Origin of the sequence: [Clostridium] aerotolerans DSM 5434, assembly GCF_000687555.1 — a bacterium.
Taxonomy (GTDB): Bacteria; Bacillota; Clostridia; order Lachnospirales; family Lachnospiraceae; genus Lacrimispora; species Lacrimispora aerotolerans.
The window spans coordinates 1-57671 of sequence record NZ_JHWJ01000010.1 but is presented as its reverse complement, the minus strand read 5'-3'; the positions used below and the strand labels follow the sequence as shown (position 1 = coordinate 57671).

General features: G+C 43.2%; 45 protein-coding genes (1 of these 45 running past the window's edge). 7 read left to right on the top strand and 38 right to left on the bottom strand.

The window, feature by feature from the left end; genetic code table 11:
- Together T546_RS0114030 and T546_RS0114025 are read left to right on the top strand one after the other, a co-directional pair.
- A protein-coding gene (locus tag T546_RS0114030; RefSeq protein ID WP_026892158.1) for a response regulator transcription factor crosses the window boundary here: on the top strand, nt 1-102 show its end. Its footprint begins 1437 nt before the window's first position; only the last 102 of its 1539 coding nucleotides appear in the window; its start codon lies off the left edge, out of view; it ends in the stop codon at nt 100-102.
- A gap of 2 nt (nt 103-104) precedes the next feature.
- The gene (locus T546_RS0114025) at nt 105-1223 is read left to right on the top strand and encodes a glycoside hydrolase family 88/105 protein (protein WP_084326408.1); all 1119 of its coding nucleotides are present in this window, start codon (nt 105-107) and stop codon (nt 1221-1223) included.
- A 27-nt stretch (nt 1224-1250) separates the two neighbouring features.
- Here T546_RS0114025 and T546_RS0114020 read toward each other — a convergent pair whose 3' ends face one another.
- A complete protein-coding gene (locus T546_RS0114020) occupies nt 1251-2117 on the bottom strand; it encodes an AraC family transcriptional regulator (RefSeq protein WP_026892156.1) in 867 nt (288 codons plus the stop codon).
- A 150-nt stretch (nt 2118-2267) separates the two neighbouring features.
- Between T546_RS0114020 and T546_RS0114015 the strand changes: the two genes are divergently transcribed.
- Complete coding sequence (locus T546_RS0114015; protein ID WP_026892155.1) at nt 2268-3665, top strand: family 4 glycosyl hydrolase; 1398 nt, start codon at nt 2268-2270, stop codon at nt 3663-3665.
- A gap of 90 nt (nt 3666-3755) precedes the next feature.
- Here the strand turns inward: T546_RS0114015 and T546_RS0114010 are convergent, their stop codons facing one another.
- The 11 genes from T546_RS0114010 to T546_RS0113955 all read right to left on the bottom strand — a co-directional run bounded on the left by T546_RS0114010 (nt 3756) and on the right by T546_RS0113955 (nt 14493).
- Nucleotides 3756-4247, bottom strand: coding sequence for a metallophosphoesterase (locus T546_RS0114010; protein WP_026892154.1), 492 nt, complete (start codon nt 4245-4247; stop codon nt 3756-3758).
- A gap of 1 nt (nt 4248) precedes the next feature.
- The gene (gene rdgB, locus T546_RS0114005; RefSeq protein WP_026892153.1) at nt 4249-4857 is read right to left on the bottom strand and encodes an RdgB/HAM1 family non-canonical purine NTP pyrophosphatase; all 609 of its coding nucleotides are present in this window, start codon (nt 4855-4857) and stop codon (nt 4249-4251) included.
- A gap of 24 nt (nt 4858-4881) precedes the next feature.
- The gene (locus tag T546_RS0114000) at nt 4882-6201 is read right to left on the bottom strand and encodes a lectin like domain-containing protein (protein WP_242842239.1); all 1320 of its coding nucleotides are present in this window, start codon (nt 6199-6201) and stop codon (nt 4882-4884) included.
- Entirely contained in the window at nt 6191-7360 is a 1170-nt protein-coding gene (locus T546_RS0113995; RefSeq protein ID WP_026892151.1) for a THUMP domain-containing class I SAM-dependent RNA methyltransferase, read from the bottom strand. Before T546_RS0113995 ends, T546_RS0114000 begins: the two co-directional genes overlap by 11 nt.
- 1 nt (nt 7361) lies before the next feature.
- Nucleotides 7362-7910: a phosphodiesterase gene (gene yfcE, locus T546_RS0113990; protein ID WP_026892150.1), complete on the bottom strand. Its 549-nt coding sequence runs from the start codon at nt 7908-7910 to the stop codon at nt 7362-7364.
- Between the two features lie 69 nt (nt 7911-7979).
- The gene (locus T546_RS0113985; RefSeq protein WP_026892149.1) at nt 7980-8288 is read right to left on the bottom strand and encodes a rhodanese-like domain-containing protein; all 309 of its coding nucleotides are present in this window, start codon (nt 8286-8288) and stop codon (nt 7980-7982) included.
- Nucleotides 8289-8439: 151 nt separating this feature from the next.
- Complete coding sequence (locus tag T546_RS23630) at nt 8440-8775, bottom strand: hypothetical protein (protein WP_034599372.1); 336 nt, start codon at nt 8773-8775, stop codon at nt 8440-8442.
- 1456 nt (nt 8776-10231) lie between these two features.
- Entirely contained in the window at nt 10232-10963 is a 732-nt protein-coding gene (locus T546_RS0113970) for a C40 family peptidase (protein WP_026892148.1), read from the bottom strand.
- Between the two features lie 133 nt (nt 10964-11096).
- Nucleotides 11097-11789, bottom strand: coding sequence for a C40 family peptidase (locus tag T546_RS0113965; RefSeq protein WP_034599370.1), 693 nt, complete (start codon nt 11787-11789; stop codon nt 11097-11099).
- Between the two features lie 192 nt (nt 11790-11981).
- Nucleotides 11982-12449, bottom strand: a complete 468-nt coding sequence (locus tag T546_RS0113960) for a DUF1700 domain-containing protein (protein WP_026892146.1) — start codon at nt 12447-12449, stop codon at nt 11982-11984.
- A 106-nt stretch (nt 12450-12555) separates the two neighbouring features.
- Nucleotides 12556-14493, bottom strand: a complete 1938-nt coding sequence (locus T546_RS0113955) for a fructose-1,6-bisphosphatase (protein WP_026892145.1) — start codon at nt 14491-14493, stop codon at nt 12556-12558.
- 100 nt (nt 14494-14593) lie between these two features.
- Between T546_RS0113955 and T546_RS0113950 the strand changes: the two genes are divergently transcribed.
- Together T546_RS0113950 and T546_RS23625 are read left to right on the top strand one after the other, a co-directional pair.
- Nucleotides 14594-15403 (top strand): MBL fold metallo-hydrolase, encoded by an 810-nt coding sequence (locus T546_RS0113950; protein ID WP_026892144.1) that lies wholly within the window; start codon nt 14594-14596, stop codon nt 15401-15403.
- A gap of 76 nt (nt 15404-15479) precedes the next feature.
- Nucleotides 15480-15776: a hypothetical protein gene (locus T546_RS23625; RefSeq protein WP_051629854.1), complete on the top strand. Its 297-nt coding sequence runs from the start codon at nt 15480-15482 to the stop codon at nt 15774-15776.
- A 69-nt stretch (nt 15777-15845) separates the two neighbouring features.
- On the opposite strand, the gene T546_RS0113940 is transcribed toward T546_RS23625, so the two are convergent.
- On the bottom strand, nt 15846-17033 hold the full coding sequence (locus T546_RS0113940) for an iron-containing alcohol dehydrogenase (RefSeq protein ID WP_026892143.1): 1188 nt from the start codon (nt 17031-17033) through the stop codon (nt 15846-15848).
- Between the two features lie 211 nt (nt 17034-17244).
- Here T546_RS0113940 and T546_RS0113935 point away from each other — a divergent pair, with 211 nt between their 5' ends.
- Nucleotides 17245-18414 carry a M23 family metallopeptidase gene (locus tag T546_RS0113935; protein ID WP_026892142.1) on the top strand — a complete coding sequence of 390 codons (1170 nt, stop codon included), beginning with the start codon at nt 17245-17247 and terminating at the stop codon, nt 18412-18414.
- A gap of 128 nt (nt 18415-18542) precedes the next feature.
- Here the strand turns inward: T546_RS0113935 and T546_RS24680 are convergent, their stop codons facing one another.
- From T546_RS24680 to arcC, 6 genes are all read right to left on the bottom strand, one after another.
- Nucleotides 18543-19151 carry a TetR/AcrR family transcriptional regulator gene (locus T546_RS24680; RefSeq protein WP_026892141.1) on the bottom strand — a complete coding sequence of 203 codons (609 nt, stop codon included), beginning with the start codon at nt 19149-19151 and terminating at the stop codon, nt 18543-18545.
- Nucleotides 19148-19456, bottom strand: a complete 309-nt coding sequence (locus tag T546_RS0113925; RefSeq protein WP_026892140.1) for a DUF2834 domain-containing protein — start codon at nt 19454-19456, stop codon at nt 19148-19150. The genes T546_RS24680 and T546_RS0113925 overlap by 4 nt, the downstream gene beginning before the upstream one ends.
- Before the next feature lie 117 nt (nt 19457-19573).
- Complete coding sequence (gene aguA, locus T546_RS0113920; RefSeq protein WP_026892139.1) at nt 19574-20674, bottom strand: agmatine deiminase; 1101 nt, start codon at nt 20672-20674, stop codon at nt 19574-19576.
- Between the two features lie 17 nt (nt 20675-20691).
- Nucleotides 20692-22053 (bottom strand): APC family permease, encoded by a 1362-nt coding sequence (locus T546_RS0113915; protein WP_026892138.1) that lies wholly within the window; start codon nt 22051-22053, stop codon nt 20692-20694.
- 11 nt (nt 22054-22064) lie between these two features.
- Complete coding sequence (gene ptcA / locus T546_RS0113910; protein ID WP_026892137.1) at nt 22065-23093, bottom strand: putrescine carbamoyltransferase; 1029 nt, start codon at nt 23091-23093, stop codon at nt 22065-22067.
- 22 nt (nt 23094-23115) lie between these two features.
- Nucleotides 23116-24063, bottom strand: coding sequence for a carbamate kinase (gene arcC, locus T546_RS0113905; protein ID WP_026892136.1), 948 nt, complete (start codon nt 24061-24063; stop codon nt 23116-23118).
- Nucleotides 24064-24327: 264 nt separating this feature from the next.
- Here arcC and T546_RS26130 point away from each other — a divergent pair, with 264 nt between their 5' ends.
- Nucleotides 24328-25344, top strand: coding sequence for a helix-turn-helix domain-containing protein (locus T546_RS26130; protein WP_051629853.1), 1017 nt, complete (start codon nt 24328-24330; stop codon nt 25342-25344).
- Here the strand turns inward: T546_RS26130 and T546_RS0113895 are convergent.
- From T546_RS0113895 to T546_RS0113805, 19 genes are all read right to left on the bottom strand, one after another.
- Nucleotides 25341-28448 carry a hypothetical protein gene (locus T546_RS0113895; RefSeq protein WP_026892135.1) on the bottom strand — a complete coding sequence of 1036 codons (3108 nt, stop codon included), beginning with the start codon at nt 28446-28448 and terminating at the stop codon, nt 25341-25343. The genes T546_RS26130 and T546_RS0113895 overlap by 4 nt on opposite strands.
- Nucleotides 28449-28454: 6 nt before the next feature.
- The gene (locus tag T546_RS0113890; protein ID WP_024834965.1) at nt 28455-29276 is read right to left on the bottom strand and encodes a carbohydrate ABC transporter permease; all 822 of its coding nucleotides are present in this window, start codon (nt 29274-29276) and stop codon (nt 28455-28457) included.
- 15 nt (nt 29277-29291) lie between these two features.
- Entirely contained in the window at nt 29292-30185 is an 894-nt protein-coding gene (locus T546_RS0113885) for a carbohydrate ABC transporter permease (protein ID WP_026892134.1), read from the bottom strand.
- Nucleotides 30186-30254: 69 nt separating this feature from the next.
- Entirely contained in the window at nt 30255-31577 is a 1323-nt protein-coding gene (locus T546_RS0113880; RefSeq protein ID WP_026892133.1) for an ABC transporter substrate-binding protein, read from the bottom strand.
- Between the two features lie 108 nt (nt 31578-31685).
- Nucleotides 31686-33242: a response regulator transcription factor gene (locus T546_RS0113875; protein WP_026892132.1), complete on the bottom strand. Its 1557-nt coding sequence runs from the start codon at nt 33240-33242 to the stop codon at nt 31686-31688.
- Nucleotides 33235-34953, bottom strand: coding sequence for a cache domain-containing sensor histidine kinase (locus T546_RS0113870; RefSeq protein WP_026892131.1), 1719 nt, complete (start codon nt 34951-34953; stop codon nt 33235-33237). Before T546_RS0113870 ends, T546_RS0113875 begins: the two co-directional genes overlap by 8 nt.
- A 34-nt stretch (nt 34954-34987) precedes the next feature.
- Nucleotides 34988-35416, bottom strand: a complete 429-nt coding sequence (locus T546_RS0113865; RefSeq protein ID WP_026892130.1) for a cupin domain-containing protein — start codon at nt 35414-35416, stop codon at nt 34988-34990.
- A 4-nt stretch (nt 35417-35420) separates the two neighbouring features.
- Nucleotides 35421-38132, bottom strand: a complete 2712-nt coding sequence (locus T546_RS0113860) for a GH36-type glycosyl hydrolase domain-containing protein (RefSeq protein ID WP_026892129.1) — start codon at nt 38130-38132, stop codon at nt 35421-35423.
- 113 nt (nt 38133-38245) lie between these two features.
- Nucleotides 38246-39418, bottom strand: a complete 1173-nt coding sequence (locus T546_RS0113855; protein WP_026892128.1) for a hypothetical protein — start codon at nt 39416-39418, stop codon at nt 38246-38248.
- A complete protein-coding gene (locus T546_RS0113850; RefSeq protein WP_026892127.1) occupies nt 39402-39875 on the bottom strand; it encodes an RNA polymerase sigma factor in 474 nt (157 codons plus the stop codon). The genes T546_RS0113855 and T546_RS0113850 overlap by 17 nt, the downstream gene beginning before the upstream one ends.
- Nucleotides 39876-40127: 252 nt before the next feature.
- Nucleotides 40128-46109 carry a pectinesterase family protein gene (locus tag T546_RS24675; RefSeq protein ID WP_051629851.1) on the bottom strand — a complete coding sequence of 1994 codons (5982 nt, stop codon included), beginning with the start codon at nt 46107-46109 and terminating at the stop codon, nt 40128-40130.
- A 542-nt stretch (nt 46110-46651) separates the two neighbouring features.
- Nucleotides 46652-47896, bottom strand: a complete 1245-nt coding sequence (locus T546_RS0113840) for a DUF1015 domain-containing protein (RefSeq protein ID WP_026892126.1) — start codon at nt 47894-47896, stop codon at nt 46652-46654.
- A 9-nt stretch (nt 47897-47905) separates the two neighbouring features.
- Nucleotides 47906-49072, bottom strand: coding sequence for a phosphoglycerate dehydrogenase (locus tag T546_RS0113835; RefSeq protein ID WP_026892125.1), 1167 nt, complete (start codon nt 49070-49072; stop codon nt 47906-47908).
- 22 nt (nt 49073-49094) lie between these two features.
- Nucleotides 49095-50180, bottom strand: a complete 1086-nt coding sequence (gene serC / locus T546_RS0113830; protein ID WP_026892124.1) for a 3-phosphoserine/phosphohydroxythreonine transaminase — start codon at nt 50178-50180, stop codon at nt 49095-49097.
- Nucleotides 50181-50211: 31 nt separating this feature from the next.
- The gene (gene ilvB, locus T546_RS0113825; RefSeq protein ID WP_026892123.1) at nt 50212-51891 is read right to left on the bottom strand and encodes a biosynthetic-type acetolactate synthase large subunit; all 1680 of its coding nucleotides are present in this window, start codon (nt 51889-51891) and stop codon (nt 50212-50214) included.
- Nucleotides 51892-51907: 16 nt separating this feature from the next.
- Nucleotides 51908-53569: a dihydroxy-acid dehydratase gene (ilvD, locus tag T546_RS0113820; RefSeq protein WP_026892122.1), complete on the bottom strand. Its 1662-nt coding sequence runs from the start codon at nt 53567-53569 to the stop codon at nt 51908-51910.
- A gap of 93 nt (nt 53570-53662) precedes the next feature.
- On the bottom strand, nt 53663-54751 hold the full coding sequence (leuB, locus tag T546_RS0113815; RefSeq protein ID WP_026892121.1) for a 3-isopropylmalate dehydrogenase: 1089 nt from the start codon (nt 54749-54751) through the stop codon (nt 53663-53665).
- Nucleotides 54752-54964: 213 nt separating this feature from the next.
- The gene (locus T546_RS0113810) at nt 54965-56299 is read right to left on the bottom strand and encodes a CapA family protein (protein WP_026892120.1); all 1335 of its coding nucleotides are present in this window, start codon (nt 56297-56299) and stop codon (nt 54965-54967) included.
- A 12-nt stretch (nt 56300-56311) separates the two neighbouring features.
- Nucleotides 56312-57157 (bottom strand): transporter substrate-binding domain-containing protein, encoded by an 846-nt coding sequence (locus T546_RS0113805; RefSeq protein ID WP_026892119.1) that lies wholly within the window; start codon nt 57155-57157, stop codon nt 56312-56314.
- Nucleotides 57158-57671 lie beyond the last annotated feature (514 nt).

The following is a 57671-nucleotide window of genomic DNA, read 5'->3' as shown; positions in this document are numbered from 1 at the left end:
TACTTCAGTCAGGTATTTAAGCGGTATACCGGCCTTCCGCCGACCGAATATATTGAAACATTAAAGACAAACAGGAATCACACACAAAAAGGAGAATCATGACCATGTCAAACGAACAGTTACTAGAAAAAATCCATTTAGTGGTGGAAAAACTTATGAACCTGGGAGGCAGTGATTACGACAAGGACCAGAATGTCAGCTCTGCAGATACAAGCAAAGGAATCATACAAAGAGACTTTGGTATCGAGGAGTGGGACTGGCCTCAGGGTGTAGGACTTTATGGACTGAAAAAACTTCAGGACTTTTATGGAGATGACCGTTATCTGCCCTTTTTTGACCGCTGGTATCATGGTCATATGGAGCGGGGACTTCCTTCAAAAAATATAAATACAACAGCCCCCTTTCTTCCCCTGTCATATATCAGCGATAAACTGTCAAACTCTCAGGATTTGAAAAAGCTTCTGATGGAGCGGGCTGACTGGCTGATCAACGAGCTTCCTAAGACTCCGGACAATGGTTTCCAGCACGTAACAAGTGCCATCGGGGACCGGAATGGCGTTAACTTAAACGAAGGTCAGATCTGGGTGGATACCCTGTTTATGTCCGTCCTGTTTTTAAATCATATGGGACATCAGGAAAATAAAAAAGAATGGAAAGAGGAAGCCACCCATCAGTTCCTTGTCCATATCAAATACTTATTTGACAAAGGGACCGGCCTCTTCCATCACGGCTTCCGCTTTGATCAGATGGATAATTTCGGCGGCATCTTCTGGTGCCGGGGAAACTCCTGGTTCACTTACGGGATCATGGAATTTTTAGACGTTTGCGGCGAGGAGATGAGCCAGGGAGTCCGAGACTTTTTCATCGATACCTTTAAGGCTCAGGCAAACGCAATGCTACGTCTTCAGGCACCTTCCGGTCTCTGGTATACGGTTCTTACAGATGAGACAAGCTATGAGGAGGTTTCCGGTTCTGCTGCCATTGCGGCCGGACTGCTTCGGGGCGTAAAAGCAGGCATCCTTGATGATACCTATAAAAAAGCTGCGGACAAAGCAATTGAAGCCATTTGTAATAATATATCCGATGACGGTACCGTTCTTAATGTATCAGCCGGAACAGGAATCGGCATGGATGCAGACCATTATAAAAATATTCTTCTTATGCCAATGGCATATGGCCAGGCACTTGCCCTGACTGCATTATGTGAGGCATTGGAGAAATAAAGAAAAGCCGGAAGAAGGAAATCCTGATTAAAAGGATTCCCCTCTTCCGGCTTTTTTCCGGTATGCAGATGGAGTTTCATCCCCATGCTTTTTAAATATTCGTTCAAAGTAAGTCACGCTCTCGAATCCAAGAAGTCCTGAGATTTCCGTAATGGAATAATCACTGCTTCCAAGAAGCTCCTTTGCCTTTCTCACTCTTGCCAGATTGCGGTATTCATTGACGGAAAAACCTGTTACCTCCCGAAATATCCGGCTCAAATAAGATTTACTGATGAAAAACCGCATGGCAAGCTCCTCTAAGCTCTCCCCAGTCTCACAATGGGTGGTCAGATACTCCGCCACCTCATGAACCTTTCCATGCTTGGCGGTCTGAACGGGAGCCGGCATCTCCTTTAACACATTTTTCTTTCCAATCCGGTAAATCTGCAAAAGGATCTGAGACAGCTTTAAGCGGACCATGGTCTCATACCGCTCCCCACGCTGCTTAAGTTCATCCCTGATTCCAAGTAAAAGAGCGTTCATCTCCTGCCATTCAAACTCCGATACCTTTAAAACTCCATAATAATCTCCAAAGAGACGACCCAGGGTATAGACGCCAGCACTTTTTAACCATGGATCCAGAACCTTTTCGTTCAGCTGCAACAGGATTCTATCATGCTTTCCACTTCCTGCCTGGCTTGTTTTATGAACCTGCTCCCGGTTAATTAAGACCACATCTCCTGCCTTCACAAAATAAGTTTCTTTTTCAATAAAATAATACCGCTCTCCCTCCAGGAGAAAATAAAGCTCATAGGTATCATGAAAATGCTTCATAGTCATGGAAAATTCCTGGTCCCGCACCACCTGGTCAATGGCGACCCCTTCCATGCTTTCCGAAAAAATAATTTTATCCATTCTCTCCTCCAAGTTAGTAGCCAAAAGTACTATTTCATTAAAAAAAGCACCAATTATATAAGATTTATAATACTATAATGCATTATAATATGCAATATAGAGACCAAGAAAATACCTAAACATACAGCCAATCCACAGGAGGAACTTTTTATGAATTACTCTGATAACAAGATCACGGATTTAAAGATCGCCTACATCGGCGGAGGCTCCAGAGGCTGGGCCTGGACCTTTATGACGGACTTATCCATGGATGATTCTCTAAGCGGTACCATCCGGTTATACGATATTGATGAGTCTGCCTCTAAAAATAACGAAATCATCGGCAATCAGCTTTCAGCCAGAGAGGACACCATTGGGAAATGGAAGTATGAGACCTCCTCTTCTTTAAAGGATGCCTTGACCGGCTGCGATTTTGCAGTGATCTCCATTCTCCCAGGTACCTTTGATGAAATGGCTTCTGACGTTCATCTTCCGGAAAGACTTGGCATCTATCAGTCCGTAGGCGACACTGCCGGCCCTGGTGGAATGATCCGTGCTCTCCGCACCATTCCCATGTTTGTTACCATCGCCGAAGCCATAAAAGAATATGCACCTAAGGCATGGGTCATCAACTACACAAACCCAATGTCCTTATGCGTAAAAACTCTGTATCATGTATTTCCGGAGATCAAGGCCTTTGGCTGCTGCCACGAGGTGTTCGGCACTCAGAAGGTATTAAAGGGAATTTGTGAAGAATTTCTCGGTCTTAAGGATGTGGAACGAAAGGATATCCATGTAAATGTTCTTGGTATCAACCATTTTACTTGGTTTGACCAGGCTTCCTATAAAGGGATTGATTTATTCCCGGTTTACCGTGATTACATTGATTCTCATTACGAAGAAGGCTATAACGAGCCGGATAAGAACTGGGCAAACAGTACCTTTGAATGTGCTCATCGTCTGAAATTTGACTTATTCCGCCGCTATGGCCTGATTGCAGCAGCCGGTGACCGACACCTGGCTGAATTCATGCCGGGAGATGAATATTTAAAAAATCCGGAAACAACAAAGAGCTGGAAGTTCAACCTAACAACCGTTGCATGGAGAAAAGAAGATTTAAAGACACGACTGGAGAAGAGCCACCGTCTGGTCACTGGAGAAGAAAAAATAGAGTTAAAGCCATCGGGAGAGGAAGGAATTCTTTTAATCAAGTCTCTCTGCGGTCTGGAGCGTACCATCAGCAATGTAAATATTCCAAATACGTATTTACAGATTCCAAATCTCCCTGCTGATGCCATCGTTGAGACCAACGCTGCCTTTGACCGTGACAGCATTAAGCCTATTGTGGCCGGAGCTATCCCAGAGAATGTTCTGGAGCTCATTAAGCCTCACGTAGACAATCATGAGCGCATCTTAAACGCTGCCCTTACCTGTGACCGTTCTCTGGTCTACGATGCCTTTTTAGCAGATCCTCTGGTAAAGGGAAGGGCCACAGAGGAAGAAATCAAGACTCTAGTCGACGATATGATCGCAAATACCATGACTTATCTGCCAGATGGCTGGAAATAATCCTTAATTTCTGCCGATAAATAAGAGACCACTGGAAACACTCAGCTGCCGGAATCGACACAGCAGTGTTTCCAGTGGTCTCTTTCTTCTTTAAGCTCCCAGGAAATTAAGGGTAAAATGGGCCTCTCCCATCTCATCCACTTCCATGATCATATAAGATGGCTTACGCCCCTCCTGCCTTGGATAAGACAGGCTGCCTGGATTTAAAACGATAACTCCGTTATGTACCTCGTAAAATGGCCTGTGGGTGTGGCCATACATAACGATATCAAGATTCCTCTCCCTGGCCTCCAGCTCCAGACGCTCCACGCCAAGAGAAACATTGTAATAATGACCGTGAGTTAATAAAATCCTGTATTTGCCGATGGTAATTTCTTTTTCCCGGTCAAGATCGGAAAAAAAGTCATTGTTCCCAAGAACCATATGGACCTGACAGTTTTCCCCTGCCCAGCCGGTAATCTTCTCCTCGCTTCCTTCTGAGTCACCAAGATGGATGAGCATATCAAAAGGGCCGGATTCAGAAATAATCTTATAAAGGCTGTCATCCTTTCTGTGGGTGTCACTGACGATCAGTACTTTCATCTTATTTCCTCCCGTAATATTCCATGAGCTTACATTTCATCTCTTCCAGTGCCTTACCCCGGTGGCTGATCTTATTTTTTAGTTCCATGGGTAGCTCTGCCGCTGTTTTTTGAAACTCAGGAAGATAAAAAATAGGATCGTATCCAAAGCCTTCCTCTCCTGCAGGCTTGTCCGCCAAAATTCCTTCCATGGTTTCCTCTGTATGAAGCACGTTTCCATCCGGCAGAACTGCCGCTATGCTGCAGACAAACCGGGCGCTTCGTTCGTCTCCTCTGGCTTTTGCCGCACGGTTTAAGAGATTTTGATTCTTGATCTCATAGGAGGTATCCTCTCCCATGTACCTGGCAGAATAAATTCCCGGCTCTCCGTTTAAACAGTCGATGACCAGACCGGAATCATCAGCAAGGACGATGCCTCCTGTCTTTTCCCATACAGCTTTGGCCTTAATCTCTGCATTTTCCAAAAAGGTGGAACCATCTTCTACTATGTTAAGATCCGCTCCTGCCTCTTTCATGGAAAGGATTTTCATACCCAGGTCCTTTAAGATCTCCCGGATTTCTCTCATCTTTCCTTCGTTGCCAGTTGCAAAAATTATCTTATCCTCGTTCATTGATACTCTCCTTTATCACCAGCCCTATCGGTCTGTCGTATACGCTTTTAAGCAAAGATTGCAGTCCTGCTTTTTCTCCACCCGCTCCCAGTGACTTCCGTCGGGGCTGATATAGCCTTCCCCATCGGTAAGGTTCACAAGGGTTCGCCCATCTCCTGCATCATACTCGATGGCTGCAGGATGAATGGCATCTGGTGTGGTGATCTTTACCATAACCGCAAATCGTTCTCCCTTATTAAGCTTTTGCTCTTCCTTTAAGCTGCCGGTAACAGGAACCGTATAATAACCAGCATTGTCAAAGCTTCCCTTTGCTAACAGCACCTTCCGGTCGAAATCCCCGCCGCTTACGATTGCGGTCTCATCACTTACCTTCCCCACTCCATATATTTCATAGGAGGTGTCTTTCGCTGTTGCATAAAAACCAACTGCAGACAAAGCCTCATCACCTCCTGCTTCGTAAACATTGGAAAACCAGATGGTATCTTCTCCATACCCCAGCTGTCCGACCCAGCCTCTTAAATCAGACTGGTAGATGTTGCTGTAATTGTCCGTATCTTCCGTCAGGGAATATACCAGATTATTCATTCCAATGTTGGAATCATAGTAAGACACATAATAATAGCCCTGCTCTCCAAAGCCCTTCCCCCAGCTGTTCAAGCAGATAAATGCCCCGTCTCCGTTTACCGTCTCATTAAAATTCTCCTTGGAATAATTGTCATCCCAGCCAATGATCACAGAATCGTGGTTTGGAGGCTCAGAGCCAATATAGCAATAAGCATATGCCTTTTCATTGTAGGAGGCGGAACGGCTGTTTTCATCGGTCATGGAGGTATATAGGGAGCTTTGTACCCCGCCATAGCGTAGAACCGCCTGTTTTATCTTTTCATAATCCTTACCGGGAATCATCTGAACTTCCTGGATATGCTTGACCGCTTTTAATCCCTCAGGCGAAACACCATCTCCATAAGGATCCTGTTCTTCTAAAACCGGTCCCTTCCAGGAGAGGAGATAAGCTAAGGACATGGTGAATTCCCCGCCCTCTTCCTGAGGGATGGAAAAACCGTTCCCCAGGGACATATGGTCTTCTGAAAAATCCTTAGATTCTCCTGGCAGCAGGCTGGCCTCCAATGCCTGAAGGGAGGCAAAGGCCCAGCAGGTCCCAAGGTTTCCCTGGTTTTTTACGGCCGGTACTCTGCCCTCTTTTCTCCCGTCATAGGAGGCAGGAAGGGCGCCATTTGTTACAGGCACCTTTCCTACTACTGGTTTATCAGGGCTTTTGTATTGACATCCTGTTACGATTGAGACTGCTAAAAGCATCAAGGCAATCCTTGTTCTATTTTTCAACCGAATCTCCTGTTTTTCTTCTTGGTGGCTTTGGCCCCATAAACTGATAGAAATAGGTTTTCATCATACCGTTATAGATCTTACGGTTCTTATCTGCTTTTCTTCCAATGTATTTTTCTGCATCTTCAAAGGCAGTTATCATATATAATGACCAGGCATCAAGTGCTTTATAGCGCTCACCGATTTGGCGGTAAAGCTCTGGCATATCTTTCTTTTCTTCCAGTCTCTCCCCGTAAGGCGGATTGGTTATTATAAATCCGTACTTTTTAGGATGGCTGAGTGCACTTACCGGCCTTTCCTGAAAATGGATCATATGATCCACTCCAGCAGCAGCAGCATTTAACTTGGCAGCCTTTATGATCTCTGGATCACTATCGTATCCCTGAATGTCTACCTTTACCTCTTTATCCACCATTTCATTGGCTTCATCTAAGGTATCGTACCACATTCTTTTTGAAATCAGATTATCCCATTCTTGTGACAGGAAGGAACGATTCATGCCAGGGGCAATATTAGCCGCCATCATAGCTGCTTCTATGAGAAAGGTTCCACTTCCACAGAAGGGATCTACTAAGATTCGATCCTTATTCCAGGGAGTCAGCATAATAAGGGCTGCCGCAAGTGTCTCCGTAATGGGTGCCTTGCTGGTAAGGGTTCTGTAACCTCTTCTATGAAGAGATTCTCCCGTTGTATCAATCCCTACCGTTACCTGATCTTTGTAAAGGAATACTCTTACGGGATAGGAACTACCATCTTCCTCAAACCATTCCAGTCCAAAGGATTTCTTCATTCGATCTACCATTGCTTTTTTCATAATGGACTGGATATCAGAAGGGCTAAAGAGCTTACTTTTAATAGAGGAAGCTTTTGTGACCCAGAATTTTCCATCCTTAGGAATGTATTCTTCCCAGGGAATGGCCTTGGTCGCCTGAAAAAGCTCTTCAAATGTCTCTGCTTTGAAGCTTCCTACTTTTAAAAGAATACGTTCCGTGGAACGAAGAAAGATATTGGCACGGCAAATCGCCTCATCATCCCCAAGGAACGTCACTCTTCCATCCTCTACTTCCGTAATGTCATATCCTAAATCCGTTATTTCCTTCTTTAGTACCGCTTCCATACCAAAATGGCAGGGTGCGATGAGTTCAAATGTTTTTCTCACTTTATTCTCCTAAGTTCATTTCTTTTAATTTATTTCCTTCAAAATCCAGGATACGAAATACCTGATCTTCCAGTATCGCAAAGGTTGGCGGATTACCGCCCTTTGGAATGGATACAGAGCCGGGATTTAATATGGTAATGTCACCCTCCCGCTCTGCAGTCAGGATGTGTGTATGGCCATGAAGGAGAATATCTCCCTTTTGTACCGGCGGCAGATGATCTTTATGATAGATGTGACCATGTGTGAGATAGATCGTCAGACCGTTTACTACCAACAGTCCATAATCTGCCAGTACCGGAAATTCCAGTACCATCTGATCTACTTCTGTGTCACAGTTTCCTCTCACACTATAGATCTGGTCCTTTATGCCATTTAACATAGAAATGACCGCTTTCGGATCGTAATCCCTTGGAAGGTCATTCCTGGGACCATGATATAAAATATCCCCTAACAAAATCAGCCGGCTGGCACCGGACTTTCTATATTCATCTAACAGGAGCCCACAGTAGTAGGCTGACCCATGAATGTCAGAAGCAATCATATATTTCATAATTTACTCTCCTTCTGTATATAATAGATATATTTTAAAGCTAGGGGATATTTCTGTCAATGAATTTACCTAACCCCATGCCATATATTTTCCCCGATAGTAAGCAATTCCATTGGCAATGTTGACCACATGATATCCATATGGCTCCAGATTCCGGCAGACCATCATGCTCTGCCCGCCTCTGGCACAGTAAAAAATTAAAAGTTTATCCTTCGGCAGGGAGCCGATCCAACGGTCCATTTCTTCGTAGGGATAGTTAACTGCGTTTCGAATATGGGCTTTTTGGTAGGACTGCCTGTTTCGAAGATCTATAATCATGATATTATCCTTATAATCAATATAATTATCAATTTCCCAAATGGGGATGGTCTGGAACATATTATCACCTGTCCTTTCTATAATAATATATTCCAGATTTTGCGGTTTGCGAAAATTTTAGAGGATGAGCCCAGATACGAAAAAAACGCAGGAAAGAACACCTTGTCTCTTTCCCACGCCTTTTTTCGTTTTTTCTTAAAATCAGAAATAATTACTTGTTGCAGTCACGGCTTGTGTCTCTGTAAGAGTCACGGCTGGAATCTCTGCTAGAGTCACGGCTGGAATCTCTGCTGGAGTCACGGCTGGAATCTCTGCTGGAGTCACGGCTGGAATCTCTGCTGGAGTCACGGCTAGAATCTCTGCTGGAGTCACGGCTAGAATCACGGCTTGTGTTGTTGTAAGAGTCACGGTAAGAATCACGGCTTGTGTTGTTGTTCATCTTATCCTGCATCTTGTCCTGTGATTTGTTCTGGTTGTTATTCTGGTTGTTGTTCTGGTTGTTGTTTCTTGAAGAGTTGTCCATATCATTGTAGTTATTTCTAGACATTGTATTTACCTCCTGTAGGTGTTGTTTGTTACATGAACTAGTATGGCGCAAACAGGATAGATTATACTTATTTTCGTTTTAAAAAAATTGTCAAAAATTTAATTATTCTCTGTTTATGAGCATCTCAGACAGGAGACCCCTATTTTTTTTAAAGATAAAAATTCTTATAAATACTTAATGAAAATTAACTTTGCAATTTCATTCTGGCTATATTATAATTGAATTGAGGAGATATATCCTCATCCTTATTAATTATTTATACTCCCCTCGAAAGCAGCCGGATAGCTCCCCTATCCTGGCTGTTTTCATTTGGTTTAAAACAAAATCAATAATCAATAAAGATTATCAAGTATAGCATATCCGATTCATAGATTTTTATTGAAAGCTTGCTCGTATCTTTCATCAATATTAAAAACAATAAAAGACATTCGTTTTATATTTTGCTAACTTGATGGAAGGGTCAATGAAATGATTGTAAAAAGAATAAACAACAGATATAGTTTAAACAAAAAGTACAATAATAGGATGGCTCTGTATCTATCTTTTAAGAGGGGGATTTATGAATGAGAAAAGAATATAATAAATAAAAAGAATCGCTTATCATCATTCCGTTCTTTAACATAACCAAAGGGGTTGCTGCTTTTGATAAAATCGTTATAAAATATCAGATGCTAATTTATATTATGCTCACCGTATCTGCTCTTATTGCTATTTAACAGAATAAAAAGGAAGTATATTGCTTAGAGAAAGTATGAATTTTTTCTTGAGTCTTTATATTTCTGTCATATGCTAGAGTCCATCAATTTGAAGTGTTGATGAAATACTTTAACGTTGTTTCAGCTAATATTATTTTATTAATGTAATGGAACGTACTGTGTTTTCTATTTGGTACATATTTTTTTTATTATATTATGTCTTAAAAAACAGAAATCATAATTCATAAAATGATTTAAACAAAGCAGATTTTGACAACCTATTACTGCTTTTACTGCTGTCATTTCTTCGAAGCATAATCCTTTATATTAATAGGTATGTTACAGAAGATTATCAGAGCAATTGGATAAGTTTAATAACTCAATTCATATTTTCAGAAGATATGAGTTATTCCGAGAGAGGCAAATTCGCAGAAAAGATTATGAGTCAGTTAATGTTAAAAAACACCTATATTCATATTCTTTCTTCCATTATCATCTATAGGACAATCATCATGGCTGGTTTTTCTTATATAAGAGAAGATACTCACCAGAAATAACTGGCATTGGCAAGAACCTTTATTATTATCCAATATGACCTCCTATTGAGCATATCTTATTGGATATACTTTATAGTTCCCTTAGTAATATCTTTGATTAAAAATTAAACAATGTATTAATTATTGATACAAAACAAAAGACCTTCGGCAATCCCATGCCGAAGGTCCTATACCCTTATCTAAAATCCGATATCCGCTTAATCATTAATCGCCGATTACATTGACGATTTTCACAGGTGTCCGATAGTTCCATGGGGAAGTCTTAATACCTGTGCTGTATGTGGAAGAATGTACAACCTGTCCATTGCCGATGTACATGGCAACGTGGTTGATGGATCTGCCGCTTCCGTAGAAAAGCAGATCGCCTGGGCGCATCTGATCTGCGCTGATGGCTCTTCCCTGAGTGGCTTGTCCGCCTGAGGAACGGCTTAAGTTAATACCTGCCGCATGCTGTAATACATATCTTGTAAAACCGGAGCAATCCACTCCCGTTCTTGGGTCAGTTCCACCATAAGCGTAACGACCACCTACAAACTGTAAACCGTAATTTGCAATGCTCTGTCTGAAATCAACAGCTACATCTGCCTTATTCTTAACTTCCAGTGCTGCCAGAGTGCTTTCATCTGTCTGAGTAACGGTTGCATTGCCATCTACCGGCAAATAGCCGTATGTATCATTAACCTTAACTTTGACGGTTCCGTCACCCATGTCTTCCATTACCTGAAAGGAAGCACCCTTGGTCGCGGTCATCAAAGCTTCTTGTCCATCTTCATCTTTGCTGATTGTAACTTTATCTGAATCAACAGTTACTAAATAATTTCCATAACTAAGTCCTGGACCGGATATCTCATCTGCTCTTACATCTGAAGGTCTAGCAATTACAATTGCACTGCAGAAAGCCATAAGGCCTAACGTTTTCCATGTTTTTTTCATCATCGGGAAATTTGCTCCTGTTTTTACTTTTTGGTTTTCAAATGTTACGTAATTATTAAATTCATTACGGTTATTATACATTTATTTTATCTTTTCGTCAAGTATTATTTAAAACTGCACCAAATACCTTAATTTTTTAGTTCATAACACTAACAAATTTCACAGGCTTGCGATACATGACGTTTGTTACGATAATTCCTGTCTTTTCTGTAGAAGCGTGGACCACACGGCCGTCTCCCATATATAGGGCGACGTGGTTAATCGACCCATTTTTACCATAAAATACCAGATCTCCTGCGCGGGCATTCTCGTAGCTGACTATCCTTCCTTCCACGGACTGGGATCTGGAGCTGCGGCTGATATTAACACCGCCAGCCTTACTAAGAACGTATCTGGTAAAGCCGGAACAATCCACTCCGGTATTGGGATTGACTCCGCCGTATACGTAGCGGCCTCCTACGAACTGAAGTGCGTAATCTACTACCTCCTGGCGCTTTAAGGCGGACTTGTCCACCTTTTCCTGAGCCTTTTCAATCAAGGTAGCAGAGCTGCTTTTTATGTAGCCCTCTCCCTGGGGAACCTTGATTCTCACCCAGCCATCCTTTGGTGCTTCCAAGACCTCATAAGTCTTTCCTTCCTCCGCATTGGAAAGTATGCTTCCTGAGGGATTGGCAGTATTTAAAACTGAAACAGGCACATCGATCTTTGCATAAAGTGTTGTGCTGGTTTCCACTGCAATCTCTGCTCCATGAACCTTAGCCGGAGTAGCCAGACCAAGTCCACAAAGCAGCCCTAAGAGCCCAAACGCCTTCCACATTTTATTCTTCATATAGATTCTCCTGTTGTTCCTTTCCTGACTCCAAAAAATAGCCCAAAAACAAATGTTACATAATTGTTACATTTCGATTATATATTTATTTCTTTATTTTGTCAAGCAAAAACGGCAGTTGTGACGTTTTCACGCCGCAACTACCGTTACACTTTTGTAATATTTTATTGGAATTGTTAACAATATTTGACATTATCGTTTCATTCCTCTGAAAAACCAGAGGATTAAAAGAACCAGGAACAACGGTCCTAAAAGAGGCATTAAAAGGCTGAAAATTCCAGTCAGTATGGTGGCTGTCAGAAAGAATACAAGGATCAAAGCCCCCAAAGCAAGGGCTTTCCAGTACCATTTACTCAGATCAATGTAATGCATACCACGTCCAGTATCTTCCTGATCTTCATAAACGTTACGTGTGGACCCAGTGTAGGATTCGTAATAAGACTTTCCTGAAGCTGATGCATTCTCGTTGGCTTCCATGATGGTCTTGGCAATCAGCCTTGGATCTCCGATGGATGCAATTACCTCATCTTCCATGGAACCTTTTTTTACTTCCGTACTGATATATTCGTCATAAAATCTGATATTGTCCTCAATTACGTTTCCAGGGACCTCACCGGTTAGAGTTTCCCTTAGGCGCTGTAAAAATTCCTGTTTGCTCATCTGAGCCTCCTTCTTATAAGTAAATCACTCTGACCATTGTACCATCCGGCGGAAGCTTCGTAAATAAACCTTATCTGAAATAATTATTAAAAATTTCGTTGGAATGCTATTCTACATTTTCCTTGAGAATGCCTTCCCGGTATGCTGCCACCAGTTCTTTTAAATCTGATATCCGTCCGGCAAGCTCTGCTCCCTTATCCGTATCAGCCACCATGACCCGGTTTTTTACGTGTTCCACAACGGATACTTTCGGAGTGCTTTCCTGTTCCCGGTTAAATGGCTTATGCTCTGCCAGGGCTAGGTGATTGGAATTATAAATAAGTGTATAACCGGCAATACCGGTCTTTGACTGATAGGCTTTGGAGAGACCACCATCAATTAAAAACAGTTTGCCTCCTGCCTTCACCGGGGATTCCCCTTCCTTGATTTTAACCGGAACGTGACCGTTGATGATATGGGAGCCTTCAATGGACAGGCCAAATTCCTCCAGAATCTTATCGCAGTACTCCTCTTTCACGCTTAGACGGTAATAAGGATTCATGGGTTCCTTATAAGTCTGGGGATCATCGATGAAATAATGCTCAAAGGTAGTCATCTTTCCTTTTCCATAGACCGGTGACTTGGCACCGCACCACAGATACCACATAAAGTCTCTGGCATCTGCTCCCTCCGGCGAATCCTCAGGCATGAAATAGGCATTTTGTACCTTTTGGTCTAAATAATCCATAAGTGCTTTCCCGCAGTAGGCCTTGCCATCTACCATCAGCTCCTCAAAGGAGCCGTCTTCCTTCATGGGGATACAGCCATGATAGAGAAGGTTTGAGTTGGAGCATTTGTACATGCTGCCATGGGAATAAAGAAAGCGCACATGCTTATGAAGAAGCCCGTTATGAAGAAAGGACAGTTGAAGAACCCTAAGAAGCTCTTCCTCTTCTTTATTAAGCTCCAGTGGATGCTCCGGGTCCACGGTAGGGAAGAAGGTATCTACCATGGGATACTCTTTCCCTTCAACGGTTACCGTTCCCTGTTTAAAATCAACGGCTTCCATTAAAATCCTGTCATTCATCTCATATTCCGGGTGGCGCTTTATGATCTGTCCTTCCACCTTGAACTGAATGACTGTTATAGCCTTGTGCATCTTAGCTGCCAGAATGGGATCCACAGCGTCATATATGTTCTCATCAAGCGTCTGAGGGAAGAACCGCTCACAGGTATCTTCCTTATACACTCTGGCTGCAAACATGGATAAGGGCCTTAAATTGATTCCATATCCATCCTCTAAGACATCAAAGCTGTTGTAGCTGATGGCAATCCTCAGTACATTGCAGATGCAGGCCAGATTGCCGGTAGCCGCTCCCATCCAGGAGATATCGTGATTTCCCCACTGGATATCCACATCGTGGAAATGAAGAAGCTCATTCATAATAATATCCGCCCTTGGTCCCCGGTCGTAAATATCCCCGATGATGTGCAGGCTGTCAATGGTTAAATTCTTAATCAGTTCACACAGGGCGACAATGAACTTGTCTCCCACCTCAATATCTATAATGGAACGTATGATTTCACTATAGTATACACGTTTATTATCATCATTATAATCCACATGAAGGAGTTCATCGATGACATAGGCAAATTCCGCAGGCATCTTCTTTCTTACCTTGGATCTTGTATATTTGGATGATACCATCTTACATATCTGTACCAGACGGTAAATGGTCACTCTCTGCCACTCATCGTCTGCCGCTTCCAGACATTCCAGCTGGTTAAGCACCTTCTCCGGATAATAAATTAAGTTTGCCAGCTCCACTTCCTCTTTTTCCGGCATGATGTGGCTGAACGTCTCTGTAATCTTCTCCCGGATGATACCGGATGCACTTCGTAACAAATGGATAAAAGCTTCATGCTCACCATGTAAATCACTGAAAAAATATTCCGTACCCTTAGGCAGGCCCTGAATAGCTGTCAGGTTAATGATCTCACTGGATGCCGCTTTAATCGTCGGGTATTCCCTTGACATCAGTTTCAGATATGCCAAATCTCTCATAATACGCTTTCCTCTCCTGAAACACTGTTGCATTTGTATGAATGATATAGTACCATATTTTACGACAACAGAAAACCCCCGTGTGAAAAAGGAGCAAAAGATGGAACAATTATATATTTTCGGTACAGGTAATGCTGCCGTGTCCAATTGCTATAATACGTGTTTTGCCATAAAAAAAGAGGATGAGTACTTTATGATCGATGCCGGAGGCGGCAACGGTATACTTGGGATCTTAAATAATATGAATGTGGAACTCTCCCATATCCACCATTTATTTGTGAGCCACGAGCACACAGACCACATTCTTGGCGTGGTCTGGATGGTTCGTTTTATCGGTACCCGAATGAAATCCAATCAGTACGAAGGAGACCTTACGATCTATTGCCATAAACGTCTGGTTTCTGTGATTGATACTCTCTGCCGTTTGACATTACAGGGGAAATTTTATGAACTGATCGGAAAAAGAATCCACCTAACAGGGGTTGATGATGGGGAAACTAAAACGATTCTCGGAAACCAGGTGACCTTTTTTGATATTCAGTCAACAAAGGCAGAGCAATACGGTTTCACTACGGTCCTTCAAAATGGTAAGACCCTGACCTTCTGCGGGGACGAGCCTCTAAGCAGCGCCTGCCTTCCTTATGCAAAAAACTGCGACTGGCTTTTACATGAGGCATTTTGCTTATATGAAGAGAGGGAACGTTTTAAGCCTTATGAAAAGCATCACAGCACGGTAAAAGATGCCTGTGAGCTGGCTCAGGAACTCAATGCAGAGAATTTGATTTTATGGCATACGGAGGACTCTGACATTTTACATCGGAAGGAAAGATACACAAAGGAAGGTGCGCCATATTATGATGGCAGGCTTTTTGTTCCAGATGACAGGGAAATCCTTCCTCTTACGCCTTAAAAAGCCCATCTATGTGGCTCTCGTCCCCGGCAGTGCATATCATATAACATAAAAACACGCAAAGGAGTTTCGTCGTATGAGCTGCCAGGGCTATACCTTCTACCGTGACGTTAACTGCAAAGACCTGGTGATCTTTCATGAAGCGACCAGGGACCTTAGGGGAACCACCTATAAGCCTTATCTGGTATCCACTCAGGAGTCCTGCGGAATCAATTTTCGATTCATCTGCAATTCCACCTTCATGACCAGACCGCCGCAGAATGCAATTACCATGGTATCTATTTTCAAACCCTTTTGCAAGGATAAGGAAAAAGATAAAGAAAGATCAAGACCTTACGTAACCAACATCTGCAAAATGGGATGCTACAAATAAAACATTGGATGCGGTAACATTTATCTATCAATAGAAAAGGGGGGCATTAAGCCCCCCTGGCAATCAGTCTTAATATGCCTTTCGGTATATCTCCATCATTTCCTGTTTTCCTAGAGTCATAATTCCAGGTAAACTCCTGGTTCCGTTAAAGGAACATTTTTCTGCCATCAATTCAAAATCATCTTCCCTTACCGCATCATCAAGCTCTCTTAAGCTTACCGGCATCCCAAGGCTTACAAAGAACTCTTCCAGACGGTCGATTCCTCTTAATGCCGTTTTTAAAGGTGCCTCAAAATCCATCTCAACCTTCATCACCCGGACAGCCAGCTGAGCAAATCTCATGGGATCCTTTTCACATACGTATCTGGCCCAGGAACAGAATAAGGCAGATAATCCAGCTCCATGAGCGATGCAGGGATACAGGCCGGACAGCTCATGCTCTAATTGATGGACCTGCATCATAAATTCTCTGCCAAGGCCGGTTAAATCATTGTGAGAAAGGCTTCCTGCCCACATGAGAGTGGCTCTTGCCTCATAATCCAAGGGGTTTTTATCTGCCACAGCTCCTGCCTCCATGACAGAAATAAGTAATCCTTCTGCAATACGGTCTGTCAATGGAGTATCCGTAGTATTGCCGCCCAGATACCGTTCCAGGGTATGCATCATAATATCTACGGTACCGCATCCGGTCTGGAACTTGTTGACAGTATATGTCAGCTCCGGATTTAAAATAGCAAAGAGAGGGCGGTGTGTCGGACTGTTAAAGCCTCTCTTATAATTTCCGTCTTCATTGGTAATGACGCAGGATAAGCTTGTCTCGCTTCCAGAAGCAGAAAGGGTCAGTATATTTCCATGAGGAAGGGCCTTTTTGGGGGCTGCTTCCTTTAAGAAGTATTTCCATGGGTCAGTTTCCGGATTTAAGGCTCCGTCAGCGATGCACTTTGCTGAGTCCAGTACACTTCCTCCTCCGATGGCAAGTATAAAGTCAATTCCTTCTTTTCTGCAAAGCTCCATACCTTCCTTCGCCAGGGAGAGGGTGGGATTTGGTTTCACTCCACCAAACAAAACAAAGTCAATTCCCTGATCCTTTAAGGAGTCTGTCACCTGATCAAGAAGACCGCTCTTTTTCACACTTCCGCCGCCGAAATGGACCAGTACTTTTTTAAAACCATATTCTTTTATGACCGTTCCTACCTGCCTGTGGGTATCCCGGCCAAACAGCACTCTTGTGGGCACGCAATACTCAAAATTATTCATGTCTTAACCTCTCTTTCTGGTACGGTATTCCCCCTCCCGCACCTTTTTATCATGCTTCCATTATAACATGAACAGACTTCAAATCCAACTGGAAGGTGACTTATGATTTTCGTCATATTATTCCCTATCTTCGCATATCTTATATGGGAAAGGCTTAAAGCTTCTTTCCCTTTTCACTTGTACCTTTTATGGAATGACAAGGAGAACATTTATGAACCCATTCAAAAAATTCTTAACCTATTCCCAGATAACAAAGCATCATATGATTATATACATAGAAGTCATTATTCTGACCTTTCTTTTAGTTTCTCTTTTTTTCATCTCTCCCGTAGGAAGTCTTTCCTTTCCCGTAATCAATCAGGACGGAAAAGCAACTGCTTCAGAGCCGAAGAAATATATTAAGTGGGTGGATTTTAGTGTCACGGCAAGAGCCATGCAGGAAGCCTTTCGATATGACGTCAACACCTGTCAGTCTGACATTCATTTGAACTGGGTGGATCTCCTCGCTTATCTTGGCGGAAAATACGGTGGGGACTTTTCAAAGTATTCCACCAAGGACTTAGATGCACTGGCAGAACAGCTCTTATCTGGAAAGACCATGGCAGAGCTGACGGAAAAGATGAAATATTATAATTATTACAGAGAGGCTTATGGAGCTGTTTTAGATGGCCTTGTAGGAGTCTATGAGATTCAGATTCCTTCTGCCAATGCACCCTTATATGCCACTCCTGCTCTTTTGCCTGACGGATCCGTTGACCCGGATAAGGTTTGGGTTAAAAAGTATGGACTCAAGGGCTTTTCACCCATTGCCAAAGGATATCCTTATAATGACTTTGATGACTTTGGCGTTGCCAGATCCTATGGATTTAAAAGGCAGCATCTGGGCCATGATTTAATGGGTCAGGTAGGTACTCCAGTCATTGCCGTGGAAAGCGGATATGTGGAGGCCATTGGCTGGAATCAATACGGGGGCTGGCGTCTTGGCATCCGCAGCTTTGACGGGAAACGGTATTATTATTACGCCCATTTAAGAAAAAATTATCCTTATCATAAATCGTTAAAACAGGGAAGTATCGTAACTGCGGGTGACGTCATTGGATATCTGGGCCGTACCGGCTACAGCCGGACAGAAAACACCAATAACATCAACCAGTCCCACCTTCATTTTGGCCTTCAGCTTATATTTGATGAGTGTCAGAAGGAAGGGAATAATGAAATCTGGATCAGCTGCTACGAGCTGACCAAGTTCTTATCCATGAACCGGTCAGAGGCACTGAAAGACCAGGCGACCAAAGAATATGACAGAATATATGATATGAAAGACCCTGGGATTCCAGAGAATTTTGTACCGCCGGAGCCGGTGGCTGAGGAAAAAGAATAACAGGAAAATTTTCATATTAAAAGGCGTTGGTCACATAACATGTAGCCAACGCCTTCTTTTGCTTTGTTTTGACAAAGGGTACCGTTTCCCTCATTGCATCAGATATTATTGTTGAGTTATCGGTCATATTACAATAGACTCTGCATGAAAGTAGTTGTAACAAATTTTTTATGTCTTTGCAGGAACTCCTCTGAAAAAGGATTCATGTTAAGTGACTTTGCAATCAAATCTTTCTGCAAAAAAGGAAACCAGGTAATGGAAAGAGAATACATTAAAATGCTTTCACTATCTTGGCCAACGATAATTTCTCGATTCCGTGCAAGCTCTATCAGTTCTTTCCCCTGTTCTACTACCGCTATAAAATTATGTGTGGATAAAAGAAAGCCGTTGTTGTCTAGGGCTTCTCTGCAAATCAATGGAACATAGGTTGGCCTTTTGAAAATAAAGTCTATATGGGTACAAAGCAAATCCTTGATACGCCCCTCAATATCATCACTTTCTAATAAATCCCTGCGCTTTACAAATTCTCTTTCGTCATCAATTAAACGTAGCAATACTGCTTTATATAACGTAGCTTTATTCTTAAAATAATAAGTAGGTGTAGCTCTTGATAATTCGGAATATTCGCCGATTTCTACAAGGCTGGTATTGTTATATCCTTTCGTAGCAAACAACTGTTCCGCGGAGTCTAATATTTTGTTTTTTGAACGCTCGGCATCTCGCATGGCCTCTTTCATCGTCTTTTGTCCTCGCGCAAAAACAGATAGAATGGTACAGAAAATGATAAACCGATACAAAAGTTACCGACGAAAGGAATCCACCATAACTTAATGTCATTTTTCTTATGATCAACTAAAATGAACAGTAACCAAGCCAACCATGTAATAATAAAATCGGCAGCAAAGAATTTTGAGATTGGTGTGGAGAACCATTCACGAACAAAGAGTGATACATCTAAACCATTCGTAAGCAACCACGGCACAAAGATAGTAAATGGAATGATAGTGCCAAGAACTGAGAATCCTATAAAAACTTTTTTCATATCGTACCATCCTTTACAATGAATATAACTTGTTAATCAACAAGTTATATTCATTGTACTTCTCTTGGAGCCCAAAGTCAATGGATTCACGATACAACGAATCATTGCTGGTATCTATCATCTTACTTTTGGCTGCTGTTGGGTGATGCAGTGGATATTCCCCCCGCCATAGGCAATTTCCTCGGTACGTACCCCTACCACCTTTCGTTCGGGATACATCTTCTGAACCTGCTCCAGGGCAAGGGCATCGTTTTCATCCCCGTACTGAGGCACGATAACGCCACCATTTACCACAAGGTAATTCATATAGGAAGCAATGGAAATTTCCCCGTCCTTTCTTGGTATGGTTCCTTCCACCATATCAATGGAATCAGCTCCATGGAGAAGTACCGGATTTTTCGTCAGGCAAAGCTTATGTACCTTTAATTTCCGGCCTCTGGCGTCTGTTGCCTCTGATAAGGTCTGATAGGCCGCCTGTGCTTCTTTATAGAAGGGATGGGTTTCATCCTCAGTCCAGATACAGGCTACCTCTCCTGGTCTTACATATTGGACCACATCATCGATATGTCCGTTGGTCTCATTGGGGTCGATGCCGTCACGGATCCAGATTACCTTTTTACAATTTAAGTATTCCATTAACATCTCTTCGATTTCTTCTTTTGTCATCAGCGGATTTCTGCCTTCACTTAAGAGGCACATCTCCGTTGTGATCACGGTTCCTTCTCCGTCTACATGAAAGGAGCCGCCTTCCAAAACAAAGCTGTCGGTGCGATAGGAAGGAATCTCTTCCATCTCACAGACCTTTTGCGCCACAAGATCATCCTGATCCCAGGGAAAATACAGTCCGTCAACCAATCCGCCCCATGCATTAAAGGTCCAGTCACAGCCCCTGATTCCTCCCATATCATTGACTACAAAGGTGGGTCCGCAGTCTCTGATCCAGGAATCATTGCTGGTCATTTCCACCACTCTTATATTCTCTGGCAGATGGGCTCTGCAGTTTGTAAACTGTGCGGGAGAAGCGCATACCGTGACAGGCTCGAACCGGCGGATTGCTTTTGCCACTTCTGCAAAAACTTTCTGAGCTGGCTTTGCTCCGTCTCTCCAGTTATCCGCTCTCTCCGGCCAGAGCATCCAGACTCTCTCCTGTTCTTCAAATTCTGCAGGCATACGGTATCCGTCCTGCTTTGGTGTGGTATCATTTATTCTCATTGCCATAACATATCCCTACTTTCTTATTTTTCTCTTTTTTTATTCACAATCAGCTCACCCAGCAAAATAAAAATGACAGCCCCAATGGTAATGGGAAGAACGCCTGCCAGGCTCTCTGAATCAAATCTCAGCGGCACTGCGGTAAAAATCAAGGCAATCACAATGAGTATCATTGGTATTCCAGTTAATATTCTTAAAAATACGGGGCTTCCCGGCACCTTAAAGGGCCTCTCTGTATCCGGATCTATCTTTCTCAGCTTTAAGAAGGCTGGGAACACTGGCAGATAGGAAAGGAGAAACATGACCAGATTCAAGGCAAAAAAGCTCCAGAATAAGTCCTGATTGGGAATAAAAGGAGCTATGATCAGCACGAAGCTTGCCACCAATCCATTCATCACCGAAGCACCTATGGGCATGCTGTTCTTTTTGCTTTTGATTTTAAATACCCCTGGCATATCTCCATTGTCAGCGGCGTAGGCTGCCACATTGTTGACCCCCAGGGACCAGGAGATCATATTTCCAAACAGAGTCAGTAAAAAGCCAATGGAAATAATCACTACAAGTACGCCTCTGGTAGTTCCCGTAAGAAGCTGAACACTGGTAACTAAGCCGGTGCTGGTACTGATCTGATCCGCTGGTATGGCTACCCCGATGCCAAATGCCATAAAGATATAGATGGCTGCAATCACCAGTCCGCCTGCTACGATGGCCTGGGGAATCTGCTTTTTGGGATTTTCCATATCATCTGCAAAGGTACAGACCACTTCAAAGCCAAGGCAGTTAAAAAGAATCACTGATATGTAGGATAAGCTGTTTAAATCAAAGCTTGGAAGCATGGAAGCAAATGTATACTCATTAGCGACTCCATGGTGAATGGCTCCGTAAATTCCAAGACCTCCAAGAGACAACGCAATCAGTATCTTAATCACTGCCGCCCCGTTTAAGATCCAGGAGCTGTCACAGACAGAAAAGAAGCTGATGAAAACAACAATCCAGACAAATGAAAGCTCAATGAGAAGCGTCGGGACCATTCCAAACTCCCTGCCTGATAAAAGATTGATGACCTTAGGGTACATAAGCGCCAAAGAAGCCATCCAGAGCGGAAAGTTGATCCAATAGTACCAGGAGACCCTTCCTCCCCATTTTTTACCGAAGGCTTTTGACACCCAGTCGTACAATCCGCCGTCTCCTTCATAGGTTGTCCCTAGTTCTGAAGAGATTAAGCCATAGGGAAGCAAAAACGTAATGAGGAGGAATAACCACCAGAAATACTGGGAATTTCCAATGGCTGCTACCGGGCCTGCTGCCTCCGCTACAAACACAACACATATCACTGCCATAATGGCATCAATTAACCGAAACTTTTTCTTTGGCGCATCTGACATGATCTGGCCCCCTATCTGATATGTCTATCATTCATGAATGTTTCCAGTTCTTCCTTTGCAGCCGCCATCTGAAGCTCGCTCTTTGCCCCTTCCCTCTGATACTGGGTGAAGTAAACAAGAAGTCCTCTCATGGCAGTCAGCCGGTTGCCTGCCTCTAAAAAGGCAATAGAGCTTTCACTGTCTAAAACCTCATCGGTCACATCCTCTCCCCTGGTTGCCGGCAGACAGTGCATGAACTTACAGCCAATATTTCCAAGGGACATCAAATCCCGGTTCACCTGATAATCCTTAAAGGTTTCCACACGCTCTTCTTTCGGAGTTTCATTCTCATAAAGTCCGTACCATACGTCCGTGTAAATAAAATCAGCTCCCCTTACGCTCTCTCTTTGGTCCGTTACTTCCCAGGTACCGCCGGAAATTTTGCAGTTCTCTTCCATCACGGACTTGTGCTCTTCTAACAACTGAGTGTTCATAGGTCCATAATGAACGAAATGCATGCCAAGCTTTGTTGTAATAAAACCAAGAGAAGCACAAACCTGGGTTCCATCCCCTACGAAGACCACCTTACAGTCCTCCAGCCTTTTTCCCCTCGGCAGATGCTCAACGATGGTGCATAAATCTCCGATTTCCTGAGTGGGGTGATTATAATCGCTCATACCATTTAAAACCGGTATGGAACAAGCCTTAGCAAGCTCAACAACAGATTTGTGCTCTATGACTCTTGCCATTACTACATCAATCATCTGGGATAGGACTCTTCCCGTATCTCCAATGGTCTCATGACCTCCCAGCTGGATCATGCCTGGTCCTAAATACTGGGCATGGCCGCCAAGCTGTTCCATGGCAGTTTCAAAGGATACACGGGTTCTTGTGGAAGACTGCTGAAAAATCATGCCCAACGTTTTTCCTTTTAAGAGAGGTGGTTGATAGCCTGACTGAATGCTTTTTTTAATGGCTAGTGACAAGTAAATGATGTCTAACAGCTCCTCCTTTGTAAAATCATTTGTGTCGATGAAATGAGTGACTCCGTTTGCTTTCATGGTAAATCCTCCTATATATTGGTCAATTGTTAAATGTAAATACGGTTCCTGTTTTCCCATCCAGTGCCTCTAACGCCTTATCCAGCGATGTGATAATGGCCCGTTTTGAGGGATTGGATCTTACAAATTTCATGGCTGCCTGAACCTTTGGAAGCATGCTACCTGGTGCAAACTGCCCCTCAAGACAATATGCATGAGCCTCTTTTAAGCTTAGATGGTCAAGATTCTTCTGGTCTGGCTGGTTGTAATTGACTGCTACCTTTTCCACTTCTGTTAAAATCATGAGAATGTCTGCATCCACCTGCTCTGCCAATAGCTCCGCTGCAAAATCTTTGTCTATGACGGCTGCCGTTCCTTTTAAGCAGCCGGCAGGATTTTCCGTCACCGGGATTCCGCCTCCGCCACAGGTTATGACGATTGCCTTAGGCCATAATTCTTTTACGGCTTCCAGTTCCACGATCTTTCTTGGAAGAGGGGAAGCAACGACTCTTCGATAGCCCCGCCCTGCATCTTCCTTCATGACGTATCCTTTTTCCTGTTCCAGCTTCTTTGCTTCTTCCATGGAGTAAAATGGGCCTATGGGCTTTGTGGGATTTTGAAATCCGGGGTCATTTTCATCCACTACCACCTGGGTCAGTATGGTCACTACAGGGAAGCTTTGATTTCTTTTATTGAGGGCGTATTTTAATGCCTGCTGTAAGTGATATCCGATATAGCCCTGGGACATGGCCCCGCAAACATCAAAGGGCATGGCAGGGGTAATCTCTTTCGCGGTCTCACTGGCAAGAAGAATTCTTCCCACTTGCGGACCGTTTCCATGGACAATGGCCATTTCATATCCCCGCTCATTTAACTGGGCAATGTACTCGCAGGTTTTATGTACGATCTGAAGCTGCCCTTCTGCCGTAACAGCTTCCTTTCCTGACTGGAGTGCATTGCCTCCTAATGCCAGCACAATTTTTTCTGCCACTGGTAAACCTCCTTTTCATTTTCCGTTGGGAACCCTTACCGGGTCCTCACAAGACGAAAATAGCAGTTTCTTCATGGGTTGAGAATGTACCTGAGAGGTTGAACTTTATACACTTTTTTACTTTTATTCCATAAACTTCTCTAAACTTTTGTGCATATTGCACTACAAAATAGGGGTTTGGTCCATTTTTTCAGGTTGAAAAAATACGGGAGTTTGCTATACTGATGATAACTTGTGAACCGACAAAACAGACGGGAGGTACCTATGGGAAAGGATTTGATTTTCATTTATAATCTTGTTCTGATTATGATTTACTCAGGCATTATCTGGATGTCACTCTTGCTCTTTCATTGGGAAAAAGAGAAACTGTTACTATGGACCGGCATTATTTTTTCCGCTATATTAATCGATGATATTGTGATATTTCTGTCAGAAATGTTTGTGAGCTTTGCAGATGTGTACAACAAAATTTTCATGATCGTTCCCACCCATAAGACCTTGATCTATCTGATTACGTCCCTTGGTTACCTGACCATTTTTAAAAAGCTGTTAAATCGGAAAATTACAAGAATTGATTATGGTATTTTGATGCTCTATGTAGTCTTCATGCTTTTTGTTCCCGCGTTAAAGAACTCGGCCATGAAAATGTGGCTTTATTTCTTCCCAAGCCAGGCATACAACTTCTATCTGGGAGCGATCAGTTATTACACAATAAAAAAGAACCCTGAAGAATTTCAGGATTCCTTTTCTCTATGGTGTAAAAGACTATTCCTTCTCACCATGATTTTTAATATTTTTATTGTTACAGAAGATACCATTGTTATTTTTAACTATGATACATATTCCAAATATTATGTAAACATGAACAACCGAAATCTATCTTCTGATGTTCTTTATTTGATATATGCGGGATTTGCTTCTGCTTACATTACCTATTCCCTCAACATACTGCTTAAGAATAACCGGATTGTTTCCACCGTTACCAGTAAGAAGGACTCTCTTCCATCTGATATAGAAGAAAGTCTGCTGTACCATTTTGGGGAAGCTTACCACTTAACGTCACGGGAACGGGAGATTCTTAAAGTGCTTTTGGAGGATAAGACCAACCAGGAAATCAGCGACGATCTTTATATCTCCCTGGGCACAGCGAAAACCCATATCCACAATATCTTTCAAAAGATTGGAGTCGTAAAGCGTCCTCAGCTGATTGAAGTCTACGAAACATATCGTTCCAGCCAATTGGCACCGGAGACGAAACAGGAGGCATTGGAAGGTTCTTAAATCGTTTGAATCTCTATTACAAGCTTTTTTACCTTGAAAGCTCTCAACTCTTTTGCATCCTCCCCAATGATTAAGTCACCATTCATCTCCTTAATCCGTCCGTCGGACCACTCGATCCGGATCTTTCTAATCTGATAAGATCCTGGTGTGATATCCTTCTTTTTATCAAAGTGATAGACCACCAGGGTCTTACCTAAAAATCTGGCTTCTATGCGTTTGCTCTCAGGGATTAAGTACTGTGGGATTGTGGGCTCTAAATTACAGATAAGCGTTTCTTTCTCCATGCGAAACGGCCGTTCTCCAAACATCATGACTTGCCACATCTGCAAGAATTCAGCCGTGGAACCGCTTAACCTGGCTACAAACCCTTTTCCGTGTATTTTTTCATCTGCATTGGCACTGCTTGCAAGGAAGGAAGAATTCTCCAAGAGGCTTCTTCCATACATTTCTTCTGACAAAAAAGGAATACAGGCATTGTGGAAATCTTCAAAAAATTCCTCATATAGCTTTAATCTTAACAGCTCCAGCAGATATTTGTATTCCATATGAAGCCAGATGGACTCATTCTCCAGCCACCCAGGGGAGAATGCTTTGGCTCTTCCTATCTCAAAGGAAGCCTCCTGAAGGGATTCGTTGACCTTATACATCTTAAGCTTTGAATCATATAGTCCTGACTTTTTTACCTTGTGGTATAAATTGATCTTATCTTCTCTGGAAACAGGAAGCTTGAAATACCGAACGTATCCCTCTAAGAATAATGGAAGGGGTACCGCCTTTACATTCACAGGAATTATATGTTCCCCTTCGCACTCATAGCGTTCAAATTCGTAGGAAAAATAAGTGGGAATCCCATCATTGCCGTCACAGACTGCATGTATGCCCTCTTCTACGTAGGAAATCCAGACTTTCAGCATTTCCTCCAGCTTCTGAAATGGTATTACAATCTCATCTCCATGGATTCCAAATACGGTCCGCTCCCTGTAATCTTCCTTATGCCGGTTGCACTCATTCCAGACCCACAGCTTACTCTTATGGTTCTCTTGATAGCTTTCAAAGGTTTTCTGAAGGCCATTCATAAAATCATGCAGCTCCACTGGCACTGAAACAGGGTAACAATACTGGTTCTGTACATTTTGGATCCATAGGAGTAAACGGTATAGCTCAAAGGTTTCCGGCATGGAGGAACCAAACAGTCCCGGAAGACCATTTAAGGCATCGTACCAGCCTGGTTTTCCACCCTCCATTTCAATACCATATCCCATCATATCCAGGGCAGCCACTTTATTCACTGCAAGCAATATGAGTTTTGAGATTAAATTGGTCCTATACTCCATTCCGGTTCCATAAGCCGTATGTACCGTATGAGTGGATACACCCTTTTTCCGTTCCTCGTCAAGAGCGTGGTATTGTCTCACACCATGTTTTGTCTGGACATACCTCTTATGACGGGGATTTACCACTGCTCCTGACTCATAAAACGTATAGCTTTTATCCAGATATAAAAGTTCCTCTTCCTTTTCCGGGTAAACAGCCAGGTAAGATTCTATGAGATCAAGATTATAGGTCCAATGATCCGTCCAGTAGCCTTCTGTAAATTCAGCCGGGAACTTTGGAATACTCACTTTTACTGCTCGATAGAGGAATTCTTCCCTGCTGCAAGCCAGAGCGATATTCTGCTGTTCCAGCAATGTATACAAGCTGCCTGGAGAATATTCTTTCTGGAAAAATTCCTTCACCACCAATCGGCTGTCTTTCTGAACCAGCTCCAAAACCTCATCCACTTGATTCATTTCATAGGCAACCTGCTTTAGGACCAGAGGATTATATCCGTCCAATTGAATCAGGTTATAAAACAGCTTAATGTTATGATCCTTCACATAAGGGGCAAATAATACATCACTTCTCCGGTTCTGATTTAAGTCCCTGAAGTTTCCATTTCCCTGAGAATAGTACTCGGGCAGCATGGAAAAATCATTGTAATCCCGCTCCATGTCTCCATGCTTTCTGGAATAGATATAAAAGTCAGAATCCTTCCCAAGAAGGATAGGAAAGCCGCCCCGTAAAACATTATCTATGAACGTCTGCCTGCAATAAGCATCAAAGACGGGATCGGCTGTTTTTGTTTCGATGGAATCTCCAAGCTGTCTGGTCAATTCTATTGCTGTCTCGTACTTTTTATCAAAATAGCTCCGGTCAAGCGTCTGGTTTGCATAAGCGTCTCGTATCTGCTTTGAGGCTGCCTGACCAATCACACTGTTCCACTCCAGCCCATTTCCCGGTGAAAGTAATTGTTCCACACAGGAAAAACCGGAGGGAACTGCATTCTGCCCAATCTGCTTTTTCTCTAACAGTGTTCTTAAATTATGCTTCATAAATCCAATGGGGCGCTCCAATGCAGTGTCATATTCAAATATCACCTCCGGGTCGCCGATGATTGGCAGAAGGTCTCCGGATTCCGAGAATGACAGCATGAAGTTGCCTCTTTCCACCTTGGAAACCATGGCATGATCTCCCGTGCTGTACCGCACCCGGTAATAAGGCATTCTTTTCTCTAAATCTTCCACCTGCATCCATGCTTTCATGGTCTGAGCCATATCCTTCATCGCCCTTAAATCAATTCCATAGGGAATGATTCCTGGAAGTCCATCGAGGATTTCCAAATCTAAAGGTTTGTTTGATATATTTTTAACGACCACTCTTCTTACAAAACCAGCCAGGGGTTCCTCCGGGAGGGTGAAATACCGGATATTGATTTTCAAACCGATCTGGTCATTGATTTCCTCCAATTCCAGCTCATTCATTCCCACATACATTCGTGTTTTAAAGGAATCGGAACGGAATGGCTCATATACTTCTTCCCCTATCTTTATAAAGGTGCGAAATCCCAGATTTCTCACAAGCTGGTATGACTGATGAGCCGGGTAAAATTCCAGAATGGAATGATTCTTATTCTCCACCCCAAAGCTTGCAATGGCCTGCCCACGGTTCACATAAAAGCTCCAGAGAGGAATGCCATGGATTCCATTGATTCCAGGCAGAAAACTGGAAAATGTGGTTTTCCGGTTATAATCTTCTATGATAAATCTTCCTCTATCATCAAACATCGCTTCTTATCCTTTCACTGCACCTGCTACCAGACTGTCCTGAATCTGATTGCTCAGCATAAAGTAAATGACAATGGTCGGCAAGGTGGCAATCACCATACCAGCACCAATGAGTCCCCAATCCGTGGAATACTGTCCGGCAAAGGACATGATACCTACAGGCAGAGTCCGGTAACGGTCGCTGTCTACAAAGGTGTTGGCCAGCATCAGTTCATTCCAGGTTCCTAAAAAGGTAAAAACAGATGCCGTTGCAAGGGCGGGCTTTATAATAGGAAGAATTATGGTTGCAAAGCAGCGGATAATCCCGCAGCCATCAATGCAGGCCGCCTCCTCAATCTCCATTGGAATGCTTTTATAAAATCCGGTCAGGATCATAATGCTCATAGGAAGAGCACCTGAGATATAAGGAATCAACAGCCCAAGATAACCTCCCTTTAATCCGGTTTTATCCAGAAGCTGAAACAGGGGAAGCAGTGCAGCCTGGGCCGGAATCATGATTCCCAGGGCAAACACGCCGAATACCAGGGCTTTTAATTTCCATTTCATTCTGGCTATGGCATAGGCGGCCATGGCTGACAACAGGCCGGCTATGATGACGGTGACCATGGAATAGAACACGGAATTTAAAAAATACTGGATCAGTTTGGTCTGAGTCAAGGCGGACTGATAATTTTCCCACCTCCAGAACCTTGGAAGTCCGATGATATTTTCTCCAAAAATCTCTCCGTTTGTCTTTAAGGAGAAAGTAATCAGCCAGTACAAAGGGAAAATCTGAGAGACTGCAATCAGGCTCAGCACCAAAAATTTAATTTTTTTTCTGATTTTCATGGTATCATCCCCCTCTTATATGGCTGAAGCATTTTCTTCTGCTTTTTTAAACAGCCGGCTCACGATAAAGGTAAAAATAAGGCACTCCACTACGATGAAAAACGCCTGGGCACTTCCATAGCCATAAAGCCCTTTTCGAAATAAATTATTATACATAAGGGTTGCCGGTACTTCACTGGCATGGTTTGGACCACCGCCTGTCATAACATAGATTAAATCGAAGGCACGTAAGGAACCGGTAATGGAGAAAATGACACATGTCTTTACCACCGGGGCCAGAAGGGGAAGGGTAATCTTTGTATTCACCTGCCATTTACTGGCGCCGTCGATCTGGGCCGCCTCATAATAGTCCGGAGAGATGGATTTAATTCCTGCGTAGAAAATAAGCATATGGTAGCCGATGTATTGCCACACTGCCGGAACCACGGTGGAAAGAAAGGCAGTCTCCGGGTTTGAGAGCCAGGAATAATTAAAATCAGAATATCCCATGGCACGAATGAGTCCATTTAAAAGTCCGTAATCGCTGTTGAACATCTTCATCCAAAGCTGACCGATGACCATACTGGATATTACCACCGGAAGAAAATAGACCGTCCGGAAAAACTGTTCGCCCTTCACTCCTCTTGCCAGTACCATTGCAAGAATGAGGGAAATGGGAAGCTGAATCAGCAGGGACGCTCCTACTAAGATAAGGGAGTTGGTCACTGCTTTGATGAAATGACGGTCCTCCGCAAACATCCTTAAATAATTTCCCAGGCCAATGAAATTCATCTTGCCGATTCCATCGTATTGAAAGAAGCTGTAGATTCCGGAAATGATCAGGGGAATGATACTGAAACAGACAAATAAAATGAGAGCTGGCAGTACAAAGCAGGCTACATTTCTTTTTTTCCCTAACATGTTGTTCATAAAAGACCTCCTTTTTGGCAAAAAAAGGGCATCGCCTCAGTCTGTAAGCGATACCCCCTTTGCTCTTACTTACTTGTTAATAGCCGCCTCATGTTCTTTTATGAATTCACCCGTATCCGCATTGGGTGCAAACAAGGTCTGGACCTGCTCATTGTGAATGGTGGCTGGCTCTGCATCTAAGGAAGTATCCCAGGCAAGAACGGCTGTGGTTCCCTGAGAAAGAAGATCCTTAATCTGTATGAACAGCGGATTTAATCCCTTCTCATCGATCTCTGTTTTCCAGCCGCTGAAACCGCTTCCTGTTTCATAGGCTGCTTCCCCCATCTTTTCATTGATGTAGATTGCAAACTTGGCTGCCTGGTCGGGATTCTTTGTGTTCTTATTGACCCAGAAGGATTCCACGAATCCACCGCAGTAATCTCCTTCATTTCCTTTGCCTGAAATCATGGGAATCTTCAAAGCAACTACATCCTCCGGCTTAATGGTAACCGTCTTATCGGAATAAATGCTGTTTGCAAACCAGCTTCCCATAAGCCTCATGGCTGCTTTCCCGTTTCCAAAGGCTGCATTGGCATCATCATTGCTCTGCTCTAAAGGATTGGCACCAAAGGCTCCCAGCTTGTATAATTCCTGAACCTTATCTGCAGCGTCCTTATATCCTTCCCCTTCAAAGGGAGCTTTTCCAGACAGCATCTTGTTGATATCCTCGGCACCTACTGACCGTAAGGCCAAAGCCTGATAGATAAATGCTGCGTTCCATCCGTCCTTTGCACCAGAAGCCATGGGTGTTACCCCGTCAAGCTTTGAAAGCTTCTCTACCGCAGTAACCAGCTGGTCATATGTTTGGGGCAGTTCTGCTCCTGCCTGTTCAAACAGGGCCTTATTGCAGTACAAGGTCATATACCAGGAGAACATGGGAAGGGAATAGGTTTTATCGTTGTATTCAAAGGCTGCCGTAGACCCCTCCAGCAATTTCCCCTTTACCTCATCGGTGATATATGGATCCAGAGGAAGCAATTTATCTGCATTCACCATCTTTCTGGCTGTTCCTGCTCCCCAGTAGTAAAACAGGTCAATTCCTTTGGCATCTCCTGCAAACTCTGCGGAGATTTTCGTCTTATAAGCTTCTGTATCCAGAGTCTGGGTATTGATCTCCACCTCTGGATTGTCTTTTATGTAAGCTGCTACTGCTTCATCATATTTCTTCTTTAACTCGTTGGTATCATTGGACCACTGGTGCCAGACATTTAACACCACCTTATCTTTTCCAGATTCCGATGATCCCGCTGCTGCTGGCGGCGTACTGCTCTTGCCTGCACAGCCTGCCAATCCCACTGCCAGGGCGGCAGTCAGTATAACGGCTGAAACCCTTTTTCCCATTCTTTTTTTCATTACAAATTCCTCCTCCTGGATTTTGTGAAACAATATGATACTATCAGTATACGGAAAACTGCTTTCTGACTCAATTTAATATTTTGACTCAATAGGTAAGAAATTTTACTACCTTTGTTTAAATTCCTTCACCGTGACGCCCACATGCTTTTTAAAGCAGATGCTAAAGTAATGGGAATCCCGAAAGCCAACCTTTTCCGCTATTTCATAGACTTTCAAATCCGTGGTATTGAGAAGGAGAATGCTTTCCTCGATTCGTTTTTTCATCACATATTCAATCAGACTTAAGCCAACCTCTTTTTTAAAGACCCGGCTTAAGTAGCTCTCATTGGAATAGACGTTAGCTGCTGCCGTCTTTAAGGACAGGTTGGGATCACAGAAATTCTCATTGAGATAAGAGAGCGCTTCTCTCACTACCTTATTACCCTGCTTCGTCTTTTTACCATTGTGATAATCCAGAATGAGATTCATACAGTCTTTTAGGAACCTGCGGCAATCCTCCAGAGACTGAATTCCCCGTATTCCTTCATAAAGAGCCTCTTCTCCAATGAGTTGCTCCAGACTGTCCCCATATTTATGTAAGGTGCTTCCTGCCTTGGAGGTCAAGTCCATGGTCATAAGCCTTAGATATTCCACCTCAGTCACCTTTGAATTTCTGATTCCACTAATATAATCTTCTATGAAGGTCCATACCCGTTCCGATATTCCATTGGTCAGAGAAAAGAGAAAATCGTCCCAGTCAAACATCAGTTTCCCTGGATTTTTCTCCTTGACGCGCAGATATTCTTCATAGGTAATGACCTGGTTACCTCCTAAGAGGACCGATGCACTTAGGGCATGTTCCGACTCAGTAAAGGCTGTTCCGATTCCCCAAAATCCATGTTGGATGCCGCTGATACCGATGATTGCACTTAACCTGTTATCAGAAAGTACCTGGTGAAATTCCCGGGCAATCTCCTTTCCTTTCGTTACACTGCTTCCCACGCAGAATATAATCATGTGTTTCATATAATGAAGAAAGGAAATGGTCTGGGGAATCTCATGTTCTCTAAAAAGTTTCATTGCTTTTTTATGAGGCTCCATGTCTTGGTTTTCTTCTTTTATATGGATACTAAGGCAGCAGCAGGAATCAAGAAGGGCTTCACAGCTATAAGCATGGAGTTTTTTCTCTGCTTCCTCTTTGGTAATCCGCTGCTCTACCAGCCGTTGAAAGAAGCTTTCCATTAATATATCCTGGTCTGCGGACACATTCTGTTTTAGCATCTCCACTTCCTGCTCGTGGGCCTTTTCCTTCCCAATTTTCATTTTAATCCGGGCTGCAATGTCTGACAGCTCATTCATATCCACCGGCTTTAAAAGAAAATCTTCCACCCCCAGCTTAACGGCCTGCCTTGCGTATTCAAATTCCCGGTATCCTGTTATGATGATGACATGTACCTTCTCATAAAGGGAATAGATATGTTCCGCCAGCTTAAGCCCATCCATATGAGGCATGTTAATATCTGTTATAATCAGCTCCGGCCTTCTGTGTTTAATAAACTCCAGGGCTTCCATACCAGAAGAAGCTTCCCCTATAATCTGAAAGCCATGTTCTTCCCAGGGAAACCCCTTGCTGATTAATACACGTTCCAGTTTTTCATCGTCAACAATCAGTACCTTAATCAACCCAATAATCCCCCCTTGTATCCAGACGTTTGAACCTCACTGCCACTTCCGTTCCATTGCCCAGTTCACTGTGTATGAGAACCGGCTGTTTAATCCCGTGATAGAGGGTGATCCGCTGCATCAGATTATACAGCCCAAAACCAGATTTCCCCGTTGCAAGCCTTCCCTCCATAATTTCCGCAATCTTCTCTTCCGACATTCCAATTCCGTCATCGGATACGATGAAAATAATCTCATCCTCATCGGAAAATACCCGAATGGATATGGTTCCTTTTCCGTCCTTTGGCTTGATTCCATGGTGCACCGCATTCTCCACCAGGGGCTGAAGTAGAAGCTTTAATATCTCACATTCCTTTACCTCTTCCTCCACATCAATCTCTGTCCTTATTTCATTGTCATAACGGATATTCAAAATGGTCAGATAGCTCTCAATGCAGTTGATTTCATCCTTTATCTTTATGAAATCAAGACCACTGTTCAAGCTGTTTCGGTAAAACCTTCCAAGTGCCTGAGTCATCTTAAAACAGTTATCGTAATCCTTCATCAGTGCCAGGGCGGAGACTGCATCCAGGGTATTATATAGAAAATGAGGATTGATCTGGGCTTGTAGCAGGTTCAGCTCTGTCTTTGCAATGATCTGCTCCTCCTCCTTTACTTTACGAATCAGGTTCTTTATGGAGGTGGTCATGTGATTGAATCCCTTTTTTAAATTGTTGATCTCATTTTTCTGATGGCTTACCTCCATCTCTACAAACTGCCCCTGTTCCACCAGCATCATATGGGTTTCCACTTTCTTTAGGGGGTGGAAAATAAAACGGGTCAGCATGACGGAGCAGAAAAAGACGAAAATCACATTGATACAGATGATTAGAACAACCACGGTGGAATAGTATGGGGCCAGAACCGTGATATCATCAAATTGAAACAGTCCTGCCAGCTTCCAGTCTTCAATGCCAATATCCTGGGAAATCACAAGCCGGTTATCTTCCCTTACTAAGTCTTTTTTCGGCGCCACAATATACTCGCCCTTACTGTCAATGATATAGAAATCATTTTTCTGGGCATCGCTGACCTGATTGAAATAATTACGGATGGTTTCCTCATTGACAGTGACCAGTAAAATAGCCAGGGGCTTATAATTATTGACATCCCGGATCTCCCGGACATAGGTGATATATGGAGTATCCCCATAAAATTCAATGACCCCTTCGCTTCCTTTCATGAAGAACCCATTTCCCCTGTGCTCCGCAATTTTCTGATACCACTCAGCGTCCAGAAGCTTATCCATTGACACAGTCTTGGGAGCCATTTTATAAGAGCTGTAGGTGTTGTGATAGGAATCAATGATCATAACGCTGGATATGTACTCTCCGGACAGTATCATGTTGACCAGACTCTGCTTGATGGTCTTTTGAATAGAGGGATCAATGGAGGCATTGTCCACGTGCCTTAATACCTCCTGAACATTTTTATCAAAATAAATGAGATTGGAAAACTGGGTCACATTTTCAAAAATCAGGGACAGGTTTCCTTTCAGGGCGCTGACGGTCTGGGTTCCCGCATTTGTAATCTCATTTTTCGTATAGGAGCTGTTAATGACCGAGATGACAGAAAATGTGATGACAAATGAAATAAACAGGATGGTCAAATACATCACCAATATCTTAGTCTTAATTCTCATGTTGTTCCATAGCTCTCTCAAACCGGTCATAGCGTTCTCCCCTTGTATTCATCATACCCTTATTCTAATGTTTCTGGTAGAAAATGTCAAAAGAGTCACCAGCTTTTCTGATTGCCTCAATCTGGGCTTCATTCAACTTTTCTGTGGGGGAATTATCATCTGTGGTATCCTGATTTTCTATAATGAGAACGCTTCCTTCCTCATCTAAGGTATGAGTATGCCAGACCCCTTTCTTTACATTATAAAGCTGGTTCTTCTCCATCTTCACCCATTGGATTTCTTCCGGATGCTCCCCACTACCTCCTGAGAAAAGGACACAGTTCCCTTCCAATAAAACAAACACCTCATCTGTTTCCAAATGCCTTTGCATGGTGACAAGCTGATCCACTCTTACATCAAGACAGTAATTGAGAACCGCCACTCTCCAGGTCTCGTAATCGATTAGGGGCAAATAACCCTGGTGCTGTATTTTAGTTCTTTCAATTCCATTCATTCCGTCAGTCCCTCCCCGTTCCTTTTAAGCTTACTTCAATGATATGCAGCTGGTGTTCAGGCAGGCTTATGATATCTTCTCTCACAATCATGGAACCCTGTTTTCCTGATTGATAAAGTACGCAATTTATGGTGATGTCACTAACCTGATATGTCTCCGGCTCTAACTGCTCTGGATTTTTATAAATGATCTTTAAGCTTCTTCCTGCAAATTCCAAGGAAGCAGATGCCTGGTTATTTTCATCAAACTGCTCCTTTAGAAGCTGGGGCCGGAACGTTAAGTTCCCATAATATCCTCTGATTCCAAACATCTGGGTCAGCACCGTAACCAGATACCAGCTTGCCGCTCCGGTTAGATAGTGATAAACTCCTCTCCCGCTTGCGTCGATATATTCCGGGATTCCAGGATAAATCCTGCTCTTTTCAAAATCACTGCAATGGTCAAATAAGGCAAAAAGCGCTCCATATCCTTCTTTGGAAGCCTGCCTCCGGTATAGGGCATTGCCAAACATAACGGCCATATGAGAAAATACCGCTCCATTTTCCTTATGTCCATAGGCAAATCCGAACATTCTGCCTAAATCCATCTTTACCTCATGAAAATCTGTATTTAACCGATACCCGCCTACTTCTCTCCGGTACAGGTATGCGTTTGCTGATTTTACAATCTCCCTGACCTGATGATCGGTCGCAGTCCCGGACATCAGAGTAAACACCTGACTGGTAAGCATCATGCGAACTCCGGTCTCATGATCTCCTTCTACCTTTTTTCCTGAATTGTCATAATAGCCGTTGTACCAGCCATGACCGTCCTTGGAGGAGACCCATTCCGTTTCCCGAATGTGATTGTAAATCCATTCAGCTTTCCCTTTTAAGTTTTTTTGCAGCGTCTCTCCGCTTATGGTTATCTTTTCTCCGGAGACCTGGTGAATTGATTTGTTACAATACTCAGCCAGTATTTCTTTTTTCCGATTAATATCATCATATATCGTTACATCCTCGGTCAACAAAACCAATATCTCTTCTGCCAGCTGAAATTCGTTGATTCCCTGTGCTTTTAGGGTAGCAAGAAGTGTTGCAAGACCATCTAAATTAGAGGCGTACATGGCGGTAAATGCCACACTTTCTCCCCTTTCATTGGCTAAATCAAGGGCATCATTCCAGTCAGCCCCTCGGATTCTTATGTGATTGTGCTCTCCCACTTCATAAAATGACGTAAGATTCTGAATCAGTAAATGTTCCAGAATGGTTCCGACATAAATGTGATTCTCCTTGTCTTTTAACCGTTCTCCTTCTTCTGGCTTCCAAAGGGTATCCTTTTCCTCTCCCCGCACTGCCTGCATGTCTTTAAAATAGGAGTTGCTCTCCAATAAAATTCCTAAATCTCCAGTTTGATGTATGTATAATTCCGTGGTCAAAAACGGCCATATCCCATGATCCATCCAGACTCTGGTGATGTTGTTCCTGTCTGCAATAAATTCTCCCTGACTATTTCCTATAATAGTGGCATTGGTCCCATCAAACCGCACTCCTCCGAAGTTATCCAGTAACATCTGACGGACTCCCCCTGGGTTCATCATAAGAAGAGCCAGACAATCCTGCCATAAGTCTCTCCAGCCACGTCCGCCTTTTCCATAGTCATGATGGGGCAAAAAGGAACAGCCGTAGATTCTTCTTAGCATGGGCTGAAAGCTTACCCACTTCATAAAGCGGTCGAACTCAGAATTTCCCGTCTGAAGACTTACATTCACCTTTTCCTTCCAGTATTCTTTTGTCTCATTCCAGCACCTATCAAAGGCTGCTTCTGATAAGAAGCCGCAGCAGTTTTCCATTAAGTCTTTTTCTGACTTCCCATACCCCATGGCGATTACATAGGTAATGGTTTCCTGAGGAGCTACTCTGCATTCCGAAAAGCAAAGACCGCCTAAGGCTTCATATCCACCAGTCTCATAATTAGCTCCCTTTACATCAAGACAGCTTTCAAATAAAGCTCTGGGAGTTTCTAAATTACCACCCTCTCCAATAAAGTCCCCAAGGACTGGATAATACCCCATGGGCTTTTGAGTCTCATTTCCACCGAACACACCATAGGAGCGATCATTTCTCTTATGCCCTCTCTCATCAAAGGTCATGGTGGGAGTCACCACAACACCGTGATCCGTCGTTTTAATCCGGTGCAAAAGAGCCGTTACATGGCGGTGATCTCTGATGTTATCGGCAGAGCGGGCATACAGGGGAATGGCTGTGATGACTTGTAAGTTCTTATATTCGTTAGAAATGTTTTGTATCTGGATCTTCATTAATTCCACGGTCTCACCAGTAGCAGGAACCACGCTGCTAATTTCTGCCTTACACCCAATTTCTTCCGAGATTCTGGTGATCTTATGATGCATGAATCCTGCTTCTAAAACCACAGGTTCCTTGTATCTGGAAAACTTCTTTGCCTGCTGCCAGGCAGAGCGTCCGGTCAGGGACCATACCTCTTTTCCATTGATTCTGCACCAGATATTTCTGGACGATCTGTCATTGTGAAGATTCTCTATGCTCACCGGCGGCAGTAAAAAGGAGTTCTGATCCATCTTACTGTCTCCCCCAAGGTCTGGCGATATACTGCTCATGACTCCGGCTTCATTGGCCAGAGGAAAATATAACCCGCTTACCAGGTCTGGATTTTCCATGATAAAATCTCCCTGTTCCCCTAATAGTTCATACTTCATCCCAGTTCCCTTCCTTTCATCCTCATGGTTTTCTTAAATTATATCCTATGGGGATGGATTACTGAATCAAAATATTTTGGAGAAAAGGTTATTATTTTTACTTTTCTATATGCCTAATTAATTTCCACAAGTTTATAATTTACTTTTTGTCTGCCAGCGTTGAATTTAAACATATTTTCATAGTATTCAGAATTTTCAGTATAGCTAAGACCATAATTAACCTTCATGGTTTGAAGTATTCCTTTATCATAAAGAAATCCCATACCATAAGTATCTCCATTCTCCAGTTCAAAGAAATAGTGAATTTTCTTAGTTGAATATTTAGAATTATCACCTCCATAATATACCAAATAATAGCTTTTCTTTATGGGTGATTTGCCTGCTATACTGGCTAATATACTTTTTCCTTTTTCATACCATACTTGCCAATTAGGAAACTCGCCAGTTTGGGAACAAGAAGCATTGTATTCTCTGTCTTCATAATATACGGAATCTAATTTTCCATCCTGGCTTGATACTAAGATACTGCAATCATCTCTATATCCCTCTTTTATCTCCAGTCCAGAGTATTTTATATCGTAATAGCCAAAGGCGTCATTCTCCTCAATAAACATTCTTTCAGGATCAGGTTTGACTTCATATGCTGCCTCTATAAAATTCTTAGCTGTTTCTAATGCCTGTTCCTCTGTAATGATTGCCTTTACCTGTACAGTATCCTCCATAATTCCTTCTGTCCCATTGATTGCATCTAAACTGTAGCTCTCTTTATACTCATAATCAATCATTTCCAGTAGTTCTTCATCTGTCAGCTCACGAGATGGAAGGTACCATGTTAAATATTTATCATCGTAGATTACAGCATTAGGATCGGCCTTCTCTACTTGTTTTAAAATTTTAATCCTTCCTTTTGGAAATCTTTCTCCTTTTTTATAAAGGCTCGTCAATTGATCTCGCCTTAGTCTTTCATCCCAGCTTAATTTTCTTGAATAACGGGCCGTCTCTCCTTCGGAATTTTGAACAGAATCATATACCTCTTTGATTTCCTCCTTTGTCATATGGGATAACCATTGTTTTAGACTTTCTCTAACCTGGGCCATAACCGGAGTACATAATAAAATTACCGTTAGTACTGAAAAGGCGACAATAACTTTTAGCTTCATTAGATTCTTTCTCTTTTTACTATACTTTCCTTTGCATTCCTGAATAATCCTGTCTTTTGCTGCTTGGTCCATATGTATTTCATTTACTGCTCTTTTTAAGTTTTCTTCACTAATCCAATTTTTCATATCTGATTCTTAAAGCCTCCCTTCCTCTTTGTAATTGCTTTTTGACTGCATTTTGTGAACAATGAGTCAAGTCCGATATTTCTTTCACCGAATATCCCTCAATGTAATGGAGATAAATTGGCAATTTGTATTTCGATTTTAAATGAAACAATTCAGCCAATAATTCTCCTGATTGCTCCTCAACGGGATAATCAAAACACTCACTTATATCGCAAACAGGATGTCTCAGATGAAAACGTCTCAAATCCTTACATATATTAGTAGTCACTTTAATAAACCACGCCTTTTCATGTTCCTCATTATTAAAAACAGGTTGTTTTTTCAGAAAACGCAAAAATGTTTCCTGTACGACATCTTCGGCATCGTGTTGATTGGCCAGCAAAACCAATGCAATGCGATATAGCTTATCCCCATATTTTTGCATTAATTCCTCTGAATCATTTAAATTGCTTTCCATGTTCTCCCTCTCTTTAAAGATATCTATTATACTGTATATTATAAACACGAATGAATTTATTGTAAGGTGACAAAAGATATGAAAATAACCTTAAATTTAAGTATTTAGAGAAATAAAAAGGTTGCCCCCAAAATATGGAGGCAACCTTTCTATTTCTAAAGTTAGTTCATATTAAATTCAAACACTTTTTAAAACCAATCAAATATCACCTGATGGAATGAATGAATGAAACTTCCGTGAATATATGTTTCTTTATTTCTCAATCCAGGCTCCATTTTCATCCACCTGATAGCCATCCGGCGTTGTCTTGTTCATCAGGCAGTCTCCGTTTTCCTTATCCAGGTAATACCATTTCCCATCTGCCATAATCCAGCCCGTTACCATTCCGCCATAAGATAAATTCAGATAGTACCATTTTCCATCCACAGCCTGAAACCAGCCTACCGCCATATATCCACTCTGGTTGAAATAATACCATGTTCCATCTACCAGACACCACTCCTGCACTGCAATCGTGCCGTCCTTTTTAATGAGACACCAAGCATTTTCACTGTTCTTCAGCCATGTTCCAGTGTCAGCTTCTTTTACTTCTACGGCTTTTCGCCTGCGGTTTTCTACCTCTTTTTTATCTGTCTTTAAATCATATATTGGCGTATCGTCCTCTGAATCGGAATCCTCCTGTGGTTCTGTACTGGTCTCACCATCGTCAGGTATAGTCTTTATCGTGTCAAAATATATCCCCTTTTCCCATTGGAGAACTGTCATCTCAATGGCTCCGGCTCCGCTGTTAGGAATCACAAGCTCCTTTAATTTCTCTGCCGGATACAGCACAGGTGCCTTATATGGAAGCTTACTCTTAAATTTCCCTGCATCAAGCACTAATATGGAAGGATCAGTCGTGCTGTTGGATTTTGGCTTAAGCTCAGTCTTTACTCCGTCCATATAATAAACGGAATTGATTGCATTGATATAACCTGATGGACTATCGCCATTGCCGCTGTTTAGGGCATTTACAATACTGTCAATATAGCAGTTTTCTAAAAGTATCTCTCCTCCGCAGGTAGAGCTTGCGCCATTGCTTACAATCTTTGCTGCTGCCTCACTGTTTTCTATGGAATTCTTAACCTGGTATAAATCTGCCGCATCAAGCACGCAGTTATACACATGGGCCGCTCCGTATCTCAGCCTTGGCATACGGTCCATAGAATCCTTATAATAATTGTTTGCCAGTGTCAACCTGATATTTGCCGCATTGACAGCATCATCGGACTGCCCCAGAAGATGGGTCTTCTTCTGACCATATGCATAGTAGTATACCTGCTCCCTGGTCATATGAAGGTCATTGATCAAATGGGTATAATAAGGGTATTTCTGTGGATTAGAAGCAATTTCGTCCATTATATCATCAAAGAAATCTCCTCTGCTGGCTGGTAAAAAGCTGCACCAGGAAATGGTGATGTTGCTGGTTTTTGAAGTACTTGGATTTTTAACGTCAATAACACCGTCATATGCCTTATAAAAGGTACAATGATCCACCCATATGTTGGTGCTTTCATTTTCAATGGTCATATAATCCCAGTCATTTCGGTCATAGCCTCCTTCAGTCTCCTCATCCCACTCCCATAATTCATCAAGGACCAGATTTCTGATAATGATGTTAGAGGAATTGCTGATATCAACATTCGCATGAAGCAGTGCGGAACCATTTCTTGAAAAAATCGTCAGATTACTCATGTTCTTAAGCATTAATACGGAAACACCAGTCTCCTTTAATACTGGATGAGTGAGGGCCTGGGCACTGTATGGCTTAATCAGGCTGCTGTAGTCGGCGTAATTTTCTATTTCCTTGCTTCCCAGCTTAATGTCCTCTGTGATTTCGATTACCGATTTTTTACCGCTGTCATTGGCAGACTTTAACGCCTTTAGGAAGGACTCCCCATCGGAAACTGTATAATAATTCTCTGAGGTTTCCTTTAAAAGACCTCCACCGGTTACGTTTCCTGACTGAGCATAGCCTTCTAAATTAAAAGCCCCCAAACCGGTATCATCTCCGTCTTTTATGTTGTAGGTATCCTGGGCGTATCCGACTATTACGTACTTCGGCGCTTCATTTGTAATTACATTGCCCTTATAATCTGCGGAACGGCTGTTCGTCTCCTTTTCAGGTTCCCAACCAAGAAGGGAGGACCCAAGCATTGCCTCTGCCTTTGCCGGAGAGATCTGTCTGCGCTTTTCATTGATTGCATACGATGGGCCATAGCTTCCAAATTCGAAAAATCTGGCCTTCCTATAGGAATTTCCGCTCATGTCATCATAGCTTTCTTCCCCGTTTATTACCCCTCCCATATAAGTATTAATAAAGGTTAAATAGCCGTCAGCCCCCCATGGCCTTCCCAGACGGTATTTACTTCCGCTGCATCCCTCCTCCGAGAGGATGCGGCAGTCATAAAAGGTAAGTCCGTACGCTGCGGTCTCTGAGGTCTTTGGTGCGCTCAGGTAGCCGCTGTTTTTTACACCGTTATAGCGGAATATCAAATCGCAGTCATTAAATAAGGCTCTGGGGTCGTTGCCGTAAATAAAATCCACATTACCAGTGATCATGCATTTATAATAGTACTGCTTGCCTACATTTGCGCACAGAGTATCCTGATAGCCCTTTAAGGCAAGATTTACATAGACAGCACCCTCTGCATCATTCCTGAGGGCATCTGCAGACTCATTGCTTCCAGTTCCAAGGTACTGGTAATCATTTTCAATGGTGAGATTCTCTGCCGAGAATCCTTTTGCTTCGCTTGTCACATAAACCGCACACCTGGTTTTCATATCCCCACCTTCCGGACTTTCCAGTCTGTCATAGAAGTGGATATTAACCTGGTCTCTGTCTTCCCCTATCAGAGAAAGGTACGGTTTATCAATAACCAGATGCTCTCTGTAAGAGCCCTCCTTTATAAGGATTACCTTTCTTATTTTAGAATCGGAAGGCACTGCATCGACAGCGGCAGAAATTGTCTTATAGACAGGAATCCCATTTTTTAAATCTCCGTCGTTACCGGAATAGGAGCCATCTACCACCATATCGTAATTCGTCAGATATACGTAGTTAAAGGTCTTTCTGGTAACGGCTCCTTCTGAATCTGTAAATAAAAGATTGACATCATTGCGTCCTTCCTTTAATACCAGGTTAAGCTGGAAGCTTCCGCCTGCCTTTATCTCCTTTTCCGTATCCTGTTGGCTTCCGTTTACCATTGCTTTTAATTTACAGGCTTCCTCTGCGATACCTTCTAGCACTATCTCCTTTTGATAGGACGTGTCATAGGATTTCTTGGTAATTACCACTGGAATCGCCTCATCCTCATAAACATACTGGCCCTTCCTGGGTCCGGTGGCAACTGCCCACACCTCCTGTGAGGCATTACTGCTGTTGATACTGGAAAATGCTTTGACGTAATAATAGTAGGGCATTTGCTGTGTTATGGTGCTGTCTGTATATTCAGGAACTTTGGAAGTTCCAATGAGCCTTGCTCCTGCTTTTGTTTCATCATAGGAATAACGGTATATCTCGTATCTGTCCGCTGTTTCCACAGTCTCCCATGACAGCTTAATATTATCTTCCTCTGCTGTGGCTGTAACTGTCGGGGCTGTAAGCGCAGCCGTTATTGTTACAGGCTTTTCTATGGTTACCCACTGGTTTCGATCCTCGACAGACGGAGCATTGCCAAGTGTTCCGCATACTCTAAAATACCATGAGCCGCTGCCTGTGATTGGATAATCATAGGTGTTAACCGTCAGATCATCAGCCACATCTTCCCAGCTTACGCCATCTCTTGATACCTGGAGAACATACTTTTCATCTCCTGTACATACCTCTCCCGTCCAGGTAACATGAATAAATTCTCTGGAGGCATCAGCCTCAGCCATGACCTTCTGTGCAACAGGAGCGGTTCCCTCCGGCTCATAGCAGTCATTCTGGTCATACAGGATTTTGTCGTCCTCATCATAAAGCATCATGTTGGTAATTACGGCGGTTCCGCTAGCTAAGGCGAATCCATAATAGCACTCAGTATCAGCCTTATCCTCCTTAAACAGGAGATTTTTTCCGTCGTCATATTTGAATGTATAGCTGTTTTCTCCGTCAGACTTCGTCTTATAAGTAACAAAAAGTCCTCCATCTGTTTTCCGAGCTGTGAAAGTAACCCTTTCCCCGTCTTCTATGGTCTGATTGGGTCCGCCTGCTCCTACCAGCTCTGAGGTTGTTTTAGATAAAATTCCTCTAAGCCCTGTCTTTCCCCTGATGCCCACGGTCGTGAGATACTCTTCATCAAAGGCTCCAAAGAAAACACCGCTGGAGCTGCTTGTGGTTCCTGCCTTTAAAACGACATCCGCAGATAATACCTGCCAGTCCTTTGTCTTTGGAAATACATAATAACTGACCGAATTAAGACCTGCGCTTGTCATAGCACCGCCTACCTGAGTGAGTATAAGCCTCTGCCCCTCTGGCGCAACGGTCAGATTATCTCCCATTCCGAAGTCAGCCACAGCCGGCATTACAGGCTGTTCCTTATAAGTAACCTCTTTGGGCGGATATACAAGTGTGACTGATTTGATGTAAGCAGATCCATCTGACGTGATATCAATGTAACCCTTTTCCCCCTCATACTTGTACACAAAAGGATTCTGATCTTTGGCAGACACGCCTTTGACAGAATACAATGCGTATTGAGGCCCGTATGCCTCCACCGACATGGTACAGTCTCCTGTTACAGGGATTCTAATGACAGCTCCAGTAACAAACTGGCTGGAATTGGCTGACTTCACATCTCCGTTTGGCAGAACCTTTCCGCTTGTGGCATCAATGACCGCTCCCTTAAAATACCCTGTTTGATTCTGAAGCGTTTTTTGATAATAATCATCGGTTCCATCGGCGTAAAAACTCCAGTCTGTCACTGGCTTTAAGTCCACCCTCTGAGTGATATCCTTATCCTTAATGGTGATGCTCTCTCCGTCTGATATCTCATACGCCAAACGGTCTGCCTCTCCTCCAAAGGAAAAGATATAGTTTCCTTCTGTAAGCTCAATTTTTTCACTGGTTTTAAAAGAATAAACCTGATTTGTCTCCGTATTCTTATAAGAATACTCCATACCAGCCAAATCAATATTCTCCGAAAAGCTTATAGATACGGAATGCTTCTCAGAGCTTGTTACTGAGAAATCACAGTCCTCACTATCTGTACCGCCAGATACCCGAATCTGATCCAGACCAGAAATCTTGTAATGGTCATTATCCAGGAAGATCTGATACCCCTCTTCCTCATCATAGACAGGTACCATTACTTCATAGCTGGCTTCTCCATCGCTGAAATTAACGATATCCGTAAATGTCTCCTTTGTCCTTTCATTTAGAAGAACCACCTTTACATTTTTCGGATTATCCCCGTTTTCCACTTCTAAACGACCAGAAATATTAACATCTACTGCCGGAAAGCTCTTTACCTCCAGACTCTTTACATATTGAGAGCCTGAAGCTGCAACAGTAACAGCTGCCTGCTTTGCTCCCTTTTCAAGTACAAAGCGATATGTATAGGCACGGTAATTGTTATCTATATCCGTATAGCTCTCTGCTTTACAGGACTTAGCTCCCTGAACCACCACAGCGCTCTCTGCCCCCTCCAGAATTCCAGAGCCATCCGAAGAAGCATGGCTTCCGTCCCAGACTTTATGAGCAATAATTTCAAACTCGAAGACTTCTCCGGCTGCCGGAAGCTCTAGTGTGGTTCCTTTGTTTATCTGAGTCCGTTCTGCCTGAACATTAAATTTACCCGCAGAAGCATCGATTCCAAAACTCTGCCCCTCGCTGTTTGTATAGGTTCCCTCGCCTTTTTGAATCGTATCTGTTTCCTGATCAGCTGAATCCTTTAATATTCCATCTCCTTTTATAAGACTCCATGTTCCTTCAAAGACCTCAGAAGAAACCTTTAATGCTTCTGATGGAGTTGTCTCTATACCTTTTACCGCCTTTACTTCTGAGATTTCAGCCTCCTTCTCTTCCACTGATACAGAGGCTTCTGATGGTGTTGCTTCTGACGGCGTAGAATAGCCAGCCTCCTTCTTATGTGGAATCATCTCCATGATGTCCCCTAATGTTGCAAAAGCCTGAAAACTACTGTTTGAGCACAGTACCACTGCTGCCAATCCTGCTGCTGCAACTCTTGCAAATACCTTTCTCCTGACTCCCAATTGTAATCCCCCTTATTCTTCGTTAAACTGCAAGCATCATTAATATCTTCTCTGACTATGTAAGAGCTTACACTATTATACATTTATATTTATAAAAAAGTAATTGATAAAACAAATAAATCAAGTAGCGTTTTTTGTTAAATATTTACAAATACTCCAAAGTAATCCAATTACATTTTATAGTTTAAAATTAATTACAATCACATTTTTATGCTGTTTTATGTGTATTTTTACCATAAAATATTATCACCCAACTTTTTCTTTGCACTTATCTATTTGTCCCCACCAGCACTTGTAAGCGCTTTCCACTGCACATTCAAAGTCTATATCTTATCTGTACAACATCTTAGAAATCGTTGACTGGTCACAAAACCAATGCAATGGCATATCACGAATGACCATATTTTGCATTAACTTTTCTGAGTCATTTATATTGCTTTCCATGTTCGTTCTCTTTTTAAAGATGAAAATTTCACTGTATATTATAAGTACAAAAAAAGAACCCTGAAAATCAGGATTCTTTTCATTATAATATATTCTGTTTAAAATGCAGTCAAAGGATGAATAAACAACCCACTCCGCAGCTTCGGCTCAAACCAAGTAGATTTCGGCGGCATTAAAAGTCCTGCATCTGCCACCTGAAACAGCTCCTCAATAGAAGTTGGGTACATGGAAAATGCCACAGTCATATCTTCCGCGCACCGTTTTTCCAGCTCCTTCAGTCCCCGGATACCTCCGATGAAATCAACCCGCTTATCAATTCTTGGATCTTTTACACCAAGAACCGGGTTTAACAGATGATCCTGAAGAAGAGACACATCGAGTCCTTTTACCGGATCCTTAGATACGAAGGAATCCTTAATGGTAAGACGGTACCACTTCTTATTTAAATACATACCAAAGCTTCCCTTGGTATCCGGTGAGTAAGCATCTTCTCCTACAACTTCCACAAGAAAAGCTTCCTCCACCTTCTTTAAATACTCCTCCTCAGAAAGCCCGTTTAAATCTTTCACCACACGGTTGTAAGGCATGATCATAAGCTGTTCATCAGGAAAGAGAACGGAAAGGAAAAAGTTAAATGGTTCCTCTCCTGTATAGCCCGGATTCTCATCTCTCCGCTTCCATCCAACCTTCACAGCAGATGCCGCTCTATGGTGTCCGTCAGCGATATAGGTAGATGGAACCCCTACAAATGCCTGTTCAATCTCTGAAACCGTCACCTCATCAGAAACCTGCCATATTTTATGGCTGATTCCATCCTCTGCGGTAAAATCATAGAGAGGCTTTGTGGCAATGACACGTTCCACGATGCCATTGATAGCTTCCTTTGAGCGGTAAGCCAGGAAGATAGGACCAGTCTGGGCGTCGGTCCGGTCTACGTGGCAGATCCGGTCCAGTTCCTTTTCTTCCCTTGTATTCTCATGCTTTTTAATAATACCCTGTGCATAATCATCAATGGAGGAGCAGGCCACGATTCCTGTCTGGCTCCTTCCGTTCATGACTAGCTCATAAATATAATAAGCTTCCCTGTTATCCTTTAATAAAGTTCCGTCCGAAACCCAGGCATTTAAAAGCTCTCTGGCCTTTTCATATACCCGGCTGTCATACGTATCCACATCATCGGAGAACTGGGTTTCCGGTCTGTCGATGTTAAGAAATGACTTTGAATTTGCGGCTGTAATTTCACATGCCTCTTTCCGGTTATATACATCGTAAGGAAGAGCTGCCACCAGATGAGCCGTTGCTTCATCCGGCCTTACACATTGAAATGGTTTTACAATGGCCATAGTTCCTCCTTATTTAATCACCCGCACCCGTAAAATGCCTTTGATAGCATTTAACTTCTGAATACTCATGGCATCTGGTGTTTTTTCTAAGTCAATGAGGGTGTATGCATATTTTTCACGGCTCTTATTTGTCATGTCCGTAATATTTACATCACCTGCTGCAAGTGTTCCTGTAATCTGTCCAATCATGTTTGGAATGTTCAGATGAAGAACTGCGATACGGCTCTCCGCTCTGCAGATTCCCATATCACAGGCAGGGAAATTAACAGAATTGCGGATGTTACCGTTATCGATGTAATCCATGATTTCTTCCACTGCCATCTTTGCACAGTTATCCTCAGATTCTTCTGTAGAAGCACCTAAGTGAGGAATCACAATCGCTCCCTCTAAATGAGCAGAGGTTACATTTGGGAAATCCGTTACATATTTCTTTACTTTACCAGATTCTAAGGCTGCCTTCATATCCTCTTCATTTACCAGAATGTCTCTGGCAAAGTTTAAGATGACCACACCGTCTTTCATGGTATCAAAAGCTGCCTTATTGATCATTCCTTTGGTGGAATCAATGAGCGGAACGTGAACTGTAATGTAATCACACTCTTTGTAAATAGTATCTAAGGAAGTGATATGTCTGATGTTTCTGGAAAGTCCCCATGCTGCATTGACAGAAAGAAATGGATCGTATCCATAAACCTCCATACCAAGGGAAGAACAGGCATTGGCAACTTCTGCACCAATGGCTCCAAGGCCAACGACGCCCAGCTTTTTACCCTTAATCTCACAGCCTGCAAATGCTTTCTTTGCCTTTTCCGCAGATTTTGCAATGTTCTCATCCTCTGCGTTTGCCTTACACCAGTCAATACCTCCTGTAATATCACGGGAAGCAAGGAGTAAGCCGGCGATCACCAGCTCCTTTACTCCGTTTGCATTGGCTCCTGGTGTGTTAAATACCACGATTCCCTCAGCCGCACAGGCATCCAAAGGAATGTTGTTTACTCCTGCTCCGGCTCTGGCGATGGCTAACAGTCCTTCCGGAAGTTCCATTTCATGCATGGAAGCACTGCGGACCAATACCCCTTCTGCTTCCTTTATATCCTTAGTTAATGTATATTCCTCTGTCAGTAATGCAGTTCCGCAGGGGGATATCTCATTTAAACAATGAATCATTTTCTTCATTTCCTGTCTCCTTCCCGCTTGCCTATTTGGCGTGCTTTTCCTCGAAATCCTTCATAAATGCCACTAACTTCTCTACGCCTTCTGTTGGCATAGCGTTATAGATGCTGGCGCGCATTCCGCCTACGCTTCTGTGGCCTTTTAAGTTTTCAAAGCCTGCTGCCTTTGATTCTTTCACAAAGAGAGCATCAAGCTCATCATCGCCGGTAACAAACGGTACGTTCATAAGAGAACGGTCCTTCTTCTCTACAGTTCCCTTAAACATCTTGCTCTGATCCAGGAAATCATATAAGATGGCTGCCTTCTTTTCATTGATTTCTTTCATCGCATCCAGGCCGCCTAAATTCTTTAACCATTTGAACACCTTGCCGCAGATATAGATACCGTATGCAGGCGGTGTATTATAAAGAGAGCCTGCATCTAAATGGGTCTTATAACGCAGCATGGTAGGAGTTCCCGGCAGCACATCTTCCGTAATCAAATCCTCACGAATGATAGCGATGACTACGCCTGCAGGTCCTACATTCTTTTGTACTCCTGCAAAGATCATGCCGTACTTGGAAACGTCAACAGGTTCGGATAAGAAACAGGAGGAGAGGTCAGCTACTAAGGGTTTTCCCTTTGTGTTAGGAAGTGTCTTATATTTCGTTCCGTAAATGGTGTTGTTCTCACAGATATATACGTAGTCTGCATCCTCTGAGATCGGCAGATCCGAAACATCCGGGATATAACTGAAGGTCTTGTCGGCACTGGATGCAACTGCATTGGCTTTACCATAAAGCGAAGCTTCCTGATATGCCTTTTTTGCCCACATTCCGGTGATGATGTAATCGCCTACGCGATTCTTAAAAAGGTTCATCGGAACCATGGCAAACTGCTGGGATGCACCTCCCTGTAAAAATAAGACCTTGTAATTGTCCGGAATGTTAAGTAATTCCCTAAGATCGGCTTCTGCTTCTCCGATGATGGATTCGAACATTTTAGATCGGTGGCTCATCTCCATAACGGACATACCACAGCCCTTATAATCCATCATCTCTGCTGCTGCTTCTCTTAAGACTTCCTCCGGCAGAACGGCTGGTCCTGCGGAAAAATTAAACACTCTGCTCATATCTCTTCCTCCTCTTTTTCATAGCTCTCAGCTATATCTTTAGATCTTCTGCGTCAAATACCTCTTCAATGGGCGCCCCCGGTGATACCATAGGGAATACCTTATCATCGCAGTGAATCTGACAATCTATAACAACAGGAACGTTAAGGGCAATGGCTTCCCGAAGTACCGGCTCGAATTCCTCTTTGCTGGTTACCCGGTATGCCTTTGCTCCCATTCCTTCTGCTATCTTAACAAAATCTACCTGGTCATTTAATTCGGTATGGGAATATCTCTTTCCATAGAATAAGGTCTGCCACTGGCGAACCATGCCAAGTACGTGGTTGTTTAAAACGATTTGAATAATGGGGATGTTGTAACGGGTGGCAGTGGCGATCTCATTGAAATTCATTCGAAAGCATCCGTCTCCTGCTATGTTAATAACTACCTTATCCTTCACTCCCATCTTGGCACCCATAGCGGCACCAAGTCCGTATCCCATGGTTCCAAGGCCTCCGGAGGTAATAAAGCTTCTTGGATATTTGTACTGGTAGTACTGAGCCGCCCACATCTGATGCTGGCCTACCTCAGTGGCAATGACAGCGTCTCCGCCAGTCACCTCATAAATCTTTTCTATAATAAATGGACCGGTTAAGATGCTCTTTTCATACCGCATGGGGTACATATCTTTTAACCGCTCGATGTGAGCCACCCACTCTTCGTGGTTCATAGGGTCCAGTCTTACATTTAACTTTCTTAAAATGGATTTAACATCTCCCACCACGCTTGCATGTGTCTTAATGTTTTTGTTGATCTCAGCCGGATCTACATCAAACTGAAGAATCTTAGCATTGCGGGCGAACTTCGATGCATTTCCTACCACCCGGTCACTGAATCTGGCCCCAATAACAATTAAAAGGTCACATTCTGTGATTCCCAGATTGGAAGTTTTGGTTCCATGCATTCCTACCATTCCCGTATAAAGCTCATCGGTCCCGTCATAGGCACCCTTTCCCATGAGACTGTCAGCTACCGGGGCCTGTATCTTATGAGCAAAGGAAGAAAGCTCTTCCTCAGCACCGGCAATGATGGCTCCGCCGCCTACGAAAATATAAGGCTTCTGGGATTTACGAATCATGGTCAGAGCTGTTTCCAAATCTTCTTCTGTAATGGTATCCTCCTGACGAACGATTGGCTTTGGCTCTTGGTATTCATAATCAAAGGAGGCTGCTGTTACATCCTTTGTGATATCAACGAGAACCGGGCCAGGTCTTCCTGTCTGGGCGATTGCAAAGGCCCTGCGAATGGTATCTGCAAGCTTTGTGATATCCTTCACAATAAAATTATATTTGGTAATCGGCATGGTTACGCCAGTTATATCGATTTCCTGAAAACTATCCCGCCCAAGAAGTGGAAGGGCTACGTTACAGGTGATGGCCACCATGGGGATAGAATCCATATAAGCCGTTGCAATTCCGGTAACAAGGTTGGTGGCTCCAGGTCCTGAGGTCGCCATACAGACTCCCACCTTGCCGGTTGCTCTGGAATATCCGTCTGCCGCATGGGCCGCTCCCTGCTCATGGGCCGTAAGGATGTGGTTTATCTCATCCTGATGCTTATAAAGGGCATCGTAAATGTTCAGGATCGAGCCTCCCGGATACCCAAAAATCGTATCCACCTTCTGCTCTTTTAAGCATTCGATTACAATCTCTGCTCCTGTCAATGTCTTCATAGGCCGCTCCTTTTCATTATACTTCAAGAATTGCTCCCCGGCTGGCCGGGGCTGCCATGGCCGCATAACGGGCCAGATATCCTGTGGTTACCTGTGGCTTTCTTGGCTGCCATTTTTCCTTTCTGGCTGCCATCTCTTCATCTGAAACTAATAAATCCAGTTTGCAGTTGTCGATGTCAATGGAAATGATATCTCCCTCTTCCACAAGAGCAATGGGACCTCCCACCGCTGCTTCGGGACAGGCATGGCCGATGGAAGCACCTCTGGAGGCTCCGCTGAAACGGCCGTCGGTAATGAGAGCTACGGTCGAGCCAAGTCCCATTCCGGCAATGGCTGAGGTCGGATTTAACATCTCTCTCATGCCAGGGCCTCCCTTTGGTCCTTCGTAGCGGATGACCACTACATCACCTGCCACAATTTTTCCGCCCTTGATAGCTTCAATGGCATCTTCTTCGCAGTCAAACACGCGTGCAGGACCTTCATGCTTTAACATCTCAGGCGCTACGGCTGAACGTTTTACCACTGCCGTATCAGGAGCTAAGTTTCCTTTTAATATGGCAATTCCACCAGTCTTGCTGTAAGGATTTTCTACCGTACGAATGACCTCTGGATTTCTGTTAACACAGTTCTTAATATTCTCACCTACGGTCTTACCAGTTACTGTCATACAGTCTAAGTCTAAAAGTCCCAGCTTGCTGATCTCATTCATAACCGCGTAAATACCGCCTGCTTCATGTAAATCTTCTATATAAGTAGGGCCAGCCGGTGCCAGGTGGCACAGGTTCGGTGTTTTATTGCTGATCTCATTGGCGATCTCCAGATTAAGATCGATTCCGGCTTCATGGGCAATGGCCGGAAGGTGAAGCATGCTGTTGGTGCTGCATCCCAATGCCATATCCATGACCAGGGCATTGCGGAAGGATTTTTCCGTCATAATATCTCTTGGACGGATATCTTTCTCAAGCATATCCATAACAGCCATTCCTGCATGCTTGGCAAGCTTAATTCGATCGGAATAAACAGCTGGAATGGTTCCATTTCCCCGAAGTCCCATGCCAAGGACCTCTGTTAAACAGTTCATGCTGTTTGCCGTATACATACCGGAACAGGAGCCGCAGGTCGGACATGCGCTCTGTTCGTATTCCTTTACTTCCTCTTCTGTCATCTTGCCTGCTGTGTAGGCACCTACTGCCTCAAACATGCTGGAAAGACTTGTTCTGTGTCCGTGCACACGACCAGCTAACATTGGTCCGCCACTGACGAACACTGTGGGTACATTAATGCGGGCTGCTGCCATTAAAAGTCCAGGGACATTCTTATCACAGTTAGGAATCATAACCAGGGCATCAAAGGCGTGGGCTCTGGCCAGACATTCGGTGGAATCGGCTACTAGGTCTCTGGTCACCAGGGAATACTTCATTCCGATATGTCCCATGGCAATTCCGTCACAGACAGCAATAGCCGGTACCATAACCGGGTTACCGCCTGCCATAGCAACACCCATCTTGACCGCAGCTGTAATTTTATCCAGGTTCATATGACCTGGGACGATTTCATTATAAGAACTGACGATTCCAATTAAAGGTTTCTCCATCTCTTCCTCTGTCATTCCCAGTGCATGAAACAGGGAACGATGAGGCGCCTGCTGCATTCCTTTTTTTACTGAGTCACTCTTCATCTGCTGCACACTCCTTTTTTTATTTTCTGATTATATGGAAATCCGGGAGAGGGGGTAAACCATGGGTTTTTCCTCTTCCGGCAATGTTGGCATTTATTTGCTGATCCGCTCTGCGATTAAATCTCCCATTTCAGTGGTGGTTACTCTTATGTTTCCTTCCGAGAAAATATCTCCGGTCCGGTATCCTTCCTGTAATACCGCTTCCACCGCTTTTTCTACGGCTTTCGCTTCCTCATCTAAATCAAAGGAATAGCGGAGCATCATAGCGGCTGAAAGAATGGTTGCAATGGGGTTTGCGATATTTTTTCCTGCAATATCCGGAGCCGAACCATGACTTGGTTCATACATTCCGAATTTACTTTCATTCATACTGGCTGATGAAAGCATTCCGATGGACCCGGTGATCATACTGGCCTCGTCGGATAATATATCTCCAAACATGTTTTCTGTGAGGATCACATCAAACTGTCCTGGGTTCATAACTAGCTGCATGGCACAATTGTCAACCAGCATATGGCTTAAGGCAACTTCCGGATAATCCTTTGCTACCTCTTCCACTACTTTACGCCAAAGTCTGGAGGAATCCAGCACATTGGCCTTATCCACGCTGATGACCTGTTTTTTTCGCTTCATAGCGATTTCAAATGCTTTGATGGCAATTCGTCTGATTTCTGTTTCATTATAAGTGAGAGTATCAACGGCTGTCATCACACCGTCCACTTCTTTCGTGAAACGGTCTCCAAAATAAAGTCCGCCTGTCAGCTCTCTCATGATTACCATGTCAAAGCCATCACCAATGATCTCTTCTTTTAAGGGGCAGGCTGCTGCCAGTTCTTTATAGAGGTAAGCCGGCCTGATGTTAGCAAATAAATTAAGACCTTTGCGAATGGATAATAGTCCCGCTTCCGGTCTCAGATTCGGTGCCACATCGTACCATTTTGAATTTCCCACATCTCCGCCGACTGCGCCAAGGAGAACGGAATCACTATTTTTTGCTGTTTCTAACGCTTCCTCTGTGAGAGGGGCTCCATACGTGTCAATGGAGATACCACCCATTAAAACTTCCTTATATAGGAAATCATGACCGTATACACTTCCTACTTTATCAAGGACCTTCCTGGCTTCTCCAATGATTTCAGGCCCGATCCCGTCGCCAGGGATCACTGCAATGTTGTAATTCATCTCGTCTTCTCCCTCTATATCACTGTACTTTGCTGATGTATTTCTTCTCATAATAGAACATTTAATGATATTTTTCAACTAAAATCAAATATTTTTACTGGAAACTAATATATAAGATTGGAATTGAACCTATGAATTAAGGTTATGTAAGAAAAAGACACTGCCTGACTGCTCGATTCCCGAATGGTGAAAAAAGAGCCAGGCAATGTCTTTTTAAGTAAGAGTTTTTAGGGTCAGCCGTTCATTTTCATACACAATTTCAGTCTGGTAGCGGTCTCTGCTCACATCGTTCAGCCGTTCAATCAGGGAAGCCTTCTCCTCCTCTGATGCAAGCACGGGAAGCCCCCGTTTCGTCACCAATGGGTGGGTGAGATTTAAATCAATGGGAATCAGCTCATATTCAAACGTTCCGCCATCCCGGTCTAAGTCAAAGAGTACCATAAAGTTCTGGGAGAACTTACTATGGCTGTAAAAGCCCTGCCAGTTCCCATCGGAATCCTTCGTCCGGTTCTTGTGTAGAGTGGAGGGAGATTCATTTTCCGGATATCCGTACGCTTCAAACATCTCCGGGGAAATGATGGATTCTCCCGCTTCAAATTCCATAAACAGACTTCCCAGGTTATAAAAGACAGGCTGTCCGTGATAGATTTCTGCCCCTCTTGTAAAATGGGCTCCATGGCCAAAAACACAGCTTGCGCCTGCATCAATAGCTGCATGGGCAAAGTCTTCAATAAATCCAGCCGGGTAATCGGAATACCAGTTTTCATTTTCCCCTTCATGGGTATGGAGATTAACGAATACATAGTCGCTTCTCTCTCTGGCATCCTTTATGGATTTTAATATTTCTCTCTGATCCTTTTCATTGGCTGTGGTCTTCACTCCAGGAGAAGTTCCTTTTTCAAAGGTCAAATATCCCTCAAATAAAGAGCCAAGCTCATATAGGTCTTCTGACTTGCTTTTAAAGGTCTCAATCCTCTTGCCTTCCTCCATGCTGTCATGAATGCCAATTCGCTTACTGATGTCCTTTAAGGAATTAAAATCAGCTTCATTAACCACATAGGTTCTGGACCACCGTAAGGGGTTCACTCCTGGCCTTCCTGGAACTCCATTTCCGGGATTGGAAGCGGCAAAGACCTCACTTCTTGTAACGCCTACAGTGATGATTGCAATCCTTCCGTCAGGAGTATCCAGAAACACTGGCTTTCTGGCGTCGGAAAGGCTTAGACCTACGCCTAAAGGCGTCAGACCGGATTCCTCTGCTGCCTGTATGGTATCGAGAAGGCCCTGTACACCGTAATCGCCTGTATGATTGTTGGCAAAACCAACGTTTCGAATGTTCAGCTTTGAAAATTCCTTTAACGCCTGGGGCCGCACGCTGGTCTGGTATCCCCTTCCAGCTGCTGGGACCGTGTTCTTCTCGGGAGTAACAAACTCTGCATTGGTGAAAACCTCATCTACTTCCTTAAGCCGTGACAGAACGCCAGGATCGATGGTCTTATGGAGATTACTGCTGGAAAACAAGGAATCACCGGTGATTAAAAATTTCATAGCAGCCTCCTGTTATTGTTCTATCAGCTCTTTTTTCGGAATGTAGTTTCCTAATAGCTGTTCTTCACTGATCTTTAATAAGGAACCGTCCTCATAGATTTCCTTAATTCGTTTGTTCACGGCATCTATCAGCTCCTGGTCTCCATTTTTGTCAAACAGGATATATGAACCTGGATCGCTGTTGGTGCTTGCAAATGGAACGATCTTTAAGTTGTTAAAGCCCTGCTCCCGAATAGCTTTTTCCGCAGATATACGGGAAATGATTCTTACATCGTAGCGCCCGGATTCAATGCTTTCAAACTGCTTTACAAAGTTCTCATCAGTATAGATGATATCTGCCTTGGCATCAGGGTGTTCATTGTTGTATTTTTCAAGTAAGGTAGCACCGGAATTTCCTACTTCTGTGACTGCTTTATAACCAGATAAATCTTCCAGGGATTTTAATTTTTCATCATCCTTTCTCACTACAAATACATTGGCATTTTCAATGATCGGAAGGGAGAAGGTGTATTTCTCACGCCGCTCTGGATTGGAACTAAAGTTATTTACACCAAGCTGGAAACGGCCGCTGTCTAACCCGCTTAAGATGCCTTCGAATTCCACTACGTTAAATTCCAGCTTATACTGGGGAAGCCCCTCAAAGATCTTCTTTAACACTTCCACATCATAGCCCGTTAAATTCCCGTCCTTTTGGAAACTGAAAGGATTGCTGACACCGCTGGTGGCTGCCACCACCGTAATCGGCTGCTTTTCCTCTCCCTTTGTCTCAGTGGAACCAGTTGCTGCTTTATTTGCACAGCCTGTAATGGCCGCTGCCGCTAATATGGATACGATGCTTAATAATATTCCTTTTTTCATGTTCTGTCCTCCTGTTTATGTGTGCTGAGAAATCATTATAACACATATATCATACAATTCCTATAGGTTAATGTGAAATATATATTTCGTATGGCTGGTTATTGAAAGAAGTTATAACGGGAGAATGCAAAAAACAGTGCCGGAAATGTGGCCCGGCACTGTTTTTCTTGTTCTAAATATAATGACCTTTGCGGTACCCCCTCCTAAACTTCGCAATAGAACTTCAATGCACGAAGCCTCACAGGATTCGACGTTAGCATTAATTGCTACTAAACTAAATGATATCAATTTCAATCCACGAAGCCACATAGGCCTCGACATTTATTGTCATTAGAATACATACTTGGGAGGATTTCAATCCACGTAGCCACATAAGCTTCGACTCACACTTACATGTATTACAACTTTGATGAGGACATTTCAATCCACGAAGCACATAAGCTTCGACAATTAAAACCATGAAGAACAATGAAAAGAATGAATTTCAATCCACGAAGCCACATAAGCTTCGACG

Bases quoted from the DNA above. Each gene is read 5' to 3' on its own strand.
- T546_RS0114025 (WP_084326408.1), top strand. From the start codon at position 105: ATGTCAAACGAACAGTTACTAGAAAAAATCCATTTAGTGGTGGAAAAA.
- T546_RS0114020 (WP_026892156.1), bottom strand. From the start codon at position 2,117: ATGGATAAAATTATTTTTTCGGAAAGCATGGAAGGGGTCGCCATTGAC.
- T546_RS0114015 (WP_026892155.1), top strand. From the start codon at position 2,268: ATGAATTACTCTGATAACAAGATCACGGATTTAAAGATCGCCTACATC.
- T546_RS0114010 (WP_026892154.1), bottom strand. From the start codon at position 4,247: ATGAAAGTACTGATCGTCAGTGACACCCACAGAAAGGATGACAGCCTT.
- rdgB (WP_026892153.1), bottom strand. From the start codon at position 4,857: ATGAACGAGGATAAGATAATTTTTGCAACTGGCAACGAAGGAAAGATG.
- yfcE (WP_026892150.1), bottom strand. From the start codon at position 7,910: ATGAAATATATGATTGCTTCTGACATTCATGGGTCAGCCTACTACTGT.
- T546_RS0113985 (WP_026892149.1), bottom strand. From the start codon at position 8,288: ATGTTCCAGACCATCCCCATTTGGGAAATTGATAATTATATTGATTAT.
- T546_RS23630 (WP_034599372.1), bottom strand. From the start codon at position 8,775: ATGTCTAGAAATAACTACAATGATATGGACAACTCTTCAAGAAACAAC.
- T546_RS0113970 (WP_026892148.1), bottom strand. From the start codon at position 10,963: ATGATGAAAAAAACATGGAAAACGTTAGGCCTTATGGCTTTCTGCAGT.
- T546_RS0113965 (WP_034599370.1), bottom strand. From the start codon at position 11,789: ATGAAGAATAAAATGTGGAAGGCGTTTGGGCTCTTAGGGCTGCTTTGT.
- T546_RS0113960 (WP_026892146.1), bottom strand. From the start codon at position 12,449: ATGAGCAAACAGGAATTTTTACAGCGCCTAAGGGAAACTCTAACCGGT.
- T546_RS0113955 (WP_026892145.1), bottom strand. From the start codon at position 14,493: ATGAGAGATTTGGCATATCTGAAACTGATGTCAAGGGAATACCCGACG.
- T546_RS0113950 (WP_026892144.1), top strand. From the start codon at position 14,594: ATGGAACAATTATATATTTTCGGTACAGGTAATGCTGCCGTGTCCAAT.
- T546_RS23625 (WP_051629854.1), top strand. From the start codon at position 15,480: ATGAGCTGCCAGGGCTATACCTTCTACCGTGACGTTAACTGCAAAGAC.
- T546_RS0113940 (WP_026892143.1), bottom strand. From the start codon at position 17,033: ATGAATAATTTTGAGTATTGCGTGCCCACAAGAGTGCTGTTTGGCCGG.
- T546_RS0113935 (WP_026892142.1), top strand. From the start codon at position 17,245: ATGAACCCATTCAAAAAATTCTTAACCTATTCCCAGATAACAAAGCAT.
- T546_RS24680 (WP_026892141.1), bottom strand. From the start codon at position 19,151: ATGAAAGAGGCCATGCGAGATGCCGAGCGTTCAAAAAACAAAATATTA.
- T546_RS0113925 (WP_026892140.1), bottom strand. From the start codon at position 19,456: ATGAAAAAAGTTTTTATAGGATTCTCAGTTCTTGGCACTATCATTCCA.
- aguA (WP_026892139.1), bottom strand. From the start codon at position 20,674: ATGGCAATGAGAATAAATGATACCACACCAAAGCAGGACGGATACCGT.
- T546_RS0113915 (WP_026892138.1), bottom strand. From the start codon at position 22,053: ATGTCAGATGCGCCAAAGAAAAAGTTTCGGTTAATTGATGCCATTATG.
- ptcA (WP_026892137.1), bottom strand. From the start codon at position 23,093: ATGAAAGCAAACGGAGTCACTCATTTCATCGACACAAATGATTTTACA.
- T546_RS26130 (WP_051629853.1), top strand. From the start codon at position 24,328: ATGGGAAAGGATTTGATTTTCATTTATAATCTTGTTCTGATTATGATT.
- T546_RS0113895 (WP_026892135.1), bottom strand. From the start codon at position 28,448: ATGTTTGATGATAGAGGAAGATTTATCATAGAAGATTATAACCGGAAA.
- T546_RS0113890 (WP_024834965.1), bottom strand. From the start codon at position 29,276: ATGAAAATCAGAAAAAAAATTAAATTTTTGGTGCTGAGCCTGATTGCA.
- T546_RS0113885 (WP_026892134.1), bottom strand. From the start codon at position 30,185: ATGAACAACATGTTAGGGAAAAAAAGAAATGTAGCCTGCTTTGTACTG.
- T546_RS0113880 (WP_026892133.1), bottom strand. From the start codon at position 31,577: ATGAAAAAAAGAATGGGAAAAAGGGTTTCAGCCGTTATACTGACTGCC.
- T546_RS0113870 (WP_026892131.1), bottom strand. From the start codon at position 34,953: ATGACCGGTTTGAGAGAGCTATGGAACAACATGAGAATTAAGACTAAG.
- T546_RS0113865 (WP_026892130.1), bottom strand. From the start codon at position 35,416: ATGAATGGAATTGAAAGAACTAAAATACAGCACCAGGGTTATTTGCCC.
- T546_RS0113860 (WP_026892129.1), bottom strand. From the start codon at position 38,132: ATGAAGTATGAACTATTAGGGGAACAGGGAGATTTTATCATGGAAAAT.
- T546_RS0113855 (WP_026892128.1), bottom strand. From the start codon at position 39,418: ATGAAAAATTGGATTAGTGAAGAAAACTTAAAAAGAGCAGTAAATGAA.
- T546_RS0113850 (WP_026892127.1), bottom strand. From the start codon at position 39,875: ATGGAAAGCAATTTAAATGATTCAGAGGAATTAATGCAAAAATATGGG.
- T546_RS0113840 (WP_026892126.1), bottom strand. From the start codon at position 47,896: ATGGCCATTGTAAAACCATTTCAATGTGTAAGGCCGGATGAAGCAACG.
- T546_RS0113835 (WP_026892125.1), bottom strand. From the start codon at position 49,072: ATGAAGAAAATGATTCATTGTTTAAATGAGATATCCCCCTGCGGAACT.
- serC (WP_026892124.1), bottom strand. From the start codon at position 50,180: ATGAGCAGAGTGTTTAATTTTTCCGCAGGACCAGCCGTTCTGCCGGAG.
- ilvB (WP_026892123.1), bottom strand. From the start codon at position 51,891: ATGAAGACATTGACAGGAGCAGAGATTGTAATCGAATGCTTAAAAGAG.
- ilvD (WP_026892122.1), bottom strand. From the start codon at position 53,569: ATGAAGAGTGACTCAGTAAAAAAAGGAATGCAGCAGGCGCCTCATCGT.
- leuB (WP_026892121.1), bottom strand. From the start codon at position 54,751: ATGAATTACAACATTGCAGTGATCCCTGGCGACGGGATCGGGCCTGAA.
- T546_RS0113810 (WP_026892120.1), bottom strand. From the start codon at position 56,299: ATGAAATTTTTAATCACCGGTGATTCCTTGTTTTCCAGCAGTAATCTC.
- T546_RS0113805 (WP_026892119.1), bottom strand. From the start codon at position 57,157: ATGAAAAAAGGAATATTATTAAGCATCGTATCCATATTAGCGGCAGCG.